The sequence below is a fragment of the Paenibacillus sp. J22P15 genome (genome assembly GCF_056269345.1).
In genome coordinates this window covers 57672-106845 of the sequence record NZ_JBWDNT010000019.1, presented here as the reverse complement: position 1 = coordinate 106845, position 49174 = coordinate 57672, and the positions used below count along the sequence as shown (strand labels likewise).

Genomic DNA, 49174 nt, shown 5'->3' with positions numbered 1-49174 from the left:
AACATCAGCCCCGTTAATATCTGTACGGGTATCAATGTTCTGTCTGACATGAACGGCTGCGTTTTGGTCAACCGTGTGATTAGAAGTGCTACCTTTCGTATTCACGATCAACTCAGGTGATTTAACATCAGCCCCGTTAATATCTGTACGGGTATCAATGTTCTGTCTGACATGGACGGCTGCATTTTGGTCTACCTTGTGAATAGAAGAGCTATCTTTAGCTTTCATGATGAGCTCCGGTGCTTTAATATCAGCCCCCTTCGTTTCCGTGCGAGTGTCAATGTTTTGTTTGACATCCGTAGTAGTGTTTATGGATTGCGATAACATGAAATCTATACTTTGATCAATCGTCTCACTATTCAGCGAACTACTAGGAGGCTTAGGCATTTTCGCTAGTATTGCAGCATCACTGACTGGCCCAGGGATTACATTTGAAGCGGGAAGAGTAAGACTTATATCCGTTGTAGCGTTAATTGATTGTAAGTACATTAAGTCTGTTTTTTGATCGATCGTCTTACTATTCAACGTGCTATTAGGAAGCTTTGGCATTTGTGCAAGAGCGGCAGCATCGCTGATTGGCGCAGGGAAGCGCACATCGTTAGTAGTACGTTTTGAATCCGTAATTGCGTTAATTGATTGCAATAACAATAAATCAATGTTGTGATCAATCGTTTTACTAGTCAGCGTGCTATCAGGGAGCTTCGGCATATGTGTAAGAGCTGCAGCATCACTGATTGGAACAGGGAATCGTACATCATTTGCGTATGAGATCCGTTCTGCAGTTGGTGGAACTGCTGTCTTTTGAGCTTCGTTAGCAGTGTGACTTGATGCTGTAGTAGAGTTAACTGACTGTAATACCATTAAGTCTATTTTTTGATCAATCGTATGGCTATTTAGCGTGCTATCAGGAAGCTTTGGCATTTGTGCAAGCATTGCAGCATCGCTGATAGGCGCAGGAAAACGTACATCTGCAGCGGGAAATCTAATTCCAACTGTCGGTGGAGCTGCGGTACGAAGTGCTTCGTTTGCACTAAGGAGTTTCATCTTAATTTCGTTGAACTCTTTCATGTTATCGAAGTCAGGAGCGATAGAAATACGTCCGGATCGAGATAACATTTTTTCGTTAACTTTTTGATTCGTATTCATTCCTGCATTTTTGAAACGTTCATCCATGTTATTAACAAAATCAGTGTGTTTAATCGGTTCTCCTGTAGCGTTTGACTGGTCGACTGCCTGTTTGTACTCCACCTTATATCGATCAAAAAGTTGGATCATACAGAAATCATCCAAGGATGTTTGGAGTTTTCGGTTACGATTAAGCGTTTTTGCGCGCTCCATTTGGTCAACAGCCCGCTTCGGTCGCTGAACCATAAAGGATGCTGCCTGACGAATGGCATTCTCATTTTGGTACATGGTAGCTGCTACCTCTTGGTCATTCATACCCTCATGTATACCTTGAGTGAGAATAGCCTGTTTCATATCACCGCCATCATCTTTGATATCCTTCATACGGGCCTTTTCTTCTTTCCATTCTTTGTCCATTCCACGGAATGGGTTTTTGGTACCATTTCGTAGATTCTCATTAACCTTCTGGACGTAAGGCGTATATTGCGCAGTCTGGCCTGTTTCTGCGGCTATTTCATCTGAAGCTTGCTTCTCTCTTTGATAACGTAGCATCATACTGGAACTCGTTGCATCCGTGAGGCTGGTATCCGACTTTTGCAGTGCACTCGGGTTGAAGGAACTTGGTACACCCTCCGATTGTTCTCTATTAAAGAGCCCAGATACCTTATTTGTTACTCCGTTATACAGGGAACGTGTAACGTTTCGCTGTACCGCATCGAGTAAAGTTGACTTTGGATTTGGCATAGCAGGAATAATACCTGATGCTTTGGAGAACACACTACCAATCTCAGTACGGTATTTAAAGATTACGAATATTACAACGGCTTCTAAGAGCATACCCGTGAACCAGCCCATACCAGCTTGTACAGCTACAATTTTGAAAGTAAGGTGGCCCATGACAAGTGAGAAATCTAGGAAAAACATCGTCATGGTGGTCATGACGGCATATCCAATTAGCTTTACGAATTGTCCTCTTAATACGGAGAATCCCGCTTCCCTACCTGGTAACAGAGCGGCAAGTAGGGTAACCGACATGACTGCCGCATGAATAAGAAGCTTGAAACGCATATAAATCGTTGCAATAGCCCAAAAACATAATAGTCCAAGGATCGGTATGGAAAATATAAAGTTAGAAGCAACGAGGACCATTTGTTCACTTGGTCGTTCCCTACTAACTGCTGGATATCTACTTTCAACACTCTTTAGTGCTTCCTCACGTGCATCAGAGAACGGTTCAGTTCGAAGTACTTTATCAAGATCACTTACATTGACATCGGTATTGTCAAACTGCAGCATCTTATAAGGTCGCATGACTAACTCATCCCATACTTGCTCTGAAATAACAGTTACACCGTCTTGTGAGTTCGTATTAAGGCCTGTCGCCTTAGCTAGGCCTACATACATGGTTTGTCCCACGGAATTACTAAACTGGTTTATAAACTTTAAAAATGTACCGGCTTGTGAAAAGAACATTAAACAAACGACGAGAGCCAGTGTAAAGGTTAAAGCTTGCTGAAGACCATCGAGGAATCGTCCGCGCAACATCAGAAATAATATATAGGCAACGGTAACCATAACTAAAATTCCGCCGATGCTATCCCAGAAACCTCCCTTGATCATCGTTCCTCTACTAATACCGGTAAGGTTTTGAATGATGTCCTCTATTCCATCAATCAATTGATTCATAAAACTAAAGGTAAATGCTTCTCGAGCAATAAAATTAAAGAATTTAGTGAATTGTACGGATCCAAGAAAGGCAGTCGAGAGCATATGGTCATAGGCACGTACGATACCGTCTTGTGCCTTCTTACTGACTTGAAAGAAATTCCGATCTTTCGTCAGTGTTTGGAAAGAATAGTTGGATACCTTGTATTTGTTATAATTGGCATTCGTGTTACTGTCCTTAGGGATCAATTCATCTAATGTGTCTGCATAGACCGAACTAACCGGTAAACCTACACCTAAGAGGAGCATGAGAGACAACCCTAGGATGATAAATAGATTTTTCTTTTTTGACTTGTTAACGTTCTTCTTCGGAATCGTCTGATCCATCCAATTCCTCCTCCCCAGCAGCTACTTCGCTATGATACTGCTGAAAACGTTCCAACAAATCAAATTCGTTATCCTCTTCGTCAGGTTGGGATACAAAGTTTGATTCTTCTGGTGGACGCGTATCGAAACAATCAAAGAGGTGTTGGAAGACGACGTCGATAAAGACGAGACCTACACGGCCATATAGATCTTGCATAAGGCATTGACCATTGTTTAGATTTTTGATCATATCAATATTCTGTTGCGTGGCCTCTAGCCCGAAATACGCAAGTGTATTCTTAATTTTGGTTGTATCTTGATCCCGAAAAGCGAATTTCACACCAATGTTACCGGCCAAGTCACCTGCTACATCTGTCGCATTCTGTGTACCGAATATCGCACCGCCATTGAGACTTCTTCCTGTCCTTACAACCATATCCGCAAGTGCTTTGCCTGCTTGTGTGCCTAGTAGTGCCCATGCTTCATCCATAAAAACGAATTTGAAGATCGATTTATTATGATAGATGAATTTATGAGCGAAGCGTGCGATTGCAAACATCAACGCTACACTCATTTTCTCGCCTAGAGAGTAGTTATCAGGTGATTTATCAGGCGAGGGCATCTGCAAATTCTGAACTTGTAGTATATTGATTGCAAAGTCAATTTTTATAGTGCTCTCTCCACCTGTACCAAAAAGCAATTTTGCAAATGAAAGGGTTTGAAAGCTTTCCAAGATTTCTGCAAGTGTATGTGCTTGTGGGCGCGTTTTACCCATTTCTAATAGAACAGGAATACATTTAGCTAAATAAGGATTTTCTTCTTTTGCCAAGGTGTTCACGGCTTGTGAAATATAGCTGTACTCTACACTGTTTGTCTTCGTTGAAGATAGGTAAGCCAATATTTCTACAGCCGCTTCCTTTGCTGTTTCAATATCATCCAACATTACAAATGGGTCGAGCTTCCCCATGTCTTCTAGTGAGGATGATAAGGTCGCAACTTGAATCTGTCCTGTTAGTTCAGGTAAGTCATTCGGCCAGTTTGAACGTTCGCCTTTTGGATCGAAAATGAGTGTTTTTCCGCCAAGTAATGCTGCATTCTGATAAGAAAGCAGATTACCCAATACGGATTTACCACCGCCGAGCGTTCCGTGTATCGTGATACTTGGACTTCGGTTTTCCTGACTGGCATTTGCAGGGTCGAAGTATACAGGGTGATCGAGTGAACCCGTTGTGCCGATATAGAGCCCTTTTCCATCGCCTAGCTCTTGTGTTGCACCGATCATGCCAGAGGCAAGGTACTCAGGCGGAATGCGTTGTACATAATCGGATACATAACGCGGAGAACCAGGTATGTAATCATTAAAAAGGAGCCATTGATCTCCTGCTGGAATCTCTACTTGTATATTACCGAAGTCACGGTAATGGTCTTGTAATATCTTCACATTACTTTTCAACATGTTCAGATCCGTATGGTAGAGGCCATAGGTTACATGTGTAATGAAGGTTGGGTTTTTGCGTTTTTTGTATTCATCCTCTAAGTAGAGCGCTCTCTCCTGCTTTTCTTGGAGATCAATGGGTACGGTGGCGCCTGCTTCATTAATATTTTTAACTTGGTTATCAATGTCCATTTTTTTACGGCCTAACTTTTTAATTGCTTCGCGTGCTTCAAGTACATCGACCTTAATACTCATTTGTACTGGGAAAGGTAAGGTAGCTGCGCTATAAAGCCATTCACTACCGGGCATATCCATATTTTCAGGTAAGTCAGATAGCGTTAGGTAGGCGTGATAGATATGCTTGTCCTCTCCATCATGCTGCTGATGAAGTTTTATCCGTCTTGGATGCGAACAATCGATTTCGGCTTCAGTAAGCGTTAGAACTTGCCTGGAATCGTATAGAAATGTATCTATCCCGCCGCGGATTCCTTTTCGCTTCTTTGGAGACCAAGGTTCACTATCCGTAGACCGAAGCGATGGATCTGCGATACCCCACCAAAAATTTCGTTTGATGAGCCATTCTGTAGTGGCAGCCGTCCCTCGTTTAATTTTCATACGGCGAGAGAGTCGTTCGAAAATTTGTCGTTCCCTAATGAGGTAACTTTGAAATTCATGTTCATAAATTTCAGGTTCATTAAGACCGGTCCAATTCTCGATGGCTCGTTTTGGATGCAAAATCATCTTTTTAAGTTCTGATGCAATACTACTGACATGTTCGATCAAATCTTGTTCGTCGCCCTTAGGGAGAAATACAGCAATATAAGCTCGATAGTCGGCGTTGTTTGAACCATCGATGGTATTGTAATTTTCCTGAAGGTACCCGTTTATGTCCCCAATCATTCGAATCGCCTTTTTTTTCAAAGGACCGGATACACGTTTTTCGATTAATCTTTCATGGTGCTTATTGATGTCATGTGTTTTAGGTAGCCACATAATGTGGAACTTATCTGTGAGTAGTCCTAGGAAGGAAGTTTGGGTTATTAAACGATCTATTTTCTGCTGCTCACTTAGATGATCGTATATATAAGAATCTAATTCATAAAGTGCCCAAGCTTCTTTGTTATGGTTGAAGATAAGGTTTCGCTCAAAATAGGCAATAGGAAATTCGATATTGACTTTCGATACACTCTTTTTGGTATTCGCTATGGATGATGCCAATACGATTAGCCTCCTTATAGAAGAATAGAGCGTGTTTAGACACGCTCTCTCGTAGTGCGATATATCACAATACTTTTATACACATATCGTTTGTTGTGTTCTATTTTTCGGTAGCGATGAAGATGCTTATTGCGCATCCAGAAGAAAATCATACTAAGCAGCCATTTATGTGGCGCTTTGCCGTCTAATTTCTGTTTGGCAATTAGCCAAGTAGATACTATGGGAAGAAAGAAGTAGCTGTAGACACCTGGAATGAAGAAGAGTATTTTTCCAACAAAAGCCCAGAATATCCAGCAAGCAAAGAATACGCCCACGAGTCTGAGATTTACGGGTATGGGTAGCTTCTTGCCTTCCAGTGCATAAATGACCCAATCTAAGTTCCATAGCTTCGTATAATTGGATACGGTTATGCGTGGAGATTCTTGTTTTTCACTCACTTTTATTAACCGAATACAGCTTTCCAAAGTGTAGTGGCTAAAGCCTGCATTGCAGTCCAGTTCATGATCATGGCTACTACTAATGTTAATGCGAAGAAGCTAATCAATTTCATCCAATCTCTAGTAAATAGGAAATATACACATACGCATAATAAAACTCCGGGGATAAGTGCACCCACATTTTTAGTGACCCAGTTATTTGCGTTTACGCCGGGATTACTTGCAAAAGCAGGAACTACGTAGCTAATAGACGAGAGCGTAAGCAGTGAAACACGAAGGAACATTTTTTTCGATTGAATCATTGGGTAAAACCCCTCTCAATTATTGGTTTGTTGTTATAGGTGGATTTGATGCGGGAGTCTCAACCTGGTTTTGTAAACCGCTACCTTCAGTTGTCTGTTGTTGATTTAAGTCTGTTTTGGAATCATAGTTTTGACCTAAAAAGAGTACATATAATCGACCATCTTTCTCTGTAGCATTTATTGTCCACATATTGGTAAATGTTTCTCCCAGTGAACTCTTCACGATTACAGAAGCATCGATGCGATAATATTTTGGTAAATCACCAGCAGCATTTATTTGAAATATGTTCACCGATTCTATTTTTTCAAGTGAAAAGGATGATTTTGGCACGAACTCGGGTGGTTTAACATGGTCCGCGTAATAGTATTTCAATTGGCTTACATTACCTTCAAAGTATGATTGAAGAAAACTCCCAGCAAGTTCGGTACCAAGGTCAACAATTAAAATATCATTTACAGGTTGGCCAATGATTGACTCTTCCTTCTGTCCCTTCTCTTGTTCTGCTATGAAGCGTGGATAAGAGTGAATTAACAAACCGTTTGTAGTTAATGTGACAGGTACTACCATGTACGTTTTATCTGTAATGGTAGTCTTTTCAGTCTTAGTAGTTTGACCGGGTATGGATATGAGAGATGCATCAGCATTCAACTCAACTGTTCTACGTATTACAACGGTGATGTCGAATTGTTTATCATTGATTTTCTCACTAGCGTAGACTTCTGCTGATTGTACACGGGATGAACCTTTAACGTTATAAGTCTTTAATCCAGCATCTTGTTCAATACCAGTAATAAATTTAGCTAGACGTTCTATTCGTTCATTGGGCTTGTCCGCATCCCATGTGAAGTACTCCGCTGCAAAGTCGGTTGCAAAACCCTTTACATTATCAGCAGTCGTAGGCTCATTGCTGCCGACTGTTGTGTAGTTCTCTATTATTCGTGTTCCTTGTGCACAGGATACCAATCCCTTTATAAAGACAAATCCGATGAATAACCAAACAACAATTCGGATTAATCGTTTGGGGAACATGGTATTTGGAGCCCGCGGTTTTATTGCTTTATCTGATTTAGGTTTAGGATCTGTCTTCTTTACCGCAGGAGGTTCCTTGGTCTCGGTAGCATCCTCTTTCTTTTTCTTCTTTGAAAAAAGGGACAATTTTTATTTCACCTACTTATGAACTTTTTTTGTTCTTGTTGCCAAAGATAATTGCACATAGGATTAAACAAACGGCAAGAAGTATGAGTGCGTACTTTGTGTCAAAGCCCATGAACCAATTCCATGTTGATACTACTTTTTCCCATAAACCAGGTGCTTGATCTGCAACTGCTTTTGACGCCTGGTCAATGATCTTCTCTACTGTTTCATGTGAATCGCTTCGGATCGGTTCCGAAGTTGTAGCGGGTGTAGGAGTTACAAATTCGGTTTGTATTGGTGGTTCTAAAGTGGGCTGCTTAACAGGATCGCGAATAAATAGGACTGCTGCGATCAGAATAAACAGAATGCTGACACATAAAAGAACTATTTTTTTGTTTTTGCTCAAATAACGTTCACCCCCACTCAATAGTAGTATATTAGATTATCAATATACTAACATATCATTTAGGTGATTAATATATTAGTATTAGAAAAATCTTGTAGCTAATTATTCTCTGTTTATCAGCTTTTGCATGTTATAAAGTTATTCGTTTTTTATGAAATGAATCTAAATTTAACGCTATTAACTCTAACTCTTACAATCAAATTGATCTTGAATTACAATTTAGGATCGTACACGTGAACTTATTCCCCTATCGCCCACTCTTGATGTTGTATTCATCAATATGGATGTCTCAGTACCCTCTTCTAGATTAATTATTAAGGTCATTTACCTGCAAACCTAGAATAAGCTGAAATAATGTCTGCTATATTCCTTCCTGTGACCACCCTATTATCAGTTCCAAATACCCGTTTTGCTGCATTATCTATATTGATTAGTCGAGTTTTATAGACTGCATCCGGAATTATAAACGTAATTATCCCATTTCTTATTACTTTATTGGTCGATAGTTTAATGATATCTCTATATCTTTCTAGTTTTTTTTCAATAGAAACTTGTTCTGTGTAAAATGGAGAACGTTGTACTGGTTCAGTAGATCTATCGAGTTCAACGTAGAACACCTGTTGACCACTCCTAAGAATCGCATCCGGTCGTACAGAGTTAATCTCATTATCACTATAGACCGACATTGATGGGTACCAATCCCACTCTTGGAATTGTTTCAACTCAGGGAATTGCGACATCCAACGATATTTAAGATCCAGATATACCTTTCCAAGTTCCCAAAAATGATCTTTCTTCGCTCTCTCCATATCTAATTCATGTTTAGACAGACGGTTCTCCTCTAGAATACCTCTCTTGATTTCTACGATTCGAAGACCACGACTGCTTAAATAGTACCAAGTTTCTCCAATGATCCTCCCCCGTTTATGAGACGGGTATTCTGATGAACCTGGAATGAATGAAGATGCTTCCACTAAACCCCGATCTTTAAGTCGCTTAAATGTTCGTCGCGATTTTATGAGCGCTCGATTTTTGTTCTTCACTATTAACTCATTCTTCTGCTCAGAACTCGATTTTTCATACTCAGGATAATGGAATTCTGGCGTGTCTAAAAAATATGTATCTACAACTGTTGTTTGAGGCATACAACGACATAAATACAAATCTGTTAATAACCGCCATTCGGTATTAGAAATTAAATCGATGGTTTTACCTAGTGTAAAGTCAGACGAATTTCGTTTCTTCTTCTTGTTATTATCATGTAAATCGCTTTCGTCTCTTTCAGGTAACTTACTGTCTTTTACCATTACTGCTCCTCTCTTGTTCCATGATTGGGTTGGGGTTGATTTTTTTGTTGGTGTTTACGGTATTAGTCGGGATTTGAACTTCTTGATTTATCTAGAAACTGCAAGACTTACTGGATTTTTGAGCTGCATTTACACGTTCGACATTAATCTGTACGTACATCTATACCAAAGGTATGACAAAAAGCTCGATGTAGGACTTGTTTAAAACATTACATAAAAACAGCAATTAATAATCATAAAGCATGACGTATGAACATAGTAGATAAAAAAACACTCCTCTCTCGACCTTGATGATTTGATCTCTAGATTTGAATACCATCATCTCTTGGTCTAGTAATTTAACTTACGAGATCATAGTAATACATCTAGGTTTGGGATATCAATATTTGATTCAAAGAATAAACCTGAACTATTGCGTATTAACACGAATAGATCTGAATTGAACATTTGAAAAGACTCGGATAAATGCGGATAATACCAATCATATTCGTATAAAGGTATTATGTTAATATAATAGGATTATAATCATGTGCTACTAAGATTATTATGATGGTTGACTATTGGTATAAAAATCCTTAGAATTAGTCGTATAGATAATTTATGATTTTTAAAAACCAAGGAGGAAATAAGATGAAGCAATATCATTTTTTCGTAGGGAACGATAATGGGAATAGCGAACAAGACATTATTGTTGACGGTGTTTTGATTCGACAACCTAATGTTTATTCAATGATTGGTCAAGTTCCTTGGTCTGATGACGATATAGATGTACAACGAAACCTTAAAGATATATATGATAATTTAGTAGTTTCAATAGTATCTGGAGCAGGGATACCAACTGGAACGTATACTATTGGTAAACACGCTTTAAAAACTAACGGTGAAAATGTTACGAACTTATATGTAAAAGGGAATAATGCAAAATCGGATCAAGTGGTACCATACATAAATACTCTTGCTAATATTGCTGCCAGAGCTGTTCAAAAAGCACACGCTGAAGGCGACCTTTCAGATGAGATAACTGTAAATACGGATATGGCAACAGCGTTACCCGTAAAACAACATTCTCCTAAGAATACAACTATCATGAAAGATCGTTTTATGAGCGGTAGTCATAGCGTCACTGTACATCTTGGAGTAACGAAAAAAGTGAATGTAAAGATTATCTTTAGTTATATTCACATTCTTCAAGAAGGAACTCCAGCAGTATTTGCTTTACAATTAGATGCAATTGGGAACTGGCGTACTAAAGGTTACAATGATCAAACAGATTCGAGTGCTCCTCTTCTCTTTAAAGAGTTTTCTGAATTATATAACCTTGGAGATATAGATGGCAGCTATTTAGAAGGTAAAAATATTCTTCATTTAGATTGTGGAGATGGTACTACCGATACTCCTTTCACACGAGGTGATGCGGTAGACAAGGACTTCTGTGATGGTGTAAACCATGGAGTTGGCCATGCAATCGATCCAGCCATTAGTGATTTAATTAATTTAGCTCCGCAAGCTTTTAACTCTATCTCGAGACAACAATTCAGTGAGATTCTTAAGAGTCAATATGCGGGTCGTAAGAACAAATTTTTAAATGAAGCTTTACAAGCTTTTCATCCACATTGTGAAAACCAAGTCACTCAAATTATTAAACATGAGAGTGATCAAATTTTAAAAATTGGTACTAATGAAATTGACATCATTGCAGTTTACGGTGGTGGTAGTATACTAATGCGGGAACAGCTGTATCCAAAATTGTTGGAATTAGCTAAAGTAAATCGAATTGAATTACTATATGTTCCGGCTCATTATGCTGTGACTTTAAATGCTGAGGGTTTAGATTGGTTTGCACGTAGCGAAATCTTCGAATCTCTTAAAAAATCTTATTTACTAAAGAATAAGATTGTTGTGACCCCTGCTATGAAAGAGATAGCTGCTTCAAACGAATAGTTCAAAATTGGATAATATATGACCCTATGGTTATTGGGGAGGTGAGAACATCATATGAGGAAAACAGACGCCAAGCCAGGAAAACCAGTTGTAATGAAGCTTCGGGAAGATGAAGAACAATTGGTAATTGATTGGATTAATGCTCAAACCGTACATGGTGACTCTATAAGATATTTAATTCAAAAAGATATCGCTGAGAATGGTATTCAAGATTTACAATTATCAGTACCTCGAACGAGAAGCATAGAAACAATTAGACAAAATTTGCAAACTGGTCAAGGGTATCAACCTTCTATTCAAGTACCTGTTTATGCCAATCAGCAAACAACAGCACCTGTCTCTTCATCATTATCTATTCCACAAGATAATCTACAAAATAATGTGGATGTAAGGTCAGAGACTTCTATTCAAATACCTGTTTATGCCAATGAGCAAACAACAGCACCTGTCTCATCATCATTATCTATTCCACAAGATAATCTACAGAATAATGTGGATGTAAGGTCAGAGACTAATTTCGAAGTTGAAAATATTCCTTCTAAAATTGAGACCGTAAAACAGGAGTTCATACCAATTGATAATAGTGAAATAGGTGTTCAACATAATAATCAAATCAAACGTCCTTCAAAGAAGGCTTTTGATTCTTCAGTTATTAGTAGTTACCAAAACTAATAAAAATGGACCTTTTCAATCGAAAAGGTCCATTTTTTAGTTTAGGAGTTGCATTTACTATTTAGTGCGAATTTATTTGAATAGTCAGATGCATTACGTTTCTTCCTCTTGTTATTATCATGCAGCTCACTTTCTTCTCTTTATGGTAATTCAATGACTTTTTACCATTAGGTCTTATCTTTATTTCTTGGGTTTGGGTTAATTTTTTTGTTATTTTATATAGAATTAGTCGGGTTTTGAATTTATTGATTTCTTTAATATCTGCAAGACTTGTTGGCATTTAGAACTGCATATACAAGTAAGAAAATAATCTATATGTACATCTATACCAAAGGTATAACAAAAAGCACGATGTTGGATTTGTTTAAGACATTTCATAAATACAGCAGTTAATAATCACAAAGCATGACGTAATAACATAGTAGATAAAAAAATACTCCTCTCTCGGATATGATCTTTTGAATTGAAAATCATCATTTCTTAACCTAGTTATTTAACTTTCGAGATCTTAGTAATACAAATAAGTTTGGAATATCTATATGTTATTCAGAGAATATACCTGAACTATTGCGTATTAACACGAATAGATCTGAATTGAATATTTAAAACGACTCGGATAAATGCGGATAATACCAATCATATTCGCATAAAGTTATAATTCAATTTAAATGCTATTATAATGTTATACCAATGTGATTTTCTTGATAAAGATCATCTTTAGTTATATTCAGATTCTTCAAGAAGATACTCCAGCGGTGTTTGCTCTATAATTAGAAGTGAAACGGGCGTACTAAAGGTAAAAACAATCAAAAAGTTTCAAGTGCTCCTCTTCTCTTTAAAGAGTTTTCAGAATTATATAACCTTGGAGATATAGATGGCAGCTATCTAGAAGGTAAATGTATTCTTCATTTAGATTGTGGAGATGGCACTACCGGTACTATTTTCACACGATTTGATGTGGTGGACATGGACTTCTGTGATGGTGTAAACCATGGAGTTGGCCACATAATCAATCCAGCTATTAGTGATTTAAATAGTTTAAAAATCAAGTCGCTCAAATTATAAAAACCTGATAGTTATCAAATTTTTAAAATTGGTACTAATGAAATTGACTTCATTGCAGTTTACAATGATGATAGTATACTAACGCTTGAACTGCTGTATCCAAATTTTTGGAAATAGTTATGTAAATCGAATTGAATTACTAAATGTGCAGGCTCATTAATGCTGAGGATTTAGATTGGTTTGCACGTAGCGAAATCTTCGAATTTCTTTATAAATCTTATTTACTAAAGAATTAGATTGTTGTGTCAGCTGTTATGAAAGAGATAGCTGCTTCAAACGAACAATTCAAAATTGAAAAATATATGACCCTATGGTTATTGGGGACGTGAGAACATCAGATGAGGAAAACAAACGCCAAGCCAGGAAAACCAGTAGTAATGATTTGAGCATTATCCAATCAATTACCCTTTGTTCTTCATCTTCCCCAAAATTTACATATCAGTACCTCGAACGAGAAACTTAGAAACAATTAAACAAAACTTGCAAACTGTTCAACGGTATCAACCTTCTATGCAAGTACCATGAGCTCTATTTCTGCCAATTTTAAAGACAGGGCCGTTATTCGCTGCTGCCTTTATGATCAAAACATATGCGCTTCTTTGCATTTCTAAAAAACGCAGATATAACATCTTAAAGAGCAGCATAGAGATAAGCTAAAATGATAACATTCAAATCCATTATAAAAATTGACTGACCGCTATATAGCAACAAACTCATAACTCTGTGCTGGTATATATCTTGTTAAATTTAAGACCATTATTGCTTATGATAATTAAAGCGATTTGTCTAGTGCGGAAATGATCTTCTCCCCCATCGAACGAATGTTAATTATATTCTGTTTCTACTTAATATTCGCACTTACTCGGATGTATCCGTTTGTCTCGAGTAGAAAGTTAATGGCCACGACTTTTTAATTCAGAATGGAGAAAGTAAACCAATAGTGTCCAGAAATACCACACTAGAAGCCCCACAGTGCTAAAGTACAGAGGGGCTTCTAGTGTGGTTATTTGAAGTTTCCACTGAAAATTAGCGCGGATTGCCATTTTATAGATGCGGATCATCTATTAAGTGGTAACGCGAATCATTAACACGCAGTCATATGATAACCTGAGTAAAATAGGAATCTTGCAATCTTCTAATCTATTAAGATTATGCCCACCTTCTGTATTTGTTAAACACTTTATATAAATGTTCTTAAATACTAAAGTGGTTATTTAAAAATAAGTACTAGTCTATACGTAGAACCTTATATTCCGTTAGTCGTATTACCCAATCTGTGTGATTCATAAATTAACTGGTGACAGTGTGTATTGATCTTTAAGATACAAAACCTGTAGGTTACCGTAAGCTGCCCTTTGCAACTTCTACTCTTTTAGAAGATAACTAAGTTCCTCAATTTGATTTGCTACAATTAAAGATATCTCTGCAAACAATAAGCGATTGAGGGTGTTGCAAGGTTACTGAAGTTGTTGGAACTAGGCTAATTTGCATTCTGGTTTATTGTCATATTTCAGGCAAATTACTTCTCACCCCTCTTCCACATAGATAGACTAATAACCTCTAACTTGATTTGATCAATAGTAGGTATTCCAACTATTAACCGATGATATTCTATGGATTTAAGAATTTTATTTCCACAAGGTGATCAGACTCCATTTGAATTATTATAAGATAATAAATCTATTATAATAGGATTAGTATAATATAATAATGATATACAAATGAGCCCTTGCAGAATGTCGAATAAAGAACAGTTATTCGCAGTTATTCACCCAAACATAAATTCGGATTTATACGGATTTATCTGGACGTATACGAATTATGTTGGATACATGTCTTGGTTAAGTAGGTTACGGGTGAATAACGGCGAATAAACAGTAGATATTCAGATTTATTCGCTAAGGATCTAAACGGATATGTGCGAATAAATCTGAGTAAATTCGAATAAATGCGGAAATATGCTGGATTTCAATAATATATGAATAAATCCGAATTAGTTCTTTTTATTCGTAAGTACATACTGTAAAATGGGTTTATAGAATGCTGAAACGGGTGATTATAAAATGAATGAAGAAGATACAGTAGTTACTAAGAGCGAATTAGCACAAGCTAAAAAAGATGAGATGTGGGAACTATTACTGGATGCATTTGAAGGTAAATCAGTCCTGTTTGAGATGTATAAAAAAAGAGGAATGCTGGATCGGATACTTACAGAAAAGATATTGTCAATGGATAAGGATGCTTTATACTTAACTAGCCAAGTTGCTGATATTTGTGAAACACAAGATTATGTAATTAAAAATAAGCGTCGCGAGCTGCTAGATTATGTTAATCCTAATACTATGGGCGAAGGAAATAGTAAGACCTATAAACATAACTTCATATCGGTTTTTAAGTTAAAGATGATAGACGGGCTCACTGGAGAAGGCTCGGAATTTACTATACCGCAATTAAGAGAGATACTATATGGTTCACCTGGGAAGCCAGCGACAGCCGAACAAAAACAAGATGGAAATAACGATATATTGTTACAAATGATCAAGAAGATGGAAAGATTCGAGAATTTTTATTCTCATATAGAATCAGGAGAGTTTTTCAATGAGGTTGAAAAGAGGGCGAAATCAGCAACACAAGATTTACTCATTGAAAATTCGAAAGATGATGAAGTGAAAATTAAAACAATAGAGATATATGAAAATGTGATTTCATCAGAAACAACGATTCAAGAAAAAGAAGAGCAAATTGAACTATTCAACAAATTAGTAATCGAATATCCAGGACAAGAATATACAATAAAGTTATATAAGAGCGCGGCAGAAGAGAGGATAAGTAAATACAAACAAGATCATAGAGAACTATTCATACGCACTCTAAAAGAAAAAGTAATGGAACTATTTGATAAATATGAAGAAACAAAAAATGCAGAAGAAAAAGAATCAATTCATAAGCAACTCAAAGATATAGGAAAAGAAAATCCGGATTTGAATTTTGAGATAAGAGTTTGGTTAAATACAATTGGAAAAGAGAAAAAGAAAAAAGGTATATTCAATTGGTTTAAATAATGAAAAGCAAATATCCTTTCCTTTAATTTATAAAAAGGGAAGGATATCGTGCTATTACTATATCAATATTATAGTATATTGATATAGTAATATATTAGTTTGTATACTGGTGGAAAAGGAGAGGATGTAGTGAAATACGTAGGTATGATACTTGGTGGAATATTTTCCGCTGCGGGACACATGGTTGCATTCATTTTTAAAAATATATTCATTGCTTCACGAAGATTTTCTATGGATCCCGCTAATAAAAATTTTATTTGGAACTTTCAAGCGTTATCGTTATTAGCTTTCTTGTTATTGATATTCTTCTGGTTGATTGGGAAGTACCAAGACCAGTATTACGGTTTATCAGAACCAGTATTCTATCGAGCCATTCCAATACATATCGCTTGTTTTCTTGGGCATGTTATATATTCCTGTCCAGCATTATTTAAAAACGTTTACGCAAAACCAATAATACAAACATTTTTAAATTCGTTGAGTACTTTAGCTCTAGGACAAATAATATTAAAGTATGTACCTTATGGTGTAGGTATGCTGTTGGTAGCTATATTGTTCTTTGGGGTTTTAGTTGTAACCTTATATTACACGTTACAGTTTAATATCAAAGCTACTGTATTTAATCGATTAACTTTAACTGTGGAAAAATATGAAATGAATCAAAAGCGTAAGAATGATAATACAAAAGAAACTACAAAGAAAGATTCAATTTCAACAGAAGAAATGTATGAATTTGAAGGGATTGATTTAAACAAAAAAGGTAGTTTATCTCATCTGCGCTACTATTCAAAAGACTGTAAGTTAGAGTTATTTCATACTCAACCTACTAAAGAAAAGCAAAGTCAGCTGGTGTCTATTAGTAGAAATGATAGGGCCCAACATACACAAATTATCGGTGGTACAGGTGCGGGAAAAACATTACTTGCAACTAACCTTATCTCACAAGATTTATTAAACGATTATATTGGTAGTACGATAATTGAACCCAAAGGTTCATTAATAAACAGATTATCAAATTTTATGGATAGGACGGATCGGCCTTACTTCAGACTTGATCCTGAATTTGAGTTTTCTGATTGTTTGAACCCGTTTGATGTACCTGATGGACAAGATTATGAGCCAATGATTGAAGCAAATGTATCGGCATTTCATGGTTACTTGGGACCTGAGGCGGTTCAGTACTTTAAAAGTCGCTCTACGCAACTCATGCGTGTATGTATAAAAGCGTTAAAGATACTCTATGGTAACGAATGCGGATACAATGAACTTGATCGATTAGTACAACCTTTAAATGATGATTATAGGGCTGAAGTATTATCGGAGTTGAGAGGTCAAGAAAATCAGGTACCTCTTTTAATTGAGTACACAAGAAACATGGCCGGCAGTCCTAAAATGCAAGAACATGCGATGCAAACGTATTCTAATTTATATGATTATTTAACTGAGCTTACAAGTAATAAATACATACAAAAAATATTCTGTAGGAAGTCCACTTTTAATATAGATTATGCATTACGTAATGGAGATGTAGTTTTAGTAAACGGAGCATACGGTACTCTTCAAACATTGACTTATACAGTAGGTAGGCTTTACCTAAATTTATTACGAGCAAGTACATTTAGAAGAAATTTAAAAGAAGAGATACGTGCGCATCAAGTGACAGTTGACGAGATCGAAATGTTTGCAGATGAAGAATTTTCAACCTTTATGGAAATGGCTCGTGAATTTGAAGTGTTTGTAAATGTAATACATCAAGGTAATGAACAACTTACAGATGTAAGCAGACGGTTAGGTGCAATGGTCAAGCAAAACGCGGTCCAAAAATTTATTCTTGCTGGTTTAGAGAATGAAGATGCTGATTATTATGCTGATATGATTGGTGAAGAATATAAAATCGGTATTAGCAGCGGTACAGATGAAATGTCAGCAAGTGGATTTAAAACTCAAATAAAAGAAGAGAAGAGATACACAGTAATGCCGGCAGAAATTTTAAAACTTAAAGGATATAATCCGGAAACTGGAGCACCTGGTGAGTGTTTGTTTAGAGGTGTTCATAACAACATACGACTTGATCCAGTAATCGGTTTAGTATATCCATTACCAAGAAAATTATTTAACCCTATTGTGAGTGAAAAGGATGGAAAATCTGAAAGAGAAATTGAAAATGAATTAATTGAACATGATCAAATGAATGAAGATATTGAAGATGAAATAATCAATAAGGAGGATGAAAGCGAAGTTAAACAAGAAAATAGGCTGGCCTTAATAAAACAAAATGCACAATTATTGAAAGAGCAAAATAAAGAAACAACAAAAAGTGATGTCCCAGTAGATAATCTGAATAAAAGTTACGAAGACAATTCGAATTATCAAATTATAAGAAATTTATTGTGGGATAGTGAAGAAGAAATAGCAGCCGCAGAATCAAGTGAACTCGAGAAAGAATATCCAAAAACTGTTACATTTGCTCCAGCTTCTATTGATGATACAACAATGAAATTAGCTCAAAGAATAAAAAACGCTTCTGAAGAGAAACGACTAAATAAAGAAAAAGAATAGAAAAGCGGAGATAAACTCCGCTTTTTTCTATTCCCATTTTTCTGATTTTAAAGTGTGGAAAATTTCATTGAATTCTTTCAGTGCTTTATTTCCCAAATCAGTTATTGTATATAGTTTCTGTCTACCGCTTGTACTGTATCCTACAAGTCCAAGAGATTCAATCCAAATTAATGCAAAGTTCAATTCTCCTCTTCGAACACCTGCTTTTAATGATAAATCCTCTTTGTTGTAATCTTTAGTAGCAAGTGTTTGCATAATTAACTTGGAGGCATTCGGCAAATTAGATATCATTTCTCTTAAATAAGGTTTCAATAGTGAATCTAGTTCAAAAGTAATTTGAGAATTATTGTCTACAGAATTCATTTATTACCCGCCTTTCTTTCCAACGATCTAATATTCTAATAATCTAATATATATATTAACACATGTTTAAGCAAACAATAAATAAGAAAATGAATCCATTAGAATCTAAAAAGTAGAGATGATAAAAAAATTGACTTGAGCAGATTAATGAGTAGTTAGAGATTTTAAAAGTAACTTGAAGTCATTATTTTGAAAATTTGTTCTAGAAGATTTCTTTTTGTTTTTAAGAATTGTTGTGTAGATAAAAGTTCTTAATTTCGATGCTTGTAGCAAATTTATATTAACAAATTTATCATTCGAATTTTCAGAAAAGAAGATTTTACCTAAAACTTCATCATAGTATTTTATTAAACTAAAATTAGCAAATACACCTGATTGTACTTTTACAAATCCGTTAGATTCAAGTTGATCTTCAAAAACAATAAATTCGTAAAGTGTTTTTATTTCATTATAAGTACTATTTTGTGTATGGTAATGAATTTCATTGTTATTCGTAACTTCAATATATAGGACACTGAAAAGATCAAGTTCAATAAATTCAAACTCAATTTCTGAATCAAAAGACAGATGGCCGGCAATGTGCATTAACTCAGTAAATGAAACTTTATATGCCTCAGCAAATTTTCTTAGTGTTTTCGGCATTGGGACTATAGATGTTAACTCTGAACTATTTAACTGTTTCTTACCTTGTTCTACATCTCTAATATAGCCATGACTCAGATTAGTCAGTTTGGCTGCTTGTCTTAAACTAAAACCACATGATTTCCTCACTCTTTCTAAATACGTTCCAATTTCTACTCTCATCTAATTTTTCTCCCTTGAATCAATCTGAATATATCCATATAAAAATGCATTCATTGCTTCTATTATAATGTTATTAGTATTTTATTTTAATTCTATTAGTGTAGAATTATAATCCAATTATAACAAGGTTATAATTGGCGTGAAAAAATGCGTTAAAAATTTTGTGAATAATGAAGCAGCATAGATAAATAATAGTATATTAATTATGCCTTTGAGAGAGGAGAACTGTTATGTATCATTTTTTTGATCCATCGATTAAACCGTATGTTACAACAGATCTCAACGGTCAAATACTATATATTCGTACATATGGTCTTCATCATTATGGTTATCCAGATTTAATAATGGATGAAATAATAGATAATTATAATGAAATTTTCTATTCCATTATTAGCAGTGTATTTAGACATGATCTTGATGTGAACAAAAGATTTACTTTTGATGATCATATTATTAAGCTAGTTCTGAATGATGAAGGTTTATTGAATATTAAGGTAATGGAAGAAGAGAGTTTTGAAATAATAACTATCTTAAATCCGATTACAAGTTCAGAAGCAAAACATAAAACTAGAGGGCTAACAAAAATTTTCGGACAACCGGAAGCGGAAATAGATGGGAAAGTGGCATATGCTATAGAAATACTTGCATTTTTAATAGACGAAGTCAAATCAGGTGTGATATATGATGAAGATTATGTAATTACATATGAGGATAATAATTATCATATTGTGTATTCCCTAGATAGACTAGGGAAAAGAACATTAAAAGTAACATTTGATAAAGAATCAGAGTATACACATAAAAAATCACTGAAGAAGGAGAAAGCCAGACATTTAAAAAGAATTAAATAAATATCTTCTACTTTTCAATCTCATATAGTAATATATTAGTATATTATATTACTAACTAATTAAATTTGATATCATCCAGAAAGGAGTAATGGTTTGACTAATGATCAGTTAATACATGAATTAAACTTTGTTATTACTCATCCAGCTTGCAATCTTGTTAACGTAGAAGCTTTTTATAATACTTGTTTACTGACTTATGAAGTAGTTCCTTTGCTCTTGATAATCAATCATATGATTGAAGTAAAGCCGACACTTTTATTCGAATGGTCGGAAAAAAATGAAATAATTAAAAAAATGTTAAATGAAATGGAAATAGATAGTAAAGCAATTAACAAAAATAAGAGTAAAGATGTATATATAACAACTGATCTGAGGACTCAAACTCCAGCAAGAAATGGATGTTATAAGATCACATGGACAACGGATATGGAAGAAGATCGAATAGATCTTTGTTTTAAAAAACAAAAAATAAGGATCAAATGCGAAACATTGGGTGAAATGGATCTTGTAGGATTGAGTAAAACTGATGAAAGTAATAGATACAATTTGTACATAAAAAAAAGGAGTGAAAGAAATGAATGATATTTTAAAATCTAATCCAATGCAGGAATATAAGACTTCATTACGTAGAAATTTAATTCATCAAGGCACTGTTGTAAGTATTGAAACACATGCACCTCTAGGAAAAGCTATGCAGTGTGCAATAATTGAACTTAACAATGGTTTAAAAGGAATAATACATGAAGATCAATTTGATACCCATAAGTATCGCTCACTGGTAGGATTTATCGATCATAAAATTGACTTTATGGTACTTAATGTTGCTAAACAGGGTTTAGATAGCCTAAAAGTATTTGATGATGAGAAAGGTATGGTATTGCTTTCACGAACACAAGCGTTGGAAGAACTACGTGAAGAATTTTGGGAAGCTGCAGATGTTAATCACATTTGTCCGGCAGTAGTTTCAGGTTTTGAAAATGAACGTTTATATGTAATGATTAAAGGTGTTTCTTGCGTGCTACCGATTCAAGATTATGAGTATGATTGGACTCCTTCTGGACGTAATTTAATTCCGTTGGGAACAGAAATTACAGTGAAAATTAAGCATATTGATCGAGAAAACCGGCAAGTACGAGTTACAAGAAAAGAGTTGTTAGAAGATCCCTGGGTGCGAGTCAGAGAAAATTTCAAAATTGGTGATAGTTACAGAGGAATAATCACCAGTGTTGTTGAAAATGTGGGTATTTTCGTTAAAATTGCTCCAGGTATTGAATCATTAGCATGGTTTCCAGATCGAGTACCAAGTCATGGACAACTAATCGGAAAAACTGTGGCCGTTAGAATTAAAAATGTTGTCCCTGAAGGAAAGAGAATTCGCAGCAAAATAGTTAATTTCCCACATGAAGTTTATTAGGAGGCAGCTTGATGGAATACAATGTTTCACCTCTTATTAAATCTCAAAATCCTACACTGCGTTCGAATCCGTTATTAGACGATTCATATGCATATATCCAAAGCTTAGAACCTCTAACTAAACATGATTATAATTATATAAAAGGGAAAATTGAAAATGGATGGATTACAGAAAGAGATATTGAAATTGTAAGATTTTTGTTCGTACATAGATGGGCTACATTATCACAAATTAGTAAATTATTTTTTTCAAATATTGAGCGTGAGGGTACTATACGCACACGATTGAATAAGTTGAAAAAATTTGGTCTTGTAAGGAAAATACAATGGACGAGTTATTCAAAACCAACTGAGAATAGGCCGAGCTTTTATGAACTTGGATCGAGCGGTGCAGATATTCTGAAGTTTAAATTTGGTATGTTCATTGGGAAAAGGGATCCTAGAATTGATAAACAAACTACAATGTTGTTTAGAATGAAATATATAGTAACAAATGAATTCTATAGACAACTTAGAGAATGTTTTAATATAATACATTTTGAATTTCACCCGATGATCACCGTAAATGAAGAAAAACAAATTCCAACAGCTACATATTCATTAAAGACTCCTAAGGGTAAGGAGTTGGTGTTTTTTCTTATCTGTCATCGAGATGATGATAATTGGATAAAAACAATACGATACCAAGCACAATTTTATAAACAATATTATAAAAGCACAAAAACAGAACCAGTCCTAGTAATCTTAGTTTCAACGAAACAAAAAGCAGATCTTGCTAGTAAGATATTGGAACAAGAAGACGTTATAAAATATTCATGGTTCATTACTGATGAAGATTTGTATAATGACAAAATGCTTTTATCAGAAAGTTTCTTTGTATATGAGAAAGGTGATAAGCTGTATTTGGATTTAAAATAAAAACGAAGTATTAAATTACTATATCAATAAACCTTTGAAATTTTTATTAAAGAGTTATGGAGGAGTACAGTTTGATTCATACTATGAAAATCGAACTTCTTACTGATCAATTTCAGCACAAAGAGCTGCTAGAAGTTATGCATTTATTTAACGTGGTATGTAACCACATTAGTAATGTAGGATATAAAACAAATACACAGCGAAATAAAATTAAACTTTCAAAGGAATGTTATACAGAAGTAAGGGAAAAATTCAATCTATCATCAGGTTTGGTAGTAAGAGCGATCGGTAAAGTTGTAGAAGCTTATAAAACAGGGGAGAAATCTATTGTTAAATTTGGAGAGACAGCTCCTGTGGTATACGACAATAGAATATTAACATTTAAGTGGATGAATGGGGTATCAATATCAACGTATAATGGACGAATTGATGTTCCTTTTCAAGTAATTGATTATAAAATCGGAAGTTATGATCGTAGAGTAAAGGGACAAGCGGATTTAATATATCAAGATGATAAGTTTTATCTGTTGTTGCTAGTAAACTTACCGGCAACCTGCAGCAGTATGTCAGTTGAAATTAACAGATTAGAATTATAGTATACTAATATATTAGTATACTATAATATCAAATTACTAACCAAAGGAGGTGCTATCATTAAACGGTTATTTCTTGTATGTGATGACAATGATTTTTCAGAATGGATAGAAGAGGAGCTTGAAAATTTTGGCAGATTTGCGAAAATCTTAGATTCATTTGATTTTTTTCTACCACAATGGAGAACTGCAGGAGACACAGATGTTGTAATAATAACTGAAAGTGTCTTAACTGCAGAAGAATCATTTTTCAAAGTATATGGTGAAGTAAAAGCCAATTCCAATGAAACAAGATTCTTATTAATATACCACCGAGAATCAGATGAATTTATTCGAAAGTTAAACAGTTTCGGTGAGATTTGTATAAGTTATAACGATCTTGAACTAGGACTACTTGCAGAGAAGTTAAACAATAGTGCTGGAGTTAATTCTAAACTGAGATTAGATAGTAATGAAGAAGATTCTATTATTGCGCAACCAGAGATCATAGATCAACTTGAAAATCCAAATTTGATTAATACCGAAAGATTTGATTCAGTAAACGACCAATTCGAAACACCAATTGAAGACAAACTCACAGCGAGTGAGGAAACAATAAAGCATGAAGATGAACATGAACATGTAATTGATGTCGCTATTCAATCAGAATCGAAAATAAGGAAATTTACTTCTATAGATCAGAAAGTAAGACTTCAAAAAATCAAAGATAGAATAATTTTTGAAAAGAAAGTTATTACAGTACGTGTTCCAGTCCCGGTTCATTACAATTCGTCAATAATCTCAATCGTAAGTTTATACCCGAGAGCAGGTGCGACATTCGTAACTTCCAATATAGCTTTGATGCTTGGAGAAAACAAAGTACCAGTTTCAGTATTAGAAGTGGGAACCAATTCGAATAAATCAACTTATTTTGAGCTATTATTTGGTGAAAAAAACGTCCCTGCTAACTGGGTACCATGGGCAAAAGAAATAAAAGAAAAAGGTTATGTAACTCAAGATAACAATTGGACATTTGGTGGAGTAAATTGGATTCCTTCTAGCATAGAACCAATTTCCGAATTAAATGAAGAGCAAACTATGAAATTAATTATTGCTGCAAAACGATTTCCAATTACTTTGTGTGATATTTCTTCGCATTACAATGATGTTCAAAGTGAAAGAATATTAAGTATGTCTGATGAAATCTGGATTATTACTGATGGTGATCCCATTCAACTAGGATTACATTACAAAAAGATTGATTTATTTAAAGAGAAATATAGTAGTAAAAAAATAAAAGTGATAGGTAACAGATGGAGCAACAACATCAAGCAATCTGAATGGAAAGACGCAGTTTCTCTACCAACGCTTACACTTATCCCTGATCTAGGATCCATAGTAATTAAACTAATGTGGGATGGGAAAATAGCATGGGAAGACGTAAAGCTGAAAAATATATTGTCAAATTCTTTGAGACCGGCAGCAAAATCATTGATGTCAAAAGAGATGTTTCAGTTGATAAAAAAGCAGTATGGTTTCTTAGAGAAATGTAGAAGCATTTTTAATTTAGTAAATACTCTTGATGATGAAAAAGTAATTAATAACATGAAGTGAAATGCGGAAGGGAGAGTATCATGCGTAAATGGTTAGCTATATTGCTCGGTTTGTTAATTGTAGGGGGGAGCGTTATTGGATTCAAAAAATACATGAAGAGTTATGAGCTTGATGTAACAATGATGAACACAATAATGCCTGTAAGAATGATTCAGGCAAACGAACTGATTACAGAGAATATGATTAGAATCGTATCTGTGCCCACTATTAAACACATGAAGAATGCAATTATTGAATCCGAGCTAATAATTGGAAAAAGAGCGATCGTTCCAATTGGTGAAACTGAAGAGATATTAGATTGGAAAATTGGAGAGGACACACTTTATCCCGATAAAGACGAGGTTTATCTTGGATTTAAGGTATCCTTCGTTGAAGCAGTAAACAACATGGTTAGACGTGGAGATCAGGTGGATTTATGGGTGGAATATACATCTCCCAAAATATACACAGATAGAAATGAAGAACTTAGTGAAGAAGAACAAAACTATGCTTTGAGTATCGATCCAAATGCGGCTAAAATTCAAAATTGGAAAAAGGTTTACAATAAGCAGCTTATTAGCGGATTAACGGTAGCTTATATAAAAGACATCGATGGTTATGAAATCGTCGATGACCTGAACATATCTGTGCCTTATATTAATACTTCTCAACGAGACAAAGTAAATATGGAGAGGTTTCGTCAAAACTCCAGTGGGCAACCAGCATATATAACTTTTATTATCAACAAAGATCAATACGATAAGCTTGCTGAGGGCCTGAAAGAAGGAGTAATTAAATTGGGTTTACCATCTATTCTTGGATCTGTTGGTGAAGTAGTACCTATTAGTCAACAAATCACTATTGACAATGAAGAAGGTATTTCAACTTCAAGTGAAAAAGGAGCTGTAAATGAATGAATTTAATTATGGCTCTATCTAATCCTCAGCTTGCTGAAGCTATTAGTTCTTCAATATCAAAAACGGTCACAATCAAATATGCGTACAGCCAGGAAGAGTTAACAAAAATAATAAATCAGAATGAAAATGATTTAGATTATATAGTCGTACATGAAACAATCTTCTCCACTAAATATCCATGGGAATGGTTAAGCATGTTAAAGAAATCTGTATCAGTAAAAACGAAGATAATAGTCATTTTATCTGATCAGACCGACTCATTATACCAAGAGATAATTCTAAGAATCTGTTTAGATTTACATATTTCATTAATACCTAATTCATTTACTACTACTGAATTAACAGAGGGAATTTCAAACTTGCTCAATAAAACAAAGAAGGATCATGTCGATAATGAGAATACTCGACTTGTGACTATGATTTCCGCTTCACCGAAAGATGGTGCAACAACAGTATGTTTATCTACTGCTATTTGTATGGCTGAACAATTTCCTGAAAAAAGAGTGCTATTAGTGGATTTCAACCTGAAAAGCCCTGAAATTAGAGACCATTTGCACCTTACTTCGGACAGAGGATATCCTCTAATCCAAGCAGATTGTGATTCTGGAACTTTAGAGCCTAGTACTCTAATGAAAGCCTGTGTGAAATTAAAAGTTTTAGATAACTTATACATACTAACTGGAATTCAGCGGAGAGAATGGGCAGATAAAATAACAATGGAAGAAATTGAACACTTTTTAACTATAGCTAAAAAGACCTTTGATTTCTCCTTCATTGATGTGCATACATTTCCGGACCAAGCTGCAACATTAAAATGCGTAAAAGAAGCAGATGTGAGAATAGTCATTGTACAACCTATTATTACTAGCTATCAATCTTCATGGAACGATTGGTATAACAGCGTTTGGCAGCATTATGGCCTTAACGAAAAAGATTTTAATATTGTAGTGAATAGAGACTCGAAACTTGTTCTAGAAGGACTTCAAATACAAATGAGTATGGGTTCAAAAATTATTGCTCGTATTCAAAATGTTGAAAAAGGTGCAGGGATCAAAGCTATAAATTACGGAGAGCCACTCTATCTTAGTTCTAGTGAAGAAGCTCTTGTATTTAGAAAAAATATCTTGGATCTAACCACATGGTTAGCTGAACGAGCTAATTTGACACTGACTAATGCAAATACAGCAGCAACAACAATTAAAAAACCATGGAAGATATTTGGTCTTAAAAAGTTCGTTAAATAAGGAGTTAACAAAATGAACAATGCACTTATACGAAGAGAACGTAGAAGTTTCAGTATTGTTGAGCATTTACAACATAATCAAAAAAACAATGAAAAAAAGAGTAATGGTTATTTTAACCGAACGTTATCAGACGTTGTGAAAATTGTACAAGAACAATTAAAAATTTCAGAGGGTAGCGTAGAGGATCAAGATGAGCAAAAGGAAATGATCCATCAGGCAGGGCTGGGTGATCTAATAGCACAGGAGAAGGTCAAGGCTCAAATCAAGCAGATTATAAATGACAAAATGCTATACGCTACAATTGGTCAGTTACAGGAAAGAATGAGTCTATCTGATGCCGTGTTCTCGTTGACAGTAGGCGCTGGTTACATTGAGGATTTATATAAATCCAAAGATATAGAGGAAGTTCAGGTTAACGACATTGAGATATATGTAATGAAAGATGGAGTGTCTATTAAATATCCAAGACGTTTCGATAGCACTGAACAGGTAATACGCCTACAGGAACGTCTTGCATTATACGGTCGTGCCCGAATTAATGAACAGAGTCCCATATGTAGCACTTACATGTACAATAAAGCGCGTCTAACAATGACACAAGCCCCATATTCAGCATTTCCAACAATTACAATACGTAATTTCATACTAAAAGATCCTAGTTTAGAGAATCTAATTGAACGCAAGACTCTAAATGTAGAAATGTCTAGACTACTTAGATTGCTCGTTATATATCATGCCTCAATTATTGTAGCTGGAGGAACAAGAACTGGAAAGACAACAACATTATATGCGTTGTCCAAAGAAATCCCAATTCAAGAACGGATAGTTACTCTTGAAACTGAATTTGAAATGATGCTGCATGAAAGATTGCAGGGCAGAAATGTTGTTCCTTTTCAATCCGTGCCTGAGCTGGGAATTACAATGGAAGAAGGTTTCAAACCATTACTTCGACAAAGCCCTGATCGAATAATTATTGGTGAAATGAGAGGCTCTGAAGCATCACAAGCTGTTCAAGCGGCGTTACGGGGTCACGACACCATGAGTTCATTACACTCTAAGTATCGCTCAATGATCATTTCTGACATTGTAGATATGGTCAAGCAGGACGGTAGAACACATGATGATAGCACTCTGAAGCTTCGTATTGGTAGAGCTTTTAACATTATTATCTTTCAGCGTTTTGTTAAGGTAAACGAATATAAGAACCTACGGGTCATGACTGAAATCACCGAGGTTGTACCAACTGAATCTGGCGAGATTATTATGAACCCATTGTATATTTGGAATCAAAGAACAAATGATTGGGAAAGAACAGCAAACAACATTAGCCATGAAATGATGGAGCATATGATTTCCTTTGGAGCGTCAACAGATGAATTCATAAAGATGGGGTTGTATGAATGTTAATTGTTAAATATGCATTCCTGATTATATTTTCAATAGGCATGATCATAATCGTTAACCCAATTATTGGTCAGCTCTCTAATTCCATTATTACTTTACGGAGAAATCGCTTTTACGATAAAAGAAAAAAATTTGGAAGTAATATTAGTAATAGTAAACTATATGTTTTTTCTAATCATCCAATTCTTCAAAAGCTCGAAGACTATCTAAGCGTAGCAGAAGTGAAGTTATCTTTAAGATCATTATTTTTATTAAGTGTAACCGTTATAGTAAGCGTATTTCTTATTAGCTATAAAGTTATGCCGGCTCCCTTATATGATGCAATTATAGGTATTCTATTTGGAACGATACCATGGTTGATTACCTGGTCAATGTATCAAAAGAAAAATTTAGCAATGGCTTCAGTTATGATACCTACCGTTCAGAACTTCATTGGCTATTTCACTGATTCAGATAACTTAGAAGGAGCAGTATTTAGAGCAGCTCGAACAGTGCCATATGAAATTGCACATGAATGGAATCGGTTAATAATGGATTTACAGACTGGTGATAATCCCGAAAGGGCATTAATACAGTTCGCTGATAGGGTTGGGAATGATTGGGCAGACTATTTCGCAGATATTTTAATTACTCATATCGACACAGGAGTAGATATTACATCATCTCTATTTAAGCTCATCAATGAAATGCAAAATACGATGTATAACGAAGAGAAACGATTAACGTTATTAACCGCATATAAGTGGGGGACATTTATTATGATTGGTCTCTCAGTCTATGCCGTATACTTCAATATTCAAATGGATCCTCAGAATAAACAATATTACTTCGACGATAGAATTGGTATCCAAATAGTTACATTATCAGTCGTTGTATTATTTATATCATTTCTTGGTGCAATGAGTATGGGAAGAAAGAAATTATAACATAAGGAGAGGAAGAAGATAATTAGATGTGGTTCTTTTTAGTACTTTTCACATTTGGCGTAACTATATTCACTTTGCCCATCGCATTATCTATTAAGTATAGGAAACGGTTGAGGTTGCCATCAACCAGAAGTAAACGTAGACAAATTTTTCAAGATTTCTATCAAGAATCAATTAGGAAAGAAAATATAAAGAAATCTAATTATAAAGTACTTAGAAGGTTGAAAATAGCAGGATATCCATTAGGCATGCAGGTTTTTCACTATCGTTTAGTGCAATTATTATTACCAATTGTGATTTCAGTATTTATTATAACTTTATATTTTATAAAAAATTTGGTAGTTGGGTATGAACTACCTTTTCCAATTATGTTTTTCGTTTTATTAATGGTACTCAGTTATTTACTTCCAATCATTCTACTTATGTATATAGCTCGTCAAAGAAGAGAATTGCTTACTGAAGACATTGTAAAGTTTTCTCATAGAATGGTGATTTGTATAACGGAAAACATCCCACTGTATTATGCAATTCGTCGCGCAGGAAGAACAACGAAAATATTAAAACCGTATGTTGATGAATTGTTATTTGACTGGATGGACAATCCAAGATTAGCAATCAACAATTTCGGGGACAAGATTGGTATTAATGAAGTCCTTCCGCTCACAAATACATTATTGTCCACCTGGAACGCACCACAAGAAAAAATTATCGAACTATTTCATCTTCAAATAAGAAATATAGATACGATGAGAGATTTTCAAATCAAAAAAAAAATAGAAGCATCACCTCTTCGTGTAACCTTTATAATTTTGATACCTTTCTTGGTAGCAACAGCATTAGTAATGTTACCGTGGTATAAAAGCTTTACCGAATTGATGAAACAAACATTTTAGAGAGGAGATGAGTGCTTGGATAAACTTGTTCTACCAATTATCATTGCCCTTATTTTGATTGGGATTGCTTTTTGGGTATTCAACAATCCTGATGGTATCGGCTCTGGGTTGGAAGTAGGTGGTGAAAACATTAAAACAAAGATAATAGATGCAACAAACTAAGGAGAGGTTCAAATTTGCGAAGGAAAACATTAGCAGACCTATCTAATAGTAAAGCAATGAATTCAAAAGGGACTACCTTGGGGAAGATTAATTCTGGTAAACGAATACTGTTTCAAAGGGAAATAATATAATGGACAAGTTGCTTTTATTGATCGTTATAAGTCTTATTGTTATAGGTATTTGTGTATGGATATTTGATTCACCTGATGGTGTTAACAATACCTTGTTAAATGGCTATGAAAATTTGAAGGACACGACCCGATCCTTCGGATATCGACCAAGTCCCTAGTCGAAACAAATAAGTGATATATGGTACCAGAAAATACTTAAATTAAAAATGTGAAATAACAAGGAGATGGCTTAAAGATGGAAAAACTATTAATTCCTTTAATTGTAGTAATAATTCTTGCTGCTTCAATATTCTATATCTACAATAATCCAGACGGTGTTAATACTGGCGTTAATAACGGGGCAACTCATGTAAATAAAAAGGCGTCAGAATTTGATTATAAGGGGGATGTAGCCCCGGGTGCGGGACAAACCTTACCGACCGGAAGATAGAAGTCCGAATTTAAACCATCTATATCTATCTTATTGTAGTTAAAGTATAAGAACAAAAAAATGTGAATTAAGAAGGAGATAACTAAAAATGGAAAAACTATTGATCCCTTTAATTGTAGTAATAATTCTTGCTGCTTCAATATTCTATATCTACAATAGTCCAGATGGTGTTAATGTTGGCGTTAATAGTGGGGCAAGTCATGTGAATAAAAAAGCGACTGATTTTGATTACAAAGGAGATGTAGCTCCAGGCGTTGGACAAACCTTACCGACTGGAAGATAATAAGAAAACTAATTTACAATAAATTGCAGTTTTTGGAGATAGGAGGGGTTCCCGCCTGTCTCTTATTTTGAAAGGAGGTTTTTTTGTTTAATATGATTAAAAGATTAAAGCAACCTCTAGAAAACGAAAAGGGAATTACTAATTTAATTACTCTACTAATAATATTACCTCTCTTTTTGGCTATCACTTTTATGTTAGTGACGTATGTAGCCTTTCTAAACCGTCAATCCAAAATTGATGATATTAAAGACAGAGCTTTGCAGATGATTCAAACAGAAGGTTACTTAACCCAAAATATTATAGATGATACGTCCACCAAGCTGTCTAGTGTTGGATTTCCAACACTCATCAAAAACGGAATTACATACCCTTCATTTATAGGTAGTACAAGTACAAAGGTATTAAGGGACGATACTGATCCTACAGTATATTTAAAAATTGAGTACCCTGCGACAGGTTTAATGAAATCATTGATATTATTAGATTCAGCAACTTCGTCAGATGATCCTGGTTATTTTAGTTTAGATGGCTTTGGAAGAAGTGAAAAATATGAATAACTTAATCAAAAATGAACGTGGCGGAATAAGCGTGATGGTGTTAAGCCTGCTAATAGCTATGTTTTGCGTGATATTGATGTGTGTCGCTATAGATTATCTATTTATGACTACTACACAAAATAGGCTTAAAAATGATTTAAACACTGCTGTTCATGCAGCATCTCTTTCAATCGATAAAGAACAATTATCAAAGGGCTATTTTACAATTGACACTACTACTTCAGGAGTAAGAGCACAGGACATGTTTTATAAATTTCTTCGTTTAAATATGGGACTTGATAATGATAATGAAGCTTTGTCTAACAGCAAACTTAGCGAGGGCTCGATTGTTAAAGTAGAGGAACTGGTTTATGTTGACTACGAATCTAAATCTGTAATAAACATAAATGAACATTCATCTTCATGTTATTTGGAGCCTCTCACATTAGAGTTAACCTGCTCGGTTTCATTAAACGTTGGTAAGTCTTCTGAGATATCTCGTGTAGTTAATCACACTCTAGTGGGACCTTCAATTGTTTCTATTATAAGTACAACACATCAAGGACTGGGTTCATTGTCCAATGAACCATTGTTAATCACCGCTGTTCAAGAGGTATATTTTATAAAAAATAAGCAGATTTATTAGGTTGATTGGTAGGAACGGTATTAAATAAAGTTATACTTATGTATTAACTAACTAATATACAACTATTCATTCTGGTTTCCAGTTGATCGCTAATAGTCAGGAGGTTATTACGATTTTTACTAATGTTATGAGTTTACATTCGAATAATATTGAAAGTATGTGGAAGGAGGATAAAGAGAATCCAACATTATTAAAAATAATTCAAACGCTCTTTCATTGTTTGAAAGTCAGAGACATAATGACTGCAAATCATTCTATTATAATGGCTCATTTTTCTTATCAATTAGCCGAAATATATGATAGAGATAATGCAGTATTGTATTACGCTGGGTCATTGATTCACGATATAGGGAAATTGGGAATGAAAGATAATATTCTGAAGGGCAAGCAGAAATTAACATCTGATGAGAGGGAAGAATTAAGAAAGCATGTTATTGATGGATTGAGTCTTGTAAAACACTTAGGAATGCCGCAAATCATAGAAGAGATTGTAAGGTTTCATCATGAAAGGTTTGATGGTTCAGGATATTTGGAAGGTTTGCATGGTAACACAATACCACTATCAGGAAGAATAGCAGCAATTTGTGATACCTATTCTGCATTAGTAACAGAACGATCATATACCAAAGCTATTTGCCATCAGAGGGCAATAGAAATAATGAAAGAAGATAAAGGGAAATTTGATCCTGAAATATTCCAATCCTTTATAAATGATATTTTTAATTAATGTACTTAAAAGATTAAAGAATTAAGTAATCTACATAAAACAAATATAGGGAGTGTATTCAAATGAAGAAAACAATTATGGCTGTTACGATTGCATTTACACTAATAGCAACTACTCAAACAGTGACAGCAGCCGCTGCCTTTACTGACACTAAAACACATTGGGCTAAAAACGAAATTTCAGTTGCTGTAAATCAAGGTTGGATTAATGGTTATGATGCAAAAACATTCAAACCAAATGCTAACATGACTCGTGCAGAGTTTTTAAAATCGCTTGTAGTAGCTATGAAAATAAAGGTTGCAGATACAGATACGCCGTTTGTTGATGATACAGGTTGGTTTAGGTCTTATATCGCTACAGGCTTGAAACAATCGATCATTAAGGTTGGCGATTATAAAGAAAACAACTTTGAACCGAACCGCAAGATTACGCGTGAAGAGATTGCGCGAATGACGATTCGTGCGCTGGGTAAGGATGCTGAGGGCGTTAAATTTGGTTATTTGGCGGTAGCTAAAAAGCTTGAAATCATGAAGGGGTATCCAGATGGAACGATGGGTGGAGATAAGAACGCTACGCGTGCAGAGTCAGTTGTGATGATTACGAATACTTTGACTGCAAAGAATGGTAAGCCTGTGAATTATCCAAAGACGAAAGAACAATTGAATACGCTAATTAAGTCGTTGCCTAGTTTTAAAGGCACCACAACGTATGGCCGAAATGGAATTATATTAGTTAACAGTAAAGGTTCTGATAAATTTGAAGATAATACACTAGTTGTAGAATACGACAGCAATTTGAAAGCAACCATAATTAATGTTGCTGATCCAACTACAGAAAATCAGTCTATTGTTAAGGATCTTTTTAAAACATATTATCCAAGTTCATTCGAGAAGGCGTATTCCGCATATATAAAAGTTAGTAAAGCGGCAGACTCAGATGACAGTTCAGCAGTTAAAACAAAATACGATAATCGCAGCTTCGAAGCTTATAAAGGTATTAATACGAAGAGAGTTGTTATTTGGATTGGAGCGTAAACATCGTGAAGTATTTTAATCAAAAAAATGCTCTAATTGCTTTTGTTTTTCTGCTTTTATTTTCGCAAATTTCATACCAACAACCAATACAAGCTGCCGTTATTCAAGATTGCCCTTTACCAACCAGTTATGATGATGATTCGTTAATTTTAATCGATCAAAATAACATCCCCACATCAATTAACAACGGTAAATACAAGCTGAATGGTAACTATCTATCAAATAAATGTGGCTTAGGTTCTATGGCTGTTGTATATGGATCACCCGCAAGTGTAGCTGGTAACCAATTTGATCAAGGACAATGGCGTTATCTCGGGTACGATATTAATGGATCTGTTTACCGTAACTGGTTATTCCGTAGTGATTCAAGAGCGACTTTAAACGTTGCTAAGAACTGGGTAAAAGAACCTTGGAAAACTTCTACTGGCATAAGTAAAAGAATACAAGCAACACCTGAATTAACAGAACATCCAGACGCAGTAAGATGGTTGGAAGCAATTGTTGATCCCTATAAAGAGTCTCCTACTTTTATACAAAGTTATAACAAACGAACGGGAAAGGGTTGGACAGGTGATACACTTAAAGATTATGTAGTCATTCAGCAAAAACCTACAGACTTCAGTCCTGGTATTATTCAAATGTGGAATATTTGGCAACCTGATGGTTCATGGTGGTACGAAATGTTTATTATTCCTCCATTAAAAAAATTGGAAATAAAAAAGCAGCCTGACCTCATTATTAGTGCGTTAGTTAGTCCTGCTGACGCGTGGGTAGGCGATTCGGTACCAATAAAGATAACAACAAAGAATCAAGGGAATGAAACTAGTGGAGCTTTTACAGTAGGTATCGTTGGTACAAGCATTAAATCAGAAGTCATTTCTAACGTGCCTCCTGGTCAAGTTAAAACAGTGACAGTGAACGTATCGTCCACTACTAGCGGTATTAAGACATTCATTGCTAAGACGGACTTTGGAGAAGCCGTTGCAGAATCGAATGAAAAAAATAATACCAAAGATTTTAAAATTGCTTTTAATAAGAAAAATGAACCAACAACACCGATAGCTATCATCTCCCATAAAGAGGGCGACCATCGGACCGAACCGGAAATTACAATCAAACCCTCGGTAGATCCAAAGCTCGATGATAAACTTTCCTATTCACCAGGAAAGGAAGCTATCACGATCAGGGAATGGAAGTACAAGACGCCAGCAGGGAAAACGATAGCGACGAAGCCAGTAGCCAAAGATTTTGCAGCTGAAGGAAAATATGTGGTAGAACTGCGTGTAACCAATACCGCTAAAAAGGTATCGGAATGGGCGCAGCTGGTCGTTAATGTGGGAGAATTGGCAACACCAACTCCTTCAGCTACTCCAGAACCAACACCAACACCTCGACCAGAGCTGAAAGCAGGCATTCGTTTCGAGCCTAATACAATATTGGCTGGAGAAACTTCCTCCTTGCTCAATAGCTCTGACGGATTCGATAGCTTCGAATGGACCTTTTCTAATAGCTTAGATCCTATATTTACAGACAAGAGTAAATATGAGTACCACAATCAAACATTCACAGAACCAGGCGTTTATCGTGCCAAAATCAGAGTCAGTGACAGCAGTGGTTCGGCCACGGCTGAAGCTACTTTAACGGTAATCGATACCAAACCTGTAGCTATTGTTTCAGGCCCAATACGATTAATAGAAGGAAGACCTTTTCCTGCACCATATCACCTAGACAACTCCTATTCGCGGTTAGAGGATCGCGGCGTTACCATTGATCACAGTAAAGATGAAAAACGGTATAAAAAAGTGGGAGATGCTTCATACACGAATAATTTCCCAACCGAAAATAATCTTGCTTTAGGTCAATACAGCTTTGAAGGGAAGGTATATGATACAACGAATAGAGTAAGTGATTGGGCAAACCTTATCGTCGATGTTGTACCAGATCAACCACCGACGATACAAGTTATTGCTCCCGTAGAAACGTATCGTAATAACGCATTTATGCTCTATATGGAAGCAGATAGTCCTGATGGGGATCTTTTAGATCATCTTCTTCTTGAAGAAAGATTTGATCACAATGGAAATGGTAACTTTGACGAAGAAGCATGGACAAATTTATATGATGGAGCATATAAAACCACTCATTCTTTAAACTATGCAACCGTTGGAAAACGACAATACCGAGCTACGGTCACGGAGAATTACGGGAAAAAAGGAACTTCGTCGCTTGCTGCAACAGACGTACTAAACTATGCACCTTCTGTAAACTTTAATGTATTCGGAACTACGGAACAGCCAGGGCAGGGGGAAGATAGCGGACCGCCAGTTGTTAGCTACTCGCCGGAATCTATTTTCCGTTCATGGGTTCTAAAAAAACCGTACACGGGTGGTAATGCAGATAAAATTGGCTGGAAGGCAGATTCCTCTGCTATATCTACTAAAAACGCTATAATGGCAAATTTCGCAGTAGGTTACCCCAATTCAGGTAATGGTTCAAACTCTAGAACCAAGCATGTTCTAGCTCCTGACATCGTGGCTAAACCTTACTGGACTGCGCCTTCGGGATTATTCAAGAAAGTTTATGCTGGTAACCGAATGTATGCTATAGATGATTCTGACGCAAACATGAAAGTTATTAAGGAATTAAACTCAATTACTGGCGTAGAGTTGCGTAGATTCAATGTTTATCTAAATTCTGGATACAAACTTATGGAAATTTCCCATGATGAAAAATTCTATTTTGTAGATAACCATTATGTTGAAAGTGATACTTCAATAAAAGTTATGGTTTTTGATAAACTAGGAAATCATATAGACACTCTTTGGATTCCTTCTCAGATAAGTTTAAAAGGTCCTATAGGGTTGTATACTAAATTAGATTTGGAATTAAGTCCTGACGGTCAAGACCTTTATATCGTAGCTAGACATGTACCTAGTGGCTTCAACTACACATATTATAATGTTCAATTTGAATACTCGAAGTATTCATTACGTACTAAATCGCTTGTCTGGAATACTATTGACGGTATCGAATATGATAGGTTCTATCATAATCGTTCGGAATTAACAATAGCAGATAATGGTGATGTATACTATTCATACGTTTTTGAGACTCCCAACGGTTTCGGTAACGCTCGCGTAACAAAAATAACCTCGTCGGGAATTAAAACTACTTTAACTCTTGGTGGCAGTTATATAAGTGAGTTAACCATTTCCGACGATCAGCAAATTGCATATGTCACAGTTATTTCTATTAACTACGATAGAACAAATTCAACGACAAGGTTCGTTCCTTTAAATATTGCAGGTACTGGATTAACCGGATGGGGAGGAACGACGATAGGGTCTCATCAAGATAGTTGGACAATGTCCGGTTGGGAACTAGATGGTGTTGCAAATCCAATAGTAAGACCCGATGGAAATTTACAAGTATTTGATATAGTAGGATCAAATAACTCGTATTTATTCTCTAGAACTGGTTCAGGTCCTCAAGGTACGTTCAACGGATATCAACCAGCAAATGCAGGTAAAGCGTTTTTATATCCAAATGGAACTACTGTTTATCCTTCAGTGGTAAATATACACACCGGAACTGAATGGCAAGTAAATGCTTTTTTATATGACCAAACAAATAATAGAATTATAGCTAGAACTCCGACTAGAGGTAATGAGCACCGTTTTACATCGTCATCTACTCCGATACTACCTGATGGATCATTGTATATATTTGGGAATAGTGATGTTTACCCTTTCGTTAGTGCTAGTCCTACTTCTGGACTTAAACCAGTTGACTCAAACACGGTGGAAATCATGAATGATGACTGGGGCGGTTTGCTCTACGATGCGGGAAATCGGATGAAAAACTATAATCTGGAGTTCAATGTTAGTGTCAATGATATTAGTAATGCAAAAACAATTGGAGCAGGCTTTCAAATTCAAAATGAAAAAAATATGTTTGCAGCCGAATGGACAAACAATACGTTAGCTTTATACCGCGTCGTTAATGGGGCTAAAACGTTATTACAGTCTACCTATTTAGCGCGGACTGCTTATGTCACATACCCGTTCAAGGTCGAGTCAATAAATGGCATCCAACGTGTATATGTGAACCACGCTAAAGTGTTAGAAGTTGCAGAAGGTACTTATACGAGCGGGTACGCTGGAATTATGTCTTTAGGGCAGCCAAATGCTGTTTATTCAAGTGTGAAAATAACTAACTTCGGTGACACCTATACGCAGCAAACGTATGATACAGTTCTCGTTAATGATCCTATTTCTTATGAAAAATTGTTCAATGATATTGAAAAAGATCCGATGAGTGGCGAAGAATGGAGTTATAGCCATAATCCAAACTTCTTTGAAAATCCAGAGGGATTGAGCATTTATAACGGAAACACCTATGGATCGACGATCAATGCGCTGGAGAGGGCAGGAGTATATGAAATCACCTTCCGAGGAAAAGATAATCCTTTTCTAGCTGCTTATAGCAAATGGTCGGAGCCGGTGAAAAAGCTGCTCTACGTGCATCGTAGACCTGTTGCGCGGCCTAACGTGACGTTTACAGGCAGGGTGTTTGCGGAAGGCGAAGCACTAGATTATGAAACAAATGACGAGTCATTTGATCCTGATATAGCACACATCTTGTCCGATAAGGTTTTCCGTACACGCTGGGCAGATCAAAGTAATTGGACAGCAGGGAAACGAGAGTATTATAACCGCCCTGGCGTGGAGCTGATCGTACAGGAGCAAGTAAAAGATATTCACGGCGCGTGGTCGTATTGGGGACAAACCATAGTTTATCGGGACGGATTACCGCCGGTGAATCAAACCAAGCCCGTTATGACGATTACTTACCCGACAGGCACAACACCAACATCTCCTACGATACTTATAAAAGAACCGACAATCACATGGTCGTATTATGATGCAGAACACGATCCGCAGGAAAAATATCGATTGACGTTTACGTACATCGATAACAATGAGACAGCCTTGTCTATTGAACATGAAAGTAATGCGGTCACGTATGCTATGATCGGGGAAAGTATCGTCCCTGGTCGAGTGGTCAAGGTACAAGGTCAAGTGTACTCTACAGGAGTATGGTCAAATGTAAGCAACATTAGATATTTTGTGTTGGATCTACCGCCGCAGACTTATTTGCTTTCCTATAATGGAATTGATGCTAATAATCCGATCATCACGAACTATAACCGTCCTAAGCTGGAAGTGTTCACCGTAGATCCAGAAAACCATTCGATCACAGCAATTGATTATGAGGTATTCAAGGCATCGAGCGGAACGAAAGTGGTGGACACAAACTCGGCCACAGCTGTAGCTGCTTATACTACAAACGCACTAGCTGAAGGATTGCACTATTGGAAAGCTAGAGCAAACGATGGCTATCTATGGGGGCCGTATTCAAACAATGGATTCTTTTTCGTTGATACGGTAAAGCCAGCTGATGTAGATGAACAATTAGAAGTAGAACCTACGGCCGTAACTGTGAAGTTTAATACATTTAGTGATGCCGATCCATCTTCCGGTCATGCAACACGCAGATTTTATCTCCAAAAAGTGAATGCTGACGGCAGCGTGACTGACATTGATTTAAACAGTGATGGCACAACGGAATACAGCGTAGGGTTATCACTCAATCAACAATCTTATCGCGTCACCGGCTTAGTCAGTGGCCAAGAATACCGTGTCACTGTTTTAGATTATGACATCGCTGGAAACGAAGGATATTACGCTTATATTCATTTCAGTACAAACCGTCCACCAACTGGCGACTTCGACTGGTCGCCAAAACCTGTATATGAAGGGGATACCGTTCAATTTGTATCTACTGTCGATGATGCTGATGGGAACACACTTGACGTATCATATGAAATCATAAGTCCTACTGGACAGAAGAGTCCATTTGCTTATAAATTAAATGGTCCCATCTATCCGAATACAGGACCTTTATTTCAAATGACAAGTGTAGGTACTTGGAATGTAATGATGACGGTGAGTGATGGTATTGCACCATCGGTTATAGTAAAGAAAACGGTTCAAGTACTGCCTCTTAACATTCTTGGTAATGTAAATCATACCGCAGCATGGAACAAAAACCGGATGGAGTATAATTTAAAAGTAAGTGGAGATGTAGAATCACCTAGAGACATTTCAACTTATTGGGCTGGAGAAGAGTTCATCTTATCTGCAGCAGTAACAAATACCGGGACATCGTTGACAAAACCAACTTCAGTACGCGTTAAGCTCATAGAGAAGTTAATCGAAACAGGATTATCGTCAAACAACGATATTAATTGGAAAGGGAAGCTTTGGAAAAGTAATTTTGATAAACTCAAGGATGGAACGTATAGTTTTAAATTCACTGTTCAGTTTAATAATGGCACAATTAAAGAGGATACAGTGAAAATTAAAATTAAAGGTAGTATATGGGATGTAACCGGTACGCATCGAGTAGAATAATAGATATGACCTTTAAGTGTTGTTAATAAGTTTTTTAATATGCATTTCGAATATTAATGTGTAGGTGTAATTACATCCGTAATTCACGTAATCCGCAGCAACTTCCTTCTTTTGGGCTTCTATTATTATGAAAGAATACTTTTCAGATAGGGGCATCAATAGGACTTCCTAAGAAGTGGGTTTTCAGAGCATTTCATAGAAAACGATGAAAAGGGTAGATATTAGCATGATTTGGGAAGATGAACATAATAGAAACAAGGAGATGAATTCTATGAACATTATTAATCAGACATTACAAATTAATTCCCAAACCGCACAAAGCATCGTCGAGGGCTTAATGCGCAAAGGCGTTTCCAATTCCAAGAGAGCTTTCATACAGTCCTGCCTACAAACTAGGACCGAAGTCAATCAAAAACCGGTTTTGAGTCACTCTTAGTTCTTATTGATGATAAAAGCAACCGAATTAAGCCTATGCCCCCTAGATAAAGTCGGTGACGACATTATCAGGGGGTTTACTTGTGGGAACCAAATCCTCGACGCCTATTTAAAGACCGGGTATTATGCCCGTTGGGACCACACTATCGGAGTAGCTTCTACCACAGTTGTCATGTATCAAATTTATTGTTAATGTATTGAACTTTGCTATAGTCTAAAGACTAGTCATATTTGTTTTACGTAAACCGACAACATTTAGTGACTTAGGTAATACTAATTATAAATTGTTGATTATAGAATGGTCGTAGTGAGAAGTTATTAATCATCGAAACTAATCGTTTACATCTGAGTTTCCAAATTAAACTTCGTAGAAACACTTGCTGTACAGAGAAACCTGAATTTTAAGGTGAATTTAAAACAAAGTATACGCGAGATGAGATATACTTCTGAAATAAGGAGGTGCATTCGTTATGATTGTTTATGAGGAAATAGCGAATATACTGAATGATGCAAAACGCATTACTGTTCTAACAGGAGCGGGAATAAGTACAGCTAGTGGTATTCCAGATTTTCGTTCGCGTGACGGTCTATACAATACGAGATTACCTATTGAGTATATTTTATCCGAAACCTATTACAACAATAGTCCAAAGTTGTTCTGGAAGGAGTTTAAAGAAGTCTTCCGTGTCGTTACCATTCAAGATTACAAACCTAACTATGGTCATGTATTTCTAAAAGAACTCGAAGAAGCGGGTAAAGAGATTACCATTCTCACTCAAAACGTAGACGGTCTTCATCGCAAAGCAGGTAGCCAAACGGTATATGAAATGCACGGCACCTTATTCAAGGCATTTTGCCCTAAATGTAAAAGAGAATATGACATGAACTACATTCAGAAAGAGAATATTCCTCGTTGCGAAAAGGATGATTTCATTCTTAAACCCGATGTAGTTTTATTCGAGGGTAAGGTGAAGCACTTACAAGAGGCCTATGAAGTGACTTGTGATGCTAACGTTTTTATGGTCATGGGTTCATCACTAGAAGTGTATCCGGTGAAAGAAATACCTACATACATCCAAAATGCTCCGGCGATTCAGAAAATTATAATTAACAGAGACCGGACAGGCAAAGATGGAATATTTGATTTTGTAATACACGAGGACATTTCTGATACATTAAAAGTAATAAAATCATATATGAAATAGCTGCAATATCGGGGACAACATTTGATTAATCTAGGTTGTCTTTTCGTTTTTTTCTTAAATGGTTGAAATGTATTAAATCTTATTTTATTTAACGAGGTGAAAAATATTGGTATAAAAAGGGCGGCTTGCTGGGCACAGAAATACTTAAACCTATAATGCGGCGGGGATCAGGAAACCAAGACGGAAATCATTGTTGGAGTAAACAAAGGGACAACAAACTACATGTACGATGCTTTGAACCGTTTGCATTGTGTAGCAGAGCCTAGCTGCAAAACGACAAGCTATCGGTTTGATGCGGCAGGCAAACGTACAGAGGAGAAAGTAAAGTCAGGCTCCAGTCTGCGAAGGCTGGACAGAACTGAACCAGGCGCTTGCTCTTGCAGAAGCTTACGATTACATTATGGACTTACGATACGCTAAACGGGTAACGATAGCTTAATCATTACACGCTGACAGCCGCTAAATGCTATCATTGTTAAGCTTACTAATGAAGGTAAAGATTCAGTTTAGGTTGAGCTAGAGCTGTGAGTGCAGACAGGTCATGAATCATGAACGGAGAAGGCGCAGGAAGGTGAGCTACTGCAAATTGCGAAAGATACGATCAAAGTAATCAATCGCTGGACCGACTATAACAATTTTTACCGCAGCGACACGAGTGGGATATGATCCAGAGGTCATTTTACGTGAGTTGCGAAGACAGTGTGTGGAGCACAGTTATCCCAATTTGTTTATTTTCTTCGGTGGTGGAGGCATAGAATGCTGTAGTGGCGTGCCAGCAGCGATTATTGAGATGCTGCTACAAAGTCATGAGCATGTGATAAAGCTGTGCCCAGTTTGGCCTCGCATTAATGACGCTAGCTTCACAGATTTGTGTGCAGTCGGAGCATTTCTTGTTTCTAATGAGCTAAGAGATAAAGAGATTAAAGTTGTGGATGTCGAAGGAGTTCACGAACGTAATACTAATTGTCAGTTAGTAGGAGATGTGATTTCGTTCCAGACAGAGATGGGAAAAAAGTATAAGCTTGTAGCAAAGTAGCTGTGCTTATTTGAAATTTTCAGTACTATTTTTATATACGATATGAAGTCTAATTAGGAGGTATATATTAATGAGTAATTTAAAGGAAATGAAATGGAACTTTAACCCAAGCACAGATTGGATGACGAAGTCAAAAGCAGGCTTATTGATTCACTATGTTTCATCGATAGCAGGTGGACCAACAAATGATTTATTACCTGATGAGTGGCAAGATATCGTAAATTCATTTGATGTTCCAAGATTTGTTAGTCAGCTTAAAACTGTTGGTATAGGGCATATTTTGATTACACTGGGACAAAACTCGGGTTATTATTGCTCCCCAAATCATGAGTATGATAGGGTTACCGGATATACTACTGACAACATGAAAAAAACGTCTAATCGAGATTTAATTCGGGATATTATGGATGAGCTTAAAGCTCAGGATGCAGATATTAAAGTCATGCTGTATCTGCCTTCTCATCCTCCAGCAGAGGATCAAGCAGCAGTTGAAAGCTTTGGCTGGATTCATCAAGGCTTCGATGGTTATAATCCTACCTCGCCTTCAATGGAGGTCTCAAGAAATTGGTATAAGGTGATCGAAGAGTGGTCGGTTAAATATGGTGACGATTTAGCTGGCTGGTGGTTTGATGGTGTATACAATCCGAATATTCATGACTTTGAAGCCTTTACGGCAGCAGCCAAAAAAGGCAATGCAAATGCTGTTATTGCATGTAATTCTGGAGTTAAAGTTCTTAATCTAAATCCATACGATGACTATACAGCAGGCGAACAACAGGATCTTAGCGTAGATATGTTTCCTACAGGAAGATGGACAAATGGCTTGCAAAATCAGCTTTTAACTCCTTTGGGTAAAAACTGGCTGCAAGGCGGCACAAAATATACAGATCAGGAGCTGTTGGAATTTTTAAGATATTTTAGTGCTAATGATTCTACTGCTACGTTCGATACACCAATTGGGTTAAATTCGGGTGAGCTTTATGAAGATCATATTCAACAGCTTACAAGAGTTTTAAAAGCATTACATCTTGAGAATAACTGATGTAAGTAATAATATAAGAAATTAACTATAGACAAAAACAAAAAATGGTGGTGCAGGAATAATCCTGCACCACCATTTTTTGTTTTAAGCGATGCTTTTTGCTAAGTTTGAGCTATCTCATCGGAAATCTCAACTACTTATGGGATAGCCGTTTTAAATGTTTATGTTGCTGTATGATGCTAGGACTCAAACTGACTTGTTCATTATAAATTCTGTCTAACTTAGTGTAGACGATATAAACGTGAGTATTTAAGAGAGAAGTGTTTCTCCATAGAGGGAGTATCGTGTAATGGCTGGTGAAATAAAAGGACCTCAAATTGTTAGAAGGTGTCTAACAATTTGGGTGCAGTTCAATACGGTCGGTTTTTTTGAATCCATTTTTCAAGTAAAAGTTCATTCGTTTCTGTGTAGCTTCATCGTTAACGTCCGTCGGTTAAGCCTCTAGAATGATCATTTTTCCCTTTTGATTAAATTGATTCAGTACCTTGGATCCGATTCCTTTGACTCTGAGTTTGGAGAGGACGAGTAAATAATCGATAAAAACAAAAGTTGGCAACTCAGCAAATACGTAATGACGGTACACCATAAAATAATAGAACTTCTAAATCGATTCTCAAAGGGTTCTCCTATCTAAAGTTATTCCTCAAAACCATTGTAATAAAAAATATAAAGAAGAGGATTACCAACTTCATCTAGTACCGCTATAAAGATTTACATATTACGCAGACAAACAAGTAAAATCACCCCGATCCCTAGCTAACCCATTTAGACCACAGATATTCTTTTTAATCTTCAAACCAAATGATGGAAATGATAGAATGAGAATGGGAAAGAAGAATGATGGAAATAGCAAGCATTGGATCTTGAGCTCTATCGGTCCTCGTTACTTGAAAAATTTAACGAGTCTTCAACACAGGCTGCCGTATATATGATTCGAGAGATTACCGTTCTGAGGAAAGTTATGTGCCGAATAAACAAGAACAGTATCCCGGGCACACATCTGTGTGCCTTCTACGGATCCACCAGAAGGAGGACGAATATGTCGAGGCAACGAAAGGTGAAAAAGTCCTTGATGCAGGAGTTAAAGAAAACCCTTCATTCTCTCACGAGGCCAAAACGCCTCCCCAAGAAAACCAAGAGTCGGAAAACCACTTCTACAAAGACGACGACTAAATCCAAGGCCGAAAGCAGCGTAGAATTGCAGAAGAAATTGGAGCAGGATTTAACCCGAAAAATGACGCAGGGTATGCAAAAGATTAAGCAGGAAATGGAACAAGAACTCTTGAAAAAATTGACAAGCAAGAGGGATACAACGAATAGTGATGAAGAAGTTTCTACAGAAAAGAAAGTGCGAAAATTCTCCAAAGGCGTGTCTACAAAGTCATCCACTAAAACTACAAAGGGAAAATTTAAACCGGAAACGGATTGTACATTACTTAAATTACTTACTTTATCCGAAAGTTTAGAACGCAGAGTAGTTGTCGGCTACGAGGTTTTAGATAATAGCAGTCAGGAGATCTGGGGCATTGACATCCATGAAGGTGCCAAATTGTGTAGGGCTAAAAAGATCTTGAATACAAAAGTAAAAAGCCGTAAAGTTGGTCCGGAACGACAATACTATTTAGTGCATGTAACAGATGATGCCCTGTATTACTCTGATGAATACGCTAAAGCGGCCCTAGAGCGAGGAAAACTGACAATCCGGAAGTATACGCCCGAATTGGCTGACGCTATCAAGAGCGCATACGATTCAGGATACAAAAACAATAGTAAATTGCCTAAACTAGGATAATGAACCGCGATTTTCATCCCGTCGTACGCTAATAACATGCAGGAAGAAATTTGATGGATAGAGCCGCGACCGCATGCTACCAATTAAGCTAGTGCCTGCCATCGTGAACAACCACCAGGCTGCCCTATCCCGGTTTATGGAATGGCTACGGGTTCGAGCACCGCATCTGCTTATGGAAGATCCGACCAAAAGGATCCGGGAGATTATGCTGCCGGATCCCAAGCCGCGCACGCTGACTTCCGAGCAGATTCTGACTCTCAAAAATATTTGTGACCGGCTAGAGCGGTTTCACCTCAAAAAGGACCGGCGCCGGATGAAAGGAAAAATGGAACTCAAAACACATGCGCGTCCGCGGCGCGATCGGGCGATCGTTTATGTCCTGCTTTCGACGGGGCTGCGCCGGGAGGAGCTCGTCAATTTGAACTTCGATCAAGTGGAACCCCATGATCCTGCTCAGATGCGTGCTGCCCGAAGTGCTAAAATTGTCCGGATCCGGGGGAAAGGAAAGACGGAAGGAATCGAATATTTATCGGCCGATGCACGGGCTGCCCTTAGATTAATCTGTCTATTACATACTTGAAAACTGAATGAGTTACATTGACTCTGATTCAACGCAGGAAGAGTCTGAGATTATAGACAATAAAATTCATGAGTTAATGGGGGAAATGAGTATATGGGATTATGATTTTGAATTTCAGAAAAGTGTGATAAATAAATTCAATCATTATTTCAATGAAAAGTTTGCTTTGTAGCCAGGTATGGTGAATTGATCATCGGTTTGAATAGGTGTTTGGATGACGTTCCAATCTAGATCAACTGCGGTTAGTGCATCTTGTGAAGTTAATGCGTGTTCTACACGATTGCCTAAACCGTGCCAAGGTGCTGTGCGTGTGTAAAACATGGATTCGATATTGTGGGACATGTGATCATCTCCTGTAATTTTTTATATACAGGGTAATAATATAGAAATGAATTATTGTAAATTGCGATAGTTTTACTTGTTTTATCCAAATTTCATTCAAAAGGCGATTGAAAAAATGTGAAATATGTAATTTATATAAGATATGATAGGAGAGTATAATGAAGCAAAAAATGTTAGCCGAATAATTATAGCGTATGTTCTTATTTATCTTAGAGAATACCTAACTGAAACTTTTAATCTGTAAAGATATTTATTAAATCCATTCAAGAAAAATAAGAGCAGTAAAAAGTGGATAACGAAGCGCGAAATGAGCGCTTCGTTATCCACTTTTTTTGTGTTTTGGCAGTTGCCAGGGAGTTGTTTGTGGTTTCGTTTCGTGGCCCCAATGATGCTGCTTGCATTCCATGCCTATGCCACTGATATGAGAGCTTGTCCATACTACACTTGAATCTAAAGTTCGGATCCCGTATCACCTGTCTTGTCTGTGGCGCGGTATTTGTTATTGGATCAGTTTAAAGGGAAAGAGATAAGAGAGAAGATTAAACAAACCTATCCTGGGCTTTATGTTTGTTTTCACTACAGGTATCAACTAAAAACTCCTCCTTATATATTCTTGCACCACAACCGATGTGCTTGACGGAGAAACAAAATCAATTCTTATTGAACTCCCTTGGTACGATCTGCAAGCGGATGGACAGCATAAAGTGCTTGATCTTAGAAAAGCAGGTCAAAACCACTGAGGATGCTGTGACCATTGAAGATGCGATCGCTGTCTTTGACAACGGGAAAGAGGAGATAGGAGTGCGGCAGCTGCAACAACAAGCTGATAGCATGCTTTGTGCAGCGATTCAATCAGAAGATGTGGAACTGCGAGAGGAAGCGCAACTCCTTTATAACCAGTTGGAAGTTCTCGTTCTCCAGTCAGGCTAGGAAGACGTTGCACGAGTAAAAGTACCGACAAAAGAAGCAAAAGAAATAAGCAGGATTCTCTAATAAATTGGTCGAAATTACTATATATTACACATATCGACTGGAGACATAAAAGAGAGAGTCTACTGTGAATGAATGATTAATTCGCCTAATGAGGATCTCGATGTCCGGCGGCATCTTCGCATATCATGATCTGATTACGATTGGTCTCATCGTCAGCTTCCTGAATTATTTCGATCAGTTCAGTCAGCCGATCAATCGCTTGGCCAACCAATACAACCTCCTTCAGTCCTTGCTGAAGCCGAGCGGGGGGGATGGATCAGGAGCCGTAGACGAAGGCTATGTTCGAGATTACGCCGGAAGAGCCGATCAAAGGGGAATTGGTGTTTGACCGGCTCTTCTTCGGTTACAATCCCGATGACACGGTACTGAAGAACTTGTCCTTGCAAGCTTCGCCAGGTCAGGTGATTGCCTTGGTCGGACGACCAACCGGTGCAGGCAAGTATGATTTCTGATGAATGGGAGACATCTATGAATTATAAAGAACATTCTAAAAAGATAAAGAATAAATATCAGAGTTTATCGATAAAGAACAAAATATTTTTTAGTAATATCTTAATTATTGTAGTGTCTCTTAGTATGCTCGCATTTTTTGCAAATATTGTTTCAAGTAAAGCAATTGTAGATAAAGCCATTAGTAACTCTTCTAGAGAACTGGAGCTTATCGATAAAAATTTGAAAACGCTTGCAAATAATATTGAGGATTATTCGAGAATACTCGCAACGGATCATAG

General features: G+C 36.3%; 42 protein-coding genes (1 of these 42 running past the window's edge). 32 read left to right on the top strand and 10 right to left on the bottom strand.

The window, feature by feature from the left end; translation table 11 throughout:
• The 7 genes from AC0YN6_RS25335 to AC0YN6_RS25305 form a co-directional block, all read right to left on the bottom strand.
• On the bottom strand, positions 1-3177 hold a 3177-nt coding region (locus AC0YN6_RS25335; RefSeq protein ID WP_475750373.1), incomplete at its 3' end, for a CD3337/EF1877 family mobilome membrane protein.
• A complete protein-coding gene (locus tag AC0YN6_RS25330) occupies positions 3146-5809 on the bottom strand; it encodes an ATP-binding protein (protein ID WP_475750371.1) in 2664 nt (887 codons plus the stop codon). The genes AC0YN6_RS25335 and AC0YN6_RS25330, both read right to left, overlap by 32 nt.
• A gap of 35 nt (positions 5810-5844) precedes the next feature.
• Positions 5845-6246, bottom strand: a complete 402-nt coding sequence (locus AC0YN6_RS25325) for a TcpE family conjugal transfer membrane protein (RefSeq protein WP_475750369.1) — start codon at positions 6244-6246, stop codon at positions 5845-5847.
• 5 nt (positions 6247-6251) lie between these two features.
• Entirely contained in the window at positions 6252-6548 is a 297-nt protein-coding gene (locus tag AC0YN6_RS25320) for a hypothetical protein (RefSeq protein WP_475750367.1), read from the bottom strand.
• Positions 6549-6567: 19 nt separating this feature from the next.
• Positions 6568-7704 (bottom strand): conjugal transfer protein, encoded by a 1137-nt coding sequence (locus tag AC0YN6_RS25315; RefSeq protein ID WP_475750365.1) that lies wholly within the window; start codon positions 7702-7704, stop codon positions 6568-6570.
• A gap of 16 nt (positions 7705-7720) precedes the next feature.
• Entirely contained in the window at positions 7721-8089 is a 369-nt protein-coding gene (locus AC0YN6_RS25310; protein ID WP_475750363.1) for a hypothetical protein, read from the bottom strand.
• Between the two features lie 320 nt (positions 8090-8409).
• Positions 8410-9396, bottom strand: coding sequence for a replication-relaxation family protein (locus tag AC0YN6_RS25305; RefSeq protein ID WP_475750361.1), 987 nt, complete (start codon positions 9394-9396; stop codon positions 8410-8412).
• 630 nt (positions 9397-10026) lie between these two features.
• Between AC0YN6_RS25305 and AC0YN6_RS25300 the strand changes: the two genes are divergently transcribed.
• From AC0YN6_RS25300 to AC0YN6_RS25285, 4 genes are all read left to right on the top strand, one after another.
• The gene (locus tag AC0YN6_RS25300; RefSeq protein ID WP_475750359.1) at positions 10027-11337 is read left to right on the top strand and encodes a ParM/StbA family protein; all 1311 of its coding nucleotides are present in this window, start codon (positions 10027-10029) and stop codon (positions 11335-11337) included.
• 54 nt (positions 11338-11391) lie between these two features.
• Positions 11392-12009 (top strand): hypothetical protein, encoded by a 618-nt coding sequence (locus AC0YN6_RS25295; RefSeq protein ID WP_475750357.1) that lies wholly within the window; start codon positions 11392-11394, stop codon positions 12007-12009.
• Positions 12010-15137: 3128 nt separating this feature from the next.
• A complete protein-coding gene (locus AC0YN6_RS25290) occupies positions 15138-16136 on the top strand; it encodes a hypothetical protein (RefSeq protein ID WP_475750356.1) in 999 nt (332 codons plus the stop codon).
• A 129-nt stretch (positions 16137-16265) separates the two neighbouring features.
• Complete coding sequence (locus tag AC0YN6_RS25285) at positions 16266-18695, top strand: type IV secretory system conjugative DNA transfer family protein (protein ID WP_475750354.1); 2430 nt, start codon at positions 16266-16268, stop codon at positions 18693-18695.
• A 27-nt stretch (positions 18696-18722) separates the two neighbouring features.
• On the opposite strand, the gene AC0YN6_RS25280 is transcribed toward AC0YN6_RS25285, so the two are convergent.
• Together AC0YN6_RS25280 and AC0YN6_RS25275 are read right to left on the bottom strand one after the other, a co-directional pair.
• Positions 18723-19058, bottom strand: a complete 336-nt coding sequence (locus AC0YN6_RS25280; protein WP_475750352.1) for a hypothetical protein — start codon at positions 19056-19058, stop codon at positions 18723-18725.
• Positions 19059-19202: 144 nt separating this feature from the next.
• On the bottom strand, positions 19203-19862 hold the full coding sequence (locus AC0YN6_RS25275) for a helix-turn-helix domain-containing protein (protein ID WP_475750350.1): 660 nt from the start codon (positions 19860-19862) through the stop codon (positions 19203-19205).
• Positions 19863-20092: 230 nt separating this feature from the next.
• Here AC0YN6_RS25275 and AC0YN6_RS25270 point away from each other — a divergent pair, with 230 nt between their 5' ends.
• From AC0YN6_RS25270 to AC0YN6_RS25150, 25 genes are all read left to right on the top strand, one after another.
• The gene (locus tag AC0YN6_RS25270; protein ID WP_475750348.1) at positions 20093-20713 is read left to right on the top strand and encodes a hypothetical protein; all 621 of its coding nucleotides are present in this window, start codon (positions 20093-20095) and stop codon (positions 20711-20713) included.
• Between the two features lie 93 nt (positions 20714-20806).
• On the top strand, positions 20807-21295 hold the full coding sequence (locus tag AC0YN6_RS25265) for a hypothetical protein (RefSeq protein WP_475750346.1): 489 nt from the start codon (positions 20807-20809) through the stop codon (positions 21293-21295).
• The gene (locus AC0YN6_RS25260) at positions 21288-22127 is read left to right on the top strand and encodes a 30S ribosomal protein S1 (RefSeq protein ID WP_475750345.1); all 840 of its coding nucleotides are present in this window, start codon (positions 21288-21290) and stop codon (positions 22125-22127) included. Before AC0YN6_RS25265 ends, AC0YN6_RS25260 begins: the two co-directional genes overlap by 8 nt.
• Positions 22128-22138: 11 nt before the next feature.
• Positions 22139-23044, top strand: a complete 906-nt coding sequence (locus AC0YN6_RS25255; protein ID WP_475750343.1) for a replication-relaxation family protein — start codon at positions 22139-22141, stop codon at positions 23042-23044.
• 71 nt (positions 23045-23115) lie between these two features.
• A complete protein-coding gene (locus AC0YN6_RS25250) occupies positions 23116-23640 on the top strand; it encodes a hypothetical protein (RefSeq protein ID WP_475750341.1) in 525 nt (174 codons plus the stop codon).
• Between the two features lie 507 nt (positions 23641-24147).
• Positions 24148-25230: a P-loop NTPase family protein gene (locus tag AC0YN6_RS25245; protein WP_475750339.1), complete on the top strand. Its 1083-nt coding sequence runs from the start codon at positions 24148-24150 to the stop codon at positions 25228-25230.
• A 20-nt stretch (positions 25231-25250) separates the two neighbouring features.
• Positions 25251-26126 (top strand): CpaB family protein, encoded by an 876-nt coding sequence (locus AC0YN6_RS25240; RefSeq protein ID WP_475750338.1) that lies wholly within the window; start codon positions 25251-25253, stop codon positions 26124-26126.
• On the top strand, positions 26123-27370 hold the full coding sequence (locus AC0YN6_RS25235; protein ID WP_475750336.1) for a CpaE/TadZ family protein: 1248 nt from the start codon (positions 26123-26125) through the stop codon (positions 27368-27370). The genes AC0YN6_RS25240 and AC0YN6_RS25235 overlap by 4 nt, the downstream gene beginning before the upstream one ends.
• A gap of 12 nt (positions 27371-27382) precedes the next feature.
• Positions 27383-28777 (top strand): ATPase, T2SS/T4P/T4SS family, encoded by a 1395-nt coding sequence (locus AC0YN6_RS25230; RefSeq protein WP_475750334.1) that lies wholly within the window; start codon positions 27383-27385, stop codon positions 28775-28777.
• Positions 28771-29700, top strand: coding sequence for a type II secretion system F family protein (locus AC0YN6_RS25225; protein WP_475750332.1), 930 nt, complete (start codon positions 28771-28773; stop codon positions 29698-29700). The genes AC0YN6_RS25230 and AC0YN6_RS25225 overlap by 7 nt, the downstream gene beginning before the upstream one ends.
• A gap of 116 nt (positions 29701-29816) precedes the next feature.
• Positions 29817-30593 (top strand): hypothetical protein, encoded by a 777-nt coding sequence (locus AC0YN6_RS25220; protein WP_475750330.1) that lies wholly within the window; start codon positions 29817-29819, stop codon positions 30591-30593.
• Between the two features lie 15 nt (positions 30594-30608).
• On the top strand, positions 30609-30755 hold the full coding sequence (locus AC0YN6_RS25215) for a hypothetical protein (RefSeq protein WP_475750329.1): 147 nt from the start codon (positions 30609-30611) through the stop codon (positions 30753-30755).
• 366 nt (positions 30756-31121) lie between these two features.
• The gene (locus tag AC0YN6_RS25210) at positions 31122-31316 is read left to right on the top strand and encodes a hypothetical protein (protein ID WP_475750328.1); all 195 of its coding nucleotides are present in this window, start codon (positions 31122-31124) and stop codon (positions 31314-31316) included.
• An 88-nt stretch (positions 31317-31404) separates the two neighbouring features.
• Positions 31405-31599, top strand: a complete 195-nt coding sequence (locus AC0YN6_RS25205; protein ID WP_475750327.1) for a hypothetical protein — start codon at positions 31405-31407, stop codon at positions 31597-31599.
• Between the two features lie 92 nt (positions 31600-31691).
• Entirely contained in the window at positions 31692-32156 is a 465-nt protein-coding gene (locus AC0YN6_RS25200; protein WP_475750326.1) for a hypothetical protein, read from the top strand.
• Complete coding sequence (locus AC0YN6_RS25195) at positions 32149-32781, top strand: hypothetical protein (RefSeq protein WP_475750325.1); 633 nt, start codon at positions 32149-32151, stop codon at positions 32779-32781. The genes AC0YN6_RS25200 and AC0YN6_RS25195 overlap by 8 nt, the downstream gene beginning before the upstream one ends.
• An 82-nt stretch (positions 32782-32863) precedes the next feature.
• Positions 32864-33508 (top strand): HD-GYP domain-containing protein, encoded by a 645-nt coding sequence (locus AC0YN6_RS25190; RefSeq protein ID WP_475750323.1) that lies wholly within the window; start codon positions 32864-32866, stop codon positions 33506-33508.
• A gap of 62 nt (positions 33509-33570) precedes the next feature.
• Entirely contained in the window at positions 33571-34542 is a 972-nt protein-coding gene (locus AC0YN6_RS25185) for an S-layer homology domain-containing protein (RefSeq protein WP_475750322.1), read from the top strand.
• Positions 34543-34547: 5 nt separating this feature from the next.
• A complete protein-coding gene (locus AC0YN6_RS25180) occupies positions 34548-41018 on the top strand; it encodes an Athe_2463 domain-containing protein (protein ID WP_475750321.1) in 6471 nt (2156 codons plus the stop codon).
• Positions 41019-41923: 905 nt separating this feature from the next.
• Positions 41924-42658: an NAD-dependent protein deacylase gene (locus AC0YN6_RS25175; protein ID WP_475750319.1), complete on the top strand. Its 735-nt coding sequence runs from the start codon at positions 41924-41926 to the stop codon at positions 42656-42658.
• Between the two features lie 222 nt (positions 42659-42880).
• Positions 42881-43078 (top strand): hypothetical protein, encoded by a 198-nt coding sequence (locus tag AC0YN6_RS25170; RefSeq protein WP_475750317.1) that lies wholly within the window; start codon positions 42881-42883, stop codon positions 43076-43078.
• 235 nt (positions 43079-43313) lie between these two features.
• Positions 43314-43694, top strand: coding sequence for a hypothetical protein (locus AC0YN6_RS25165; protein WP_475750315.1), 381 nt, complete (start codon positions 43314-43316; stop codon positions 43692-43694).
• Positions 43695-43764: 70 nt separating this feature from the next.
• On the top strand, positions 43765-44736 hold the full coding sequence (locus AC0YN6_RS25160) for a hypothetical protein (protein ID WP_475750313.1): 972 nt from the start codon (positions 43765-43767) through the stop codon (positions 44734-44736).
• 1039 nt (positions 44737-45775) lie between these two features.
• Complete coding sequence (locus AC0YN6_RS25155; RefSeq protein WP_475750311.1) at positions 45776-46528, top strand: hypothetical protein; 753 nt, start codon at positions 45776-45778, stop codon at positions 46526-46528.
• A 73-nt stretch (positions 46529-46601) separates the two neighbouring features.
• Complete coding sequence (locus tag AC0YN6_RS25150; RefSeq protein WP_475750309.1) at positions 46602-47108, top strand: hypothetical protein; 507 nt, start codon at positions 46602-46604, stop codon at positions 47106-47108.
• A gap of 144 nt (positions 47109-47252) precedes the next feature.
• On the opposite strand, the gene AC0YN6_RS25145 is transcribed toward AC0YN6_RS25150, so the two are convergent.
• Complete coding sequence (locus AC0YN6_RS25145; RefSeq protein ID WP_475750307.1) at positions 47253-47450, bottom strand: hypothetical protein; 198 nt, start codon at positions 47448-47450, stop codon at positions 47253-47255.
• Between the two features lie 690 nt (positions 47451-48140).
• Between AC0YN6_RS25145 and AC0YN6_RS25140 the strand changes: the two genes are divergently transcribed.
• The 3 genes from AC0YN6_RS25140 to AC0YN6_RS25130 form a co-directional block, all read left to right on the top strand.
• The gene (locus tag AC0YN6_RS25140; protein ID WP_475750306.1) at positions 48141-48380 is read left to right on the top strand and encodes a hypothetical protein; all 240 of its coding nucleotides are present in this window, start codon (positions 48141-48143) and stop codon (positions 48378-48380) included.
• A gap of 163 nt (positions 48381-48543) precedes the next feature.
• Positions 48544-48771, top strand: a complete 228-nt coding sequence (locus AC0YN6_RS25135) for a hypothetical protein (RefSeq protein ID WP_475750304.1) — start codon at positions 48544-48546, stop codon at positions 48769-48771.
• A gap of 248 nt (positions 48772-49019) precedes the next feature.
• Positions 49020-49174, top strand: partial view of a sensor histidine kinase gene (locus AC0YN6_RS25130; protein ID WP_475750302.1) — the 5' end (the start) only. The gene runs 1567 nt beyond the window's last position; only the first 155 of its 1722 coding nucleotides appear in the window; its start codon is at positions 49020-49022; the stop codon falls past the right edge of the window.

What these genes read in the sequence shown, in the direction of transcription:
- AC0YN6_RS25320 (WP_475750367.1), bottom strand. Translation starts at nt 6,548, where the DNA reads ATGATTCAATCGAAAAAAATGTTCCTTCGTGTTTCACTGCTTACGCTC.
- AC0YN6_RS25305 (WP_475750361.1), bottom strand. Translation starts at nt 9,396, where the DNA reads ATGGTAAAAGACAGTAAGTTACCTGAAAGAGACGAAAGCGATTTACAT.
- AC0YN6_RS25300 (WP_475750359.1), top strand. Translation starts at nt 10,027, where the DNA reads ATGAAGCAATATCATTTTTTCGTAGGGAACGATAATGGGAATAGCGAA.
- AC0YN6_RS25295 (WP_475750357.1), top strand. Translation starts at nt 11,392, where the DNA reads ATGAGGAAAACAGACGCCAAGCCAGGAAAACCAGTTGTAATGAAGCTT.
- AC0YN6_RS25290 (WP_475750356.1), top strand. Translation starts at nt 15,138, where the DNA reads ATGAATGAAGAAGATACAGTAGTTACTAAGAGCGAATTAGCACAAGCT.
- AC0YN6_RS25280 (WP_475750352.1), bottom strand. Translation starts at nt 19,058, where the DNA reads ATGAATTCTGTAGACAATAATTCTCAAATTACTTTTGAACTAGATTCA.
- AC0YN6_RS25275 (WP_475750350.1), bottom strand. Translation starts at nt 19,862, where the DNA reads ATGAGAGTAGAAATTGGAACGTATTTAGAAAGAGTGAGGAAATCATGT.
- AC0YN6_RS25270 (WP_475750348.1), top strand. Translation starts at nt 20,093, where the DNA reads ATGTATCATTTTTTTGATCCATCGATTAAACCGTATGTTACAACAGAT.
- AC0YN6_RS25260 (WP_475750345.1), top strand. Translation starts at nt 21,288, where the DNA reads ATGAATGATATTTTAAAATCTAATCCAATGCAGGAATATAAGACTTCA.
- AC0YN6_RS25255 (WP_475750343.1), top strand. Translation starts at nt 22,139, where the DNA reads ATGGAATACAATGTTTCACCTCTTATTAAATCTCAAAATCCTACACTG.
- AC0YN6_RS25240 (WP_475750338.1), top strand. Translation starts at nt 25,251, where the DNA reads ATGCGTAAATGGTTAGCTATATTGCTCGGTTTGTTAATTGTAGGGGGG.
- AC0YN6_RS25235 (WP_475750336.1), top strand. Translation starts at nt 26,123, where the DNA reads ATGAATTTAATTATGGCTCTATCTAATCCTCAGCTTGCTGAAGCTATT.
- AC0YN6_RS25230 (WP_475750334.1), top strand. Translation starts at nt 27,383, where the DNA reads ATGAACAATGCACTTATACGAAGAGAACGTAGAAGTTTCAGTATTGTT.
- AC0YN6_RS25225 (WP_475750332.1), top strand. Translation starts at nt 28,771, where the DNA reads ATGTTAATTGTTAAATATGCATTCCTGATTATATTTTCAATAGGCATG.
- AC0YN6_RS25210 (WP_475750328.1), top strand. Translation starts at nt 31,122, where the DNA reads ATGGAAAAACTATTAATTCCTTTAATTGTAGTAATAATTCTTGCTGCT.
- AC0YN6_RS25205 (WP_475750327.1), top strand. Translation starts at nt 31,405, where the DNA reads ATGGAAAAACTATTGATCCCTTTAATTGTAGTAATAATTCTTGCTGCT.
- AC0YN6_RS25200 (WP_475750326.1), top strand. Translation starts at nt 31,692, where the DNA reads ATGATTAAAAGATTAAAGCAACCTCTAGAAAACGAAAAGGGAATTACT.
- AC0YN6_RS25195 (WP_475750325.1), top strand. Translation starts at nt 32,149, where the DNA reads ATGAATAACTTAATCAAAAATGAACGTGGCGGAATAAGCGTGATGGTG.
- AC0YN6_RS25185 (WP_475750322.1), top strand. Translation starts at nt 33,571, where the DNA reads ATGAAGAAAACAATTATGGCTGTTACGATTGCATTTACACTAATAGCA.
- AC0YN6_RS25175 (WP_475750319.1), top strand. Translation starts at nt 41,924, where the DNA reads ATGATTGTTTATGAGGAAATAGCGAATATACTGAATGATGCAAAACGC.
- AC0YN6_RS25170 (WP_475750317.1), top strand. Translation starts at nt 42,881, where the DNA reads ATGTACGATGCTTTGAACCGTTTGCATTGTGTAGCAGAGCCTAGCTGC.
- AC0YN6_RS25160 (WP_475750313.1), top strand. Translation starts at nt 43,765, where the DNA reads ATGAGTAATTTAAAGGAAATGAAATGGAACTTTAACCCAAGCACAGAT.
- AC0YN6_RS25155 (WP_475750311.1), top strand. Translation starts at nt 45,776, where the DNA reads ATGTCGAGGCAACGAAAGGTGAAAAAGTCCTTGATGCAGGAGTTAAAG.
- AC0YN6_RS25150 (WP_475750309.1), top strand. Translation starts at nt 46,602, where the DNA reads ATGCTACCAATTAAGCTAGTGCCTGCCATCGTGAACAACCACCAGGCT.
- AC0YN6_RS25145 (WP_475750307.1), bottom strand. Translation starts at nt 47,450, where the DNA reads ATGTCCCACAATATCGAATCCATGTTTTACACACGCACAGCACCTTGG.
- AC0YN6_RS25140 (WP_475750306.1), top strand. Translation starts at nt 48,141, where the DNA reads ATGGACAGCATAAAGTGCTTGATCTTAGAAAAGCAGGTCAAAACCACT.
- AC0YN6_RS25135 (WP_475750304.1), top strand. Translation starts at nt 48,544, where the DNA reads ATGTCCGGCGGCATCTTCGCATATCATGATCTGATTACGATTGGTCTC.